The sequence below is a fragment of the Polaribacter sp. ALD11 genome, assembly GCF_002831685.1.
Classification (GTDB): domain Bacteria; phylum Bacteroidota; class Bacteroidia; order Flavobacteriales; family Flavobacteriaceae; genus Polaribacter.
The window spans coordinates 900071-956950 of the sequence record NZ_CP025119.1 but is presented as its reverse complement, the minus strand read 5'-3'; the positions used below and the strand labels follow the sequence as shown (position 1 = coordinate 956950).

Annotated in this window: 65 protein-coding genes (2 of these 65 only partly in view); 31 read left to right on the top strand and 34 right to left on the bottom strand. The window is 30.4% G+C overall.

Going from position 1 to position 56880, the window contains the following annotated elements; all coding sequences use genetic code 11:
* The 5 genes from CW731_RS04265 to CW731_RS04245 all read left to right on the top strand — a co-directional run.
* Positions 1-610: the 3' end of an NAD(P)/FAD-dependent oxidoreductase gene (locus tag CW731_RS04265; protein ID WP_100945569.1), read on the top strand. The gene continues 854 nt to the left of window position 1, outside the view; 610 of the gene's 1464 nt are visible here — the last part of the coding sequence; its start codon lies off the left edge, out of view; it ends in the stop codon at positions 608-610.
* Positions 611-614: 4 nt separating this feature from the next.
* A complete protein-coding gene (locus CW731_RS04260; RefSeq protein WP_100945568.1) occupies positions 615-1457 on the top strand; it encodes a phytoene/squalene synthase family protein in 843 nt (280 codons plus the stop codon).
* Positions 1457-1909 carry a sterol desaturase family protein gene (locus CW731_RS04255; protein WP_100945567.1) on the top strand — a complete coding sequence of 151 codons (453 nt, stop codon included), beginning with the start codon at positions 1457-1459 and terminating at the stop codon, positions 1907-1909. The genes CW731_RS04260 and CW731_RS04255 overlap by 1 nt, the downstream gene beginning before the upstream one ends.
* 402 nt (positions 1910-2311) lie before the next feature.
* The gene (locus tag CW731_RS04250) at positions 2312-3112 is read left to right on the top strand and encodes a metallophosphoesterase (RefSeq protein WP_100945566.1); all 801 of its coding nucleotides are present in this window, start codon (positions 2312-2314) and stop codon (positions 3110-3112) included.
* A 4-nt stretch (positions 3113-3116) separates the two neighbouring features.
* Positions 3117-3713 (top strand): hypothetical protein, encoded by a 597-nt coding sequence (locus CW731_RS04245; RefSeq protein ID WP_157812184.1) that lies wholly within the window; start codon positions 3117-3119, stop codon positions 3711-3713.
* Between the two features lie 88 nt (positions 3714-3801).
* Here CW731_RS04245 and argH read toward each other — a convergent pair whose 3' ends face one another.
* The 9 genes from argH to CW731_RS04200 form a co-directional block, all read right to left on the bottom strand.
* Positions 3802-5079: an argininosuccinate lyase gene (gene argH, locus CW731_RS04240; RefSeq protein WP_100945564.1), complete on the bottom strand. Its 1278-nt coding sequence runs from the start codon at positions 5077-5079 to the stop codon at positions 3802-3804.
* Between the two features lie 239 nt (positions 5080-5318).
* Complete coding sequence (locus tag CW731_RS04235; protein WP_100945563.1) at positions 5319-6386, bottom strand: M20 family metallo-hydrolase; 1068 nt, start codon at positions 6384-6386, stop codon at positions 5319-5321.
* 2 nt (positions 6387-6388) lie between these two features.
* Complete coding sequence (gene argB, locus CW731_RS04230) at positions 6389-7165, bottom strand: acetylglutamate kinase (RefSeq protein WP_100945562.1); 777 nt, start codon at positions 7163-7165, stop codon at positions 6389-6391.
* 77 nt (positions 7166-7242) lie between these two features.
* Complete coding sequence (locus tag CW731_RS04225) at positions 7243-8181, bottom strand: N-acetylornithine carbamoyltransferase (protein ID WP_100945561.1); 939 nt, start codon at positions 8179-8181, stop codon at positions 7243-7245.
* A gap of 84 nt (positions 8182-8265) precedes the next feature.
* The gene (locus tag CW731_RS04220) at positions 8266-9393 is read right to left on the bottom strand and encodes an aspartate aminotransferase family protein (protein ID WP_100945560.1); all 1128 of its coding nucleotides are present in this window, start codon (positions 9391-9393) and stop codon (positions 8266-8268) included.
* A complete protein-coding gene (gene proC / locus CW731_RS04215) occupies positions 9390-10190 on the bottom strand; it encodes a pyrroline-5-carboxylate reductase (protein ID WP_100945559.1) in 801 nt (266 codons plus the stop codon). Before proC ends, CW731_RS04220 begins: the two co-directional genes overlap by 4 nt.
* Positions 10191-10367: 177 nt before the next feature.
* Positions 10368-11351 carry an N-acetyl-gamma-glutamyl-phosphate reductase gene (argC, locus tag CW731_RS04210; protein WP_100945558.1) on the bottom strand — a complete coding sequence of 328 codons (984 nt, stop codon included), beginning with the start codon at positions 11349-11351 and terminating at the stop codon, positions 10368-10370.
* 50 nt (positions 11352-11401) lie between these two features.
* Positions 11402-12577: an argininosuccinate synthase gene (locus CW731_RS04205; protein ID WP_100945557.1), complete on the bottom strand. Its 1176-nt coding sequence runs from the start codon at positions 12575-12577 to the stop codon at positions 11402-11404.
* On the bottom strand, positions 12574-13191 hold the full coding sequence (locus CW731_RS04200) for a GNAT family N-acetyltransferase (RefSeq protein WP_100945556.1): 618 nt from the start codon (positions 13189-13191) through the stop codon (positions 12574-12576). Before CW731_RS04200 ends, CW731_RS04205 begins: the two co-directional genes overlap by 4 nt.
* A 611-nt stretch (positions 13192-13802) precedes the next feature.
* Between CW731_RS04200 and CW731_RS04195 the strand changes: the two genes are divergently transcribed.
* The 14 genes from CW731_RS04195 (at position 13803) to CW731_RS04130 (ending at position 25085) form a co-directional block, all read left to right on the top strand.
* Positions 13803-14216, top strand: a complete 414-nt coding sequence (locus tag CW731_RS04195; RefSeq protein WP_100945555.1) for a DUF2141 domain-containing protein — start codon at positions 13803-13805, stop codon at positions 14214-14216.
* 30 nt (positions 14217-14246) lie between these two features.
* Positions 14247-15608 (top strand): 2TM domain-containing protein, encoded by a 1362-nt coding sequence (locus CW731_RS04190; protein ID WP_100945554.1) that lies wholly within the window; start codon positions 14247-14249, stop codon positions 15606-15608.
* Entirely contained in the window at positions 15608-15931 is a 324-nt protein-coding gene (locus CW731_RS04185) for a 2TM domain-containing protein (protein ID WP_100945553.1), read from the top strand. The genes CW731_RS04190 and CW731_RS04185 overlap by 1 nt, the downstream gene beginning before the upstream one ends.
* Before the next feature lie 2 nt (positions 15932-15933).
* Positions 15934-16221, top strand: coding sequence for a 2TM domain-containing protein (locus CW731_RS04180; RefSeq protein ID WP_100945552.1), 288 nt, complete (start codon positions 15934-15936; stop codon positions 16219-16221).
* A 4-nt stretch (positions 16222-16225) separates the two neighbouring features.
* On the top strand, positions 16226-16561 hold the full coding sequence (locus tag CW731_RS04175; RefSeq protein WP_100945551.1) for a 2TM domain-containing protein: 336 nt from the start codon (positions 16226-16228) through the stop codon (positions 16559-16561).
* Positions 16562-16565: 4 nt separating this feature from the next.
* Entirely contained in the window at positions 16566-16883 is a 318-nt protein-coding gene (locus tag CW731_RS04170; RefSeq protein ID WP_100945550.1) for a 2TM domain-containing protein, read from the top strand.
* An 82-nt stretch (positions 16884-16965) separates the two neighbouring features.
* On the top strand, positions 16966-17721 hold the full coding sequence (locus tag CW731_RS04165; protein ID WP_100945549.1) for a LytTR family DNA-binding domain-containing protein: 756 nt from the start codon (positions 16966-16968) through the stop codon (positions 17719-17721).
* Positions 17722-18148: 427 nt separating this feature from the next.
* Positions 18149-19357, top strand: coding sequence for a tyrosine--tRNA ligase (gene tyrS / locus CW731_RS04160; protein WP_100945548.1), 1209 nt, complete (start codon positions 18149-18151; stop codon positions 19355-19357).
* 175 nt (positions 19358-19532) lie between these two features.
* Positions 19533-20534 carry a bifunctional oligoribonuclease/PAP phosphatase NrnA gene (locus CW731_RS04155; RefSeq protein WP_100947620.1) on the top strand — a complete coding sequence of 334 codons (1002 nt, stop codon included), beginning with the start codon at positions 19533-19535 and terminating at the stop codon, positions 20532-20534.
* Between the two features lie 175 nt (positions 20535-20709).
* Positions 20710-22281, top strand: coding sequence for a helicase HerA-like domain-containing protein (locus CW731_RS04150; protein WP_100945547.1), 1572 nt, complete (start codon positions 20710-20712; stop codon positions 22279-22281).
* A 44-nt stretch (positions 22282-22325) separates the two neighbouring features.
* Positions 22326-22892, top strand: a complete 567-nt coding sequence (locus tag CW731_RS04145; protein WP_100945546.1) for a hypothetical protein — start codon at positions 22326-22328, stop codon at positions 22890-22892.
* A 7-nt stretch (positions 22893-22899) separates the two neighbouring features.
* Entirely contained in the window at positions 22900-23292 is a 393-nt protein-coding gene (locus tag CW731_RS04140) for a hypothetical protein (protein ID WP_157812183.1), read from the top strand.
* 4 nt (positions 23293-23296) lie between these two features.
* Complete coding sequence (locus CW731_RS04135; RefSeq protein WP_100945544.1) at positions 23297-23656, top strand: cupin domain-containing protein; 360 nt, start codon at positions 23297-23299, stop codon at positions 23654-23656.
* A gap of 397 nt (positions 23657-24053) precedes the next feature.
* Positions 24054-25085, top strand: a complete 1032-nt coding sequence (locus CW731_RS04130; protein WP_100945543.1) for an AI-2E family transporter — start codon at positions 24054-24056, stop codon at positions 25083-25085.
* Positions 25086-25095: 10 nt separating this feature from the next.
* Here the strand turns inward: CW731_RS04130 and CW731_RS04125 are convergent, their stop codons facing one another.
* The 12 genes from CW731_RS04125 to msrB all read right to left on the bottom strand — a co-directional run bounded on the left by CW731_RS04125 (position 25096) and on the right by msrB (position 35846).
* The gene (locus CW731_RS04125) at positions 25096-26013 is read right to left on the bottom strand and encodes a YitT family protein (protein ID WP_100945542.1); all 918 of its coding nucleotides are present in this window, start codon (positions 26011-26013) and stop codon (positions 25096-25098) included.
* A 3-nt stretch (positions 26014-26016) separates the two neighbouring features.
* Positions 26017-26892, bottom strand: a complete 876-nt coding sequence (gene folD, locus CW731_RS04120) for a bifunctional methylenetetrahydrofolate dehydrogenase/methenyltetrahydrofolate cyclohydrolase FolD (protein ID WP_100945541.1) — start codon at positions 26890-26892, stop codon at positions 26017-26019.
* A 67-nt stretch (positions 26893-26959) separates the two neighbouring features.
* Positions 26960-28288, bottom strand: coding sequence for a signal recognition particle protein (gene ffh / locus CW731_RS04115; RefSeq protein ID WP_100945540.1), 1329 nt, complete (start codon positions 28286-28288; stop codon positions 26960-26962).
* A gap of 78 nt (positions 28289-28366) precedes the next feature.
* The gene (locus tag CW731_RS04110) at positions 28367-28807 is read right to left on the bottom strand and encodes a hypothetical protein (protein ID WP_100945539.1); all 441 of its coding nucleotides are present in this window, start codon (positions 28805-28807) and stop codon (positions 28367-28369) included.
* 26 nt (positions 28808-28833) lie between these two features.
* The gene (locus CW731_RS04105; protein ID WP_100945538.1) at positions 28834-29370 is read right to left on the bottom strand and encodes a DinB family protein; all 537 of its coding nucleotides are present in this window, start codon (positions 29368-29370) and stop codon (positions 28834-28836) included.
* A gap of 261 nt (positions 29371-29631) precedes the next feature.
* Complete coding sequence (locus CW731_RS04100; RefSeq protein ID WP_100945537.1) at positions 29632-30324, bottom strand: hypothetical protein; 693 nt, start codon at positions 30322-30324, stop codon at positions 29632-29634.
* 131 nt (positions 30325-30455) lie between these two features.
* Positions 30456-31193 carry a hypothetical protein gene (locus CW731_RS04095; protein WP_100945536.1) on the bottom strand — a complete coding sequence of 246 codons (738 nt, stop codon included), beginning with the start codon at positions 31191-31193 and terminating at the stop codon, positions 30456-30458.
* A 64-nt stretch (positions 31194-31257) separates the two neighbouring features.
* The gene (locus CW731_RS04090) at positions 31258-32391 is read right to left on the bottom strand and encodes a hypothetical protein (protein WP_100945535.1); all 1134 of its coding nucleotides are present in this window, start codon (positions 32389-32391) and stop codon (positions 31258-31260) included.
* Positions 32392-32394: 3 nt separating this feature from the next.
* Positions 32395-33063, bottom strand: coding sequence for a hypothetical protein (locus CW731_RS04085; protein WP_100945534.1), 669 nt, complete (start codon positions 33061-33063; stop codon positions 32395-32397).
* Between the two features lie 5 nt (positions 33064-33068).
* The gene (locus CW731_RS04080) at positions 33069-33593 is read right to left on the bottom strand and encodes a T9SS type A sorting domain-containing protein (protein ID WP_157812182.1); all 525 of its coding nucleotides are present in this window, start codon (positions 33591-33593) and stop codon (positions 33069-33071) included.
* A 218-nt stretch (positions 33594-33811) separates the two neighbouring features.
* Positions 33812-35308, bottom strand: a complete 1497-nt coding sequence (locus CW731_RS04075; RefSeq protein WP_100945532.1) for a YfcC family protein — start codon at positions 35306-35308, stop codon at positions 33812-33814.
* Positions 35309-35366: 58 nt separating this feature from the next.
* On the bottom strand, positions 35367-35846 hold the full coding sequence (gene msrB, locus CW731_RS04070) for a peptide-methionine (R)-S-oxide reductase MsrB (RefSeq protein ID WP_100945531.1): 480 nt from the start codon (positions 35844-35846) through the stop codon (positions 35367-35369).
* Between the two features lie 223 nt (positions 35847-36069).
* Between msrB and CW731_RS04065 the strand changes: the two genes are divergently transcribed.
* Positions 36070-36879 (top strand): M48 family metallopeptidase, encoded by an 810-nt coding sequence (locus CW731_RS04065; protein WP_100945530.1) that lies wholly within the window; start codon positions 36070-36072, stop codon positions 36877-36879.
* Between the two features lie 83 nt (positions 36880-36962).
* Entirely contained in the window at positions 36963-38339 is a 1377-nt protein-coding gene (locus tag CW731_RS04060; protein WP_100947619.1) for an MFS transporter, read from the top strand.
* Between the two features lie 9 nt (positions 38340-38348).
* Here the strand turns inward: CW731_RS04060 and CW731_RS04055 are convergent, their stop codons facing one another.
* From CW731_RS04055 to CW731_RS04025, 7 genes are all read right to left on the bottom strand, one after another.
* A complete protein-coding gene (locus CW731_RS04055) occupies positions 38349-39113 on the bottom strand; it encodes a CDP-alcohol phosphatidyltransferase family protein (RefSeq protein WP_100945529.1) in 765 nt (254 codons plus the stop codon).
* A 131-nt stretch (positions 39114-39244) separates the two neighbouring features.
* Positions 39245-41527, bottom strand: coding sequence for a TonB-dependent receptor (locus CW731_RS04050; protein WP_100945528.1), 2283 nt, complete (start codon positions 41525-41527; stop codon positions 39245-39247).
* A gap of 125 nt (positions 41528-41652) precedes the next feature.
* Positions 41653-41925 carry a hypothetical protein gene (locus CW731_RS04045; RefSeq protein WP_100945527.1) on the bottom strand — a complete coding sequence of 91 codons (273 nt, stop codon included), beginning with the start codon at positions 41923-41925 and terminating at the stop codon, positions 41653-41655.
* A gap of 51 nt (positions 41926-41976) precedes the next feature.
* Entirely contained in the window at positions 41977-42741 is a 765-nt protein-coding gene (locus tag CW731_RS04040) for a TerC family protein (protein WP_100945526.1), read from the bottom strand.
* Position 42742: 1 nt separating this feature from the next.
* Positions 42743-43228, bottom strand: a complete 486-nt coding sequence (locus CW731_RS04035) for a hypothetical protein (RefSeq protein WP_100945525.1) — start codon at positions 43226-43228, stop codon at positions 42743-42745.
* A gap of 1 nt (position 43229) precedes the next feature.
* Positions 43230-44573: an adenylosuccinate lyase gene (gene purB, locus CW731_RS04030; protein ID WP_100945524.1), complete on the bottom strand. Its 1344-nt coding sequence runs from the start codon at positions 44571-44573 to the stop codon at positions 43230-43232.
* A gap of 67 nt (positions 44574-44640) precedes the next feature.
* Positions 44641-45237, bottom strand: coding sequence for a Crp/Fnr family transcriptional regulator (locus tag CW731_RS04025; protein ID WP_100945523.1), 597 nt, complete (start codon positions 45235-45237; stop codon positions 44641-44643).
* Between the two features lie 64 nt (positions 45238-45301).
* Here CW731_RS04025 and CW731_RS04020 point away from each other — a divergent pair, with 64 nt between their 5' ends.
* A complete protein-coding gene (locus CW731_RS04020) occupies positions 45302-45706 on the top strand; it encodes a group III truncated hemoglobin (protein ID WP_100945522.1) in 405 nt (134 codons plus the stop codon).
* Here the strand turns inward: CW731_RS04020 and CW731_RS04015 are convergent.
* Both CW731_RS04015 and CW731_RS04010 read right to left on the bottom strand, forming a co-directional pair.
* On the bottom strand, positions 45690-45995 hold the full coding sequence (locus tag CW731_RS04015; RefSeq protein WP_100945521.1) for a hypothetical protein: 306 nt from the start codon (positions 45993-45995) through the stop codon (positions 45690-45692). The two genes, CW731_RS04020 and CW731_RS04015, sit on opposite strands and share 17 nt — an antisense overlap.
* Before the next feature lie 74 nt (positions 45996-46069).
* Positions 46070-46612 carry an adenylosuccinate lyase gene (locus CW731_RS04010; RefSeq protein ID WP_100945520.1) on the bottom strand — a complete coding sequence of 181 codons (543 nt, stop codon included), beginning with the start codon at positions 46610-46612 and terminating at the stop codon, positions 46070-46072.
* A 79-nt stretch (positions 46613-46691) separates the two neighbouring features.
* Here CW731_RS04010 and CW731_RS04005 point away from each other — a divergent pair, with 79 nt between their 5' ends.
* The 7 genes from CW731_RS04005 (at position 46692) to CW731_RS03975 (ending at position 52393) form a co-directional block, all read left to right on the top strand.
* Positions 46692-47405, top strand: coding sequence for a toxin-antitoxin system YwqK family antitoxin (locus tag CW731_RS04005; RefSeq protein ID WP_100945519.1), 714 nt, complete (start codon positions 46692-46694; stop codon positions 47403-47405).
* A 138-nt stretch (positions 47406-47543) separates the two neighbouring features.
* Complete coding sequence (gene mnmA / locus CW731_RS04000; protein ID WP_100945518.1) at positions 47544-48731, top strand: tRNA 2-thiouridine(34) synthase MnmA; 1188 nt, start codon at positions 47544-47546, stop codon at positions 48729-48731.
* A gap of 53 nt (positions 48732-48784) precedes the next feature.
* A complete protein-coding gene (locus CW731_RS03995; protein WP_100945517.1) occupies positions 48785-50467 on the top strand; it encodes a S8 family serine peptidase in 1683 nt (560 codons plus the stop codon).
* Positions 50467-51408 carry a nitronate monooxygenase family protein gene (locus CW731_RS03990; protein ID WP_100945516.1) on the top strand — a complete coding sequence of 314 codons (942 nt, stop codon included), beginning with the start codon at positions 50467-50469 and terminating at the stop codon, positions 51406-51408. Before CW731_RS03995 ends, CW731_RS03990 begins: the two co-directional genes overlap by 1 nt.
* 116 nt (positions 51409-51524) lie before the next feature.
* Positions 51525-51716, top strand: coding sequence for a cold-shock protein (locus CW731_RS03985; RefSeq protein ID WP_036821181.1), 192 nt, complete (start codon positions 51525-51527; stop codon positions 51714-51716).
* A 201-nt stretch (positions 51717-51917) separates the two neighbouring features.
* Positions 51918-52109, top strand: coding sequence for a cold-shock protein (locus CW731_RS03980; protein ID WP_100945515.1), 192 nt, complete (start codon positions 51918-51920; stop codon positions 52107-52109).
* A gap of 86 nt (positions 52110-52195) precedes the next feature.
* On the top strand, positions 52196-52393 hold the full coding sequence (locus CW731_RS03975; RefSeq protein ID WP_100945514.1) for a YwbE family protein: 198 nt from the start codon (positions 52196-52198) through the stop codon (positions 52391-52393).
* A gap of 1 nt (position 52394) precedes the next feature.
* On the opposite strand, the gene CW731_RS03970 is transcribed toward CW731_RS03975, so the two are convergent.
* The 3 genes from CW731_RS03970 to mtaB are packed head-to-tail and all read right to left on the bottom strand — an operon-like array spanning position 52395 to position 55390.
* The gene (locus tag CW731_RS03970) at positions 52395-53297 is read right to left on the bottom strand and encodes a lytic transglycosylase domain-containing protein (RefSeq protein ID WP_100945513.1); all 903 of its coding nucleotides are present in this window, start codon (positions 53295-53297) and stop codon (positions 52395-52397) included.
* A 43-nt stretch (positions 53298-53340) separates the two neighbouring features.
* Complete coding sequence (locus CW731_RS03965; protein WP_100945512.1) at positions 53341-54000, bottom strand: alpha/beta fold hydrolase; 660 nt, start codon at positions 53998-54000, stop codon at positions 53341-53343.
* Positions 54001-54055: 55 nt separating this feature from the next.
* Positions 54056-55390, bottom strand: coding sequence for a tRNA (N(6)-L-threonylcarbamoyladenosine(37)-C(2))-methylthiotransferase MtaB (gene mtaB, locus CW731_RS03960; RefSeq protein ID WP_100945511.1), 1335 nt, complete (start codon positions 55388-55390; stop codon positions 54056-54058).
* A gap of 39 nt (positions 55391-55429) precedes the next feature.
* On the opposite strand from mtaB, the gene CW731_RS03955 reads away from it, so the two are divergent.
* Positions 55430-55927, top strand: a complete 498-nt coding sequence (locus tag CW731_RS03955) for a GNAT family N-acetyltransferase (RefSeq protein ID WP_100945510.1) — start codon at positions 55430-55432, stop codon at positions 55925-55927.
* Positions 55924-56241, top strand: coding sequence for an antibiotic biosynthesis monooxygenase (locus tag CW731_RS03950; protein ID WP_100945509.1), 318 nt, complete (start codon positions 55924-55926; stop codon positions 56239-56241). Before CW731_RS03955 ends, CW731_RS03950 begins: the two co-directional genes overlap by 4 nt.
* Before the next feature lie 12 nt (positions 56242-56253).
* On the opposite strand, the gene CW731_RS03945 is transcribed toward CW731_RS03950, so the two are convergent.
* Positions 56254-56880 carry the 3' portion of a hypothetical protein gene (locus CW731_RS03945; RefSeq protein WP_100945508.1) on the bottom strand. 66 nt of this gene lie beyond the right edge of the window, so the window shows 627 of its 693 coding nt (coding positions 67-693); its start codon lies beyond the right edge, outside the window; its stop codon occupies positions 56254-56256.

Here is a 56880-nt window from a genome sequence, read left to right as displayed (position 1 = left end):
AGATAATCTTAAACAATATTCAGAAAAATATTGGGACAAAAAGACCTTTGCACCTTCATCATTATTATTTTATGTTGGTTTTGATAAAAAAATAGAGAACGTAAGTCATCACACATTGTTTTTTGATACAGATTTTGATCTGCATGCAGAAGAAATTTACGACAAACCTAAATGGCCAACAGATCCGTTGTTTTATGCAAATTTTACTTCTATGACAGACAAGACATCTGCACCAGAAGGTAAAGAAGCCGGTTTCTTTTTAATACCTCTAGCACCAGGAATAGAAGATACAGAAGCTTTAAGAGAAGCCTATTTTCATAAAATTTTAGATAGATTTGAGAAATTAACAAACCAAGAAGTTAAAAAACACGTATTGTTTAATAGGTCGTTTTGTGTAAATGATTTTAAAGAAGAATACAATTCTTATAAAGGAAATGCCTACGGAATGGCAAATACACTTTTACAAACTGCATTTTTAAGACCAAAAATAAAAAGTAGTAAAGTAAATAATTTGTATTTTACAGGGCAATTAACGGTTCCAGGTCCCGGAGTTCCACCAGCATTAATTTCGGGTAAAATTGCATCAGAATTAATCATTAAAAACCAATAGTAATATGAAAGAGTTATTTGATAGTGTTTCTAATGATTGTAGTAAGCTGGTTACTGAGAAATACAGCACTTCTTTTTCTATGGCAGTAAAGATGTTATCGCCAAAAATTAGAACAGATATTTATAATATTTATGGTTTTGTTCGCTTTGCGGATGAAATTGTAGATACCTTTCATGATTATAGTAAGGAACAATTAATGGATCATTTTGAAAGAGATTATTATCTTTCAAAAGAGCTAGGAATTAGTTTAAATCCTATTTTAAATTCCTTTCAGCAAACGGTAAATAAGTATCAAATTCCCGATGAAATGGTGCAAGCTTTCTTAAAAAGTATGAAAGCTGATTTATACAAAACAGAATATCAAACGAAAGAAGAATATGATGCGTATATTTATGGTTCTGCAGATGTTGTGGGCTTAATGTGTTTAAAGGTTTTTGTTAATGGTGATAACGAAAAGTACGAAGAATTAAAAGATGCAGCAATGCGTTTGGGTTCTGCTTTTCAAAAAGTAAATTTTTTACGTGATTTAAAAGACGATTTTGAAGTATTGAATCGTTCTTATTTTCCGAACATAGATTTAGGTAAATTAGATGCGACTTCAAAACAACTAATTATTGATGAAATTGAAGCTGATTTTGATTATGCTTACTCAAACGGTATTTTGAAATTGCCAGTGGAAGCAAAATTTGGAGTCTACACAGCGTTTCGATATTATAGAAGATTGCTTAAAAAGCTTAAAATGGTACCTTCAGAAAAAATTATGGATTCTAGAGTTCGAATATCTAATCCGATGAAAATAAATTTGTTAGCAAGAAGCTACGTAAAATATAAATTAAATATTATTTAATGATTTTCGCATTTATAACTTTAGCAGTATTTTTATTAATGGAATGTGTCACTTGGTGTACACACAAATTTGTAATGCATGGTTTTGGCTGGTTTTTACATGAAGATCATCACGAGCCTGGTTATCCACACGTATTTGAAAAAAATGATGCATTTTTTATAGTATTTGCAATACCAAGTATGGCTTTATTTTACTTCGGGACCTACACAGAACACACGTATTTATTCTTTATTGGTTTGGGTATTTTGTTTTATGGCATCGCTTACTTTTTAGTACATGATATTTTAATTCATCAACGATTTAAATGGTTTAAAAATACCAATAATAGCTATTTAAAGGGATTGAGAAAAGCACATAAAATTCACCATAAAAATATGGGAAAAGAAGATAGCCAGTGTTTTGGTATGTTGTTTGTTCCTTTAAAGTATTTTAGAAAACCTAAATTAAACTAGATATTTTTTTAGTTAGGAAAAGCAGTTATTTTAAAATAACTGCTTTTTTTGTTTTCATAATTATCTCACTATATGTTTGAAAATGTTGTTTAGTTAGGTTTAGCTATTAATTTTTTAATTCAATTTCTCTTTGTGCATATTTCTTCTTAAAGCATTCATTTAATTGCAATAATATAGAGGTTATTTTATTCTTTTTATAAATAATTAGAGTTGATTTTGCCTTATTGATTATCAAAAATATGTAACACTGTAAATAATGTATTTATTACTTTTTTTTTATGATTGATGAGATTAAAATTACCATGAATTTTGATTTTTCGATATCTTTGTAAGCTTTTATATTTTACTCGTCTACACAGTAAATAAAACTTATTTAACTTATATAATAGAAATAAAAAATTGATGAAATTTTTAAAAATTATAGTATTAACTGCTATTACAATAACATTCACTACCTGTGATAATTTTTTTGAATATAGTGTTTATGAAGCAAGTGTTAAATCAGCACAAAAAAACACGACTGATAAAAATTTAAAATTACTTGAGAATATAAAAGTAGATTCTCAAGATTTTAAATTCGCTTTCATTACAGATGTACATTATTATTATGATAATCTTAAAACAGTTATTGATGATATTAATAAAAGAGACGATATTTTATTTGTGATCTTTGGTGGTGATATTGCAGATCAAGCACTTTTAAAAGAATATGAAATTTTTCATGACATAATGAGTACCCTTAAAAAACCTTATTTAACAGTTATCGGAAACCATGATTATAATTCAAATGGAAGTATTATTTATAAAGAAATGTTTGGTGATTATAATTACTCTTTTGAATTTAATAATAACAAGTTTGTTCTTTTTGATGATATAATTTGGGAAAGTAATAAAGACCCAGATTTTGATTGGTTATCATTAGAATTAAGTGATAATGCAAAATTTAATCAAGTATTTGTGTTTGCACACATTCCTCCTTCTAGTACAGATTTTAGTGATGAAATGAGAGAAACGTATAAGTCGATAATGACAGATAACAATGTGTCATTGTCGGTAAATGGACATAATCATAGTTTTTTCTATGAAGATGGAAAAGCTGATGGAAAGGTTAGTTATTTAACTGTGCCTGCTCTAAAAAATCCTGAATATGGTATTATAGACGTACAGGGTGAAACTTTTAATTTTGAAATTATTGAATTATAAAAAAATGAAGATTAAAAATATATTTTTATTACCCATAGTACTATTCTTTTTCACACAATCTTATGCTCAAGAATCTAATTTAAATAAAGATAAGTCTTGGTATATTCCAGATTATGTAAAAGTACAATTTGCAGGAAATATTGGTCTTGTTTCTGTTGGTGCCGGTTATCAAATATTCAATAAAGTATTATATTCAGAATTATTATACGGGTACGTACCATCATCAATATCTAATGCAGAACGTATTCACTTGCTTACCATAAAAAACTCTTTTCCTATTTATAGAAAAGAAATAGGAAAGAATTTAACAATTACGCCAATTGCAGGTTTTACAACAAGTTATCAAATAGGTACAAATTCATTTACTACACTACCAAGTAAATATCCAGAAGGTTATTATGTACCCAATGCTTTCCATTTTACGTTATTTGGTGGAGCTATGGTTCATAAGAATTTTACAGATTCAAAAATTGTAAAAGGAATCGATTTTTACGCAGAACTAGGTACAGTAGAAACGTACTTATGGTATACAATTACATCTAAAGAAGTTAGTTTTAGTGATGTGTTTAGTACCTCTATTGGAATCAATTTTTACTTTTAACGTAAGTTTTAAGTAATATTTAATACCACTAAAAAAGCCTTGTTTAGAATTAGTAAACAAGGCTTTTATTTTCTTATTAGAACAGTTCTTAGTTTTTTGGATATTTCTCTTTAATTTTATCCAAAGATAAATTATGAATACTTCCAACGTGAGAATGTTGTTTTCCTAAATCTGGTTTGTAAGTTCCTGCTTGCACTTGTCCACCAATTTTTTGATATGCTTCTCTAAAAGACATGCCTTCAACCACTAAATTATTGATGCTATCTACCGTAAATAAATATTGATATTTTTCATCATTCAAATCAATATCTTTTACAATTACTTGTTGAATAGAGTAGTTAAAGATGTCTAAAATATCTTTAACATCTTCAAAAGCATTGATAATATTTTCTTTTAACAATTGATAATCTCTGTGATAACCCGTTGGTAAATTGTTGGTAATCATTACCATCTCTGTGTGTAAAGCCTGAATTTTATTACATTTTCCACGGATCAATTCAAAAACATCAGGATTCTTCTTGTGTGGCATAATGCTACTTCCTGTTGTTAATTCATCAGGAAAAGAAATAAAATTAAAATTCTGACTCATATACAAACAAACATCCATCGCAAAACGAGCCATCGTATTACACAATCCGCCTAAAGCGGACGCAATAGAACGCTCGCTTTTTCCTCTGCTTAATTGTGCAGCAACCACATTGTATTTTAACGTAGCAAAATCTAATTCTTTGGTTGTTAATTCTCTGTCGATAGGGAATGAACTTCCGTAACCAGCAGCAGAACCCAAAGGATTTTGGTCTACAACTCTAGAAACCGCGTTCAACATATAGACATCATCAATCAATAATTCAGCATAGGCAGAAAACCATAATCCGAAAGATGATGGCATTGCAACCTGTAAGTGTGTGTAACCCGGTAATAAACTTTCTTTGTGTGTTTCAGCTAAACCTAAAAGCGTATCAAAAAGAGTCTTTGTTTTATCGTTGATAATGGCTAAATTCTCTTTATAGTACAATTGTAAAGCAACCAAAACTTGATCATTTCTAGAACGAGCCGTATGAATTTTCTTACCAACTTCTCCTAATTTATTGGTTAATTCCCATTCAATTTTAGAATGTACATCTTCAAAAGAAGCTTCTATTATGAAGGTTCCGTTTTCAATATCGTCTGCCAATTCTTTCAAACCTCTTTTTAAATCTTTCAATTCATCCGCAGTAATAATACCAATAGATGCTAACATTATGGCATGAGCTAAAGAAGCCTGAACATCATATTTTGCAATATGCATGTCAATTTCTCTATCATTACCTACTGTAAATTTTTCTATTTGTTTATCTATTGAAAATCCTTTATCCCATAACTTCATAATTTCTATATTTTGTTGTCATTGCGAAGAACGAAGCAATCTCATCATTAATTATAAGATAACTTTGTCGTACTTCCTCGTTATGACGATTATTTTATTCCTTTTACATTTTCTCGAGCGCAGGCGAGAGGTTAAATTTAGGTCTCGACTACGCTCGACCAGACATTTATTATAATAACTTATTTAGAATCAAGACTAAATATGTCAGTCTTGTTTCTTGTCTCGATCCTCTTTTTTCTCTATTTAATTACTCTATTCAAGAGTTCAATATAAATCTGTATTCCTTCTTCAATTTCTGCAAGATAAATAAATTCATCGGCAGAATGTGAACGTGTGCTGTCGCCTGGGCCTAATTTTAAAGATTGACAAGTTAGTACAGATTGATCTGATAAGGTGGGGGAACCATACGTTTCTCTTCCCATGGCAATACCTGCTTTTACTAAATCGTGTTCTGTAGAAATAGAAGAGGAGTTTAAGCGTAAACTTCTAGGAGTAATTGTTGTACAAGGCGATTTTTCTTGTAAAATAGCTGCAATTTCTTTATTAGAATAGGCGTCATTTACACGAACATCTATCACTAAATCTACATGTGCAGGCACCACATTATGTTGAGAACCTGCAGCAATTTGAGTAACTGTCATTTTTACATCACCTAAAGCAACAGAAGGTTTGTCAAATTTAAAATCTTTAAACCATTGTAAAACTTCAATTGTATTATAAATTGAATTGTTATTATTTGGATGCGCCGCATGACTCGGAGTTCCTGCTACAACAGCATCAAAAACAACTAAGCCTTTTTCTGCAACGGCTAAATTCATTAAAGTAGGTTCACCAACAATGGCCACATCAATATGCGGAATGATAGAAAGCATAGAGTTTAAACCATCAGGTCCAGAATTTTCCTCTTCGGCAGAAGCCACAATAACCAAATTGTATTTTAGATTTTCTTGTGCGTAAAAATTGGTGAAAGTTGCTATTAAGGAAACCAAACACCCACCAGCATCATTAGAACCTAAACCGTATAATTTACCATCTTCTACAATTGCCTTTAAAGGATCTTTTGTATACGCAGAGTTTGGGTGAACCGTATCATGATGAGAGTTTAGCAATAGAGTAGGTTTGCTTTCATCAAAATGTTTGTTGGTTGCCCAAATATTGTTTTTTGTTCTTTTAAAAGGGATTTCATTTTCTATAAACCAACCTTCTATCAATTTCGCAGTGTTTTCTTCTTCAGTAGAAAATGATTGTGTTTCAATCAAATTTTTTAAAAGAGAAATTGCGTTTTCTGTTAATTTTTGTAACGTCATATTTATAATGTTATGGTCGTATAAAACTCATTTTCTTTTGTGAACATAGAAGTATTTCCAATATGTACTCTTGATACGCCATTGTTTAAAGCGTCAAAACAATTGTCTATTTTAGGAATCATTCCGTCAGTAATAATTTTAGCATCTAATAACTCTTTATACGTTTTAGAATTGATCACTTTTACTACTGAATCTTTAACATTAAAATCTCTTAGAACACCATTCAATTCAAAACAATAATAAATGGATGTTTCATAGATTTCGCTCATTCCAACTGCAATAGTACTTGCAATTGTATCTGCATTTGTGTTTAATAGTTGTCCGTTTCCATCGTGCGTAATGGCACAAAAAACAGGCGTAAAATCAGCTTTCATTAATTTATCAATTCCATTCGAATTTACTTGTTTTACATCACCCACAAAGCCAAAATCAACTTCTTTTACCGGTCTTCTTTCAGATTTTACACTGTTGATGTCTGCGCCCGTTAAGCCAATTGCGTTAATTTGTAAAGCTTGTAGTTTGGCAACTATATTCTTGTTTACCAAACCGCCGTACACCATAGTAATAACATCCAAAGTTTCTTTGTCAGTAATCCGTCTACCAGCGATCATTTTAGATTCAACTCCTAATTTAGATGCGATATATGTAGCACGTTTTCCTCCACCATGAACTAATATTTTCTTTCCTTCTAAGTTAGAAAATAATTTTAGAAAAGCATGTAAAGAAGTTTCATCTTCAATAATTTTTCCGCCAATTTTTATGATTGATAGTTTTTCCATTTTCGTGTATCTGTCATTGCGAGGCACGAAGCAATCTGTCTATTAATAAGCAGGTTGCTTCGTTTCTCACAATGATGTTAGTTGTTTTCTAAAATCTTCTTCAAAACCAATTGCGCAGCAAAAGTTCTATTATTTGCTTGTTCAATAACTAAAGAAGCATCGCTATCTAAAACGGCATCTTCCACCACAAGATTTCTTCTAACAGGCAAACAATGCATAAATTTAGCATTCGCTAATTTATCTTTTGTTATCATCCAATCTGCATCTACGTTTAGTATTTGTCCGTAGTTATTATAAGAACTCCAGTTTTTTGCGTAGACAAAATCAGCATCTTTAAAAGCGGCTGACTGATTGTGATAAATAGGCGTGTCTTTCGTAATTTCTGGATTCAAATCATATCCTTCCGGATTTGCAATCACAAACTCAACGTCCATTTTTTGCATTGCTTGCACAAAACTATTTCCAACAGCGTGCGGTAAAGCTTTTACATGCGGCGCCCAACTTAAAACGACTTTTGGTCTTTTTTTTGTAGAATTTTCAGCAATTGTAATTGCATCTGTTAGTCCTTGTAACGGATGACCGGTTGCACTTTCCATACTTACAATTGGCACAGAAGCAAATTGAACAAACGATTTTAAAACGTGTTCAGATTCGTCTTTTTGCTTGTCAGTTAAACTCGGAAAAGCTCTTACAGCAATAATGTCACAATATTGAGAAATTACCGCAGCCGCTTCTTTAATATGTTCTGCGGTATTGCCATCCATTACGGTTCCATCTCCAAATTCAATTCCCCAAGTATCTCCAGAAACATTCATTACAATTGGGTTCATTCCTAAATTTAAAGCTGCTTTTTGTGTACTTAAACGGGTACGTAAACTGGAGTTAAAAAATAACAATCCTAAGGTTTTATTTTTTCCTAATTCAATATTTTTTAAAGGTTCTGCTTTGATTTCTTTGGCTTCTTCAATCCAAGAATTAATGTTATCAATATCGTTTATGGAGGTGTAATTTTTCATTTTATTATTTTTTAGATCTCGACTGCATTCGATTAGACATGGTTATAATGTCCTCTTGAGTAGGCGCGATAAGTTTCAAAAAGACTATGATATTTCCTTTTTCAAAGCATTCAAAAAGACATCGATGTGTTCTTTTTTAACCGTTAAAGAAGGTAGAATTCTAATTACATTCGGATTTTTAGCACTTCCTGTAAAAATTTTATGCTTATAAATCATGTTTTTTCTAATTTCTGCAATTGGAAAGTTAAACTCTAAACCCAGCATTAAACCTCTTCCTTTAACTGCTTTTAAATTAGGAATCGTTTTGGCTTGCTCAATAAAATAGGCTGAAATAGATTTTGCATTTTCCATTAACTTTTCTTCTTTAATAACCTCTAAAACGGCAAGAGAAGCCACACAAGCCAAATTATTTCCACCAAAAGTGGTTCCTAATAAACCAAAAGAAGCCTTTATAGACGGATGAATTAAAATACCACCAACAGGAAAACCATTCCCCATTCCTTTTGCTAAAGAGATAATAGTCGGAGTAACATTGTATTTCTGAAAAGCGAAAAAATCACCCGTTCTACCAAATCCAGACTGTACTTCATCAGCAATAAAACACGCATTATATTTTTTACATAACTTGTCTGCACCTTCGTAAAACTCGGTAGTGCTTTCATCTAAACCACCAACGCCTTGAATAAATTCTATAATTACAGCACAAACATCATTTTTAGCTAAAGATTTTTCTAAACTTTCTAAATTACCCAACTCTAAAATTTCAACTTCCTGTTGTGCATTTATTGGCGCAATAATGTTAGGATTATCTGTAGCAGCAACCGCGGCAGAAGTTCTTCCGTGAAAGCCATTTTTAAAGGCAATAACTTTTTTCTTATTCGTATGAAAAGAAGCTAGTTTTAAAGCATTTTCATTTGCTTCTGCGCCCGAATTACATAAAAATAATTCATAGTCTTTACAGCCAGATATTTCTACTAGTTTATGTGCCAATTCTGCCTGTAACGGATTCTGAATAGAATTACTGTAAAAACCTAATTTAGCAACTTGGTTACTAATATTTTTTACATAAGTAGGATGCGAATGTCCAATCGAAATTACAGCATGACCACCATATAAATCTAAATATTTAGTTCCGTTTTCTTCAAAAATAAAAACATCTTTTCCTTTTAAAGGAGTGATGTCGAACAATGGATACACATTAAATAAACTCATATTTGTTCTTTTTTAATCATATTAATTTTGTTAAAAGAAGCCACCATTCCTTGTATTAATGAAGAACTTAAACCTTTATGTTCCATTTCATTTAAACCAGTAATTGTACAACCTTGCGGTGTGGTAACTCGATCTATTTCCTCTTCCGGATGATTGCCATTTGTAATTAACAAATTGGCAGCTCCTTCACTTGTATACATGGCTAATTCTTGCGCTTCTTTTGCATCGAAACCTAACTGAATAGCAGCTTGGGTTGTGGCACGAATCAAGCGCATCCAAAAAGCGACCCCACTTGCACAAACAACAGTTGCTGCTTGCATTTGAGATTCAGGAATCGTTAATGAATGTCCTAATCGATTAAAAATAGCTTCTGCAATCTGTATGCGCTTTTCGCCTTGTTGGTTACTACATAGACAGGTCATCGATTTACCTACTGCAATGGCTGTATTTGGCATTGCTCTAATAATAAACTGATTAACCCCAACTATTTCTTCAATTTTCGGAATTAAAAAACCTGTTATGGTAGAAACTAATACATGTTTTTCTGTTAAAAGAGGTTTTATTTCACCTAAAATATCTTCAAAATGAGCTGGTTGAACCGCAAAAATTAAAATATCAGAATTTCTTACAGCTTCTAAATTGTCTCTTGTTAAAAAGACATTTTTATAACCGTCAAATTCAGCAATACCTTCCAAATTTCTTTTTGTTAAATACAAAGATGTAATTGCGTTGTTTATAATTAAACCTTTTGCAATAGACTTCCCTAGATTTCCTGTTCCAATAATGGCTATTTTCATAATTTTATTTTTTGGCGTTACCCAAGGGTCGCGCTTTACACTATATCTTTTTTTCGTACCTCAAAAAAGGATGCCGTTTCAATCGCTAACGCGAGCTAGTAAATAATAAGCAACATACTTCTTATTATAATTACGAGGAATCCTTTGGAAAATAAATCCTTGGTTATCGCCCTGAGATTAAAAGTAGTTTGCTTTTAAATTTAAACCTAATGTTTCTTCAAAACCGTACATTAAATTTAGATTCTGAATTGCTGCTCCAGAAGCTCCTTTTAATAAATTATCTATGGTACTTGTAATTAGTAATTTATTACCGTGTTTTTCTAGATGAATCAAGCATTTGTTGGTATTGACTACCTGCTTCATGTGAACATCGTTTTCAGAAATAAATGTGAAAGCAGCATCTTTATAATAGGCTTTATACATTGCTGTAGCTTCTTCAAAAGTACCATCAAACTTTGTGTAGGTAGTTGCAAAAATACCTCTAGAAAAATTTCCTCTATTGGGTACAAAGTTAATTTCAGAATTAAAATTAGATTGTAACTGATGTACCGTCTGATTAATTTCTCCCAAATGTTGATGATTAAAAGCTTTATAATGAGAGAAATTATTATCTCGATACGTAAAATGTGTCGTTGCAGATAAGGACGTTCCTGCACCAGTTGCACCCGTTACGGCATTAACATGCACATCGTTTTGTAACAAACCATTTGCAGCCAAAGGTAAAATAGCCAATTGTAAAGCGGTTGCAAAACAACCAGGATTTGCAATATAATTTGCTTTTTTAATAGATTCTTTGTCTAATTCTGGTAAACCGTACACAAAATCTTTTCCTTTGAAATTTTTATCAGCAAGTAATCTAAAATCGTTACTTAAATCGATAATTTTGGTCTTGCCTGAAAATGTAGTTTTTTCTAAAAAAGCTTTAGAATTCCCATGACCTAAACATAAAAATAACACATCAACACTTGTATTTATTTCACTTGTAAAATCAATTTCTGTATCACCAATTAAATCTTGATGTACTTTATACAATTTGTTACCAGCATTAGAAGTACTGTACACAAAATTGATATTTGTTTCTGGATGATTCAATAATAATCGTATTAATTCACCAGCTGTATAGCCTGCGCCACCTATAATTCCTACTTCTAATTTTTTCATGTTAAGAATGTTTTATACCTCACAGGTTTTTAAAACCTGTGAGGTCTTTTCTAACTATTTACTTGTCTGTATATTTTATTCTGGTTTCCTAAAATCTTAATAAAACCTTTCGCATCATCGGCTGTCCAAGCTTTATTTTCTTCACCATACGTGCTAAATGCACTAGACATTAAATCGTGGTCAGAAATAATTCCGTCTAAAGAAAAATGATACGGCTTTAAAGAAACCACCACATTACCAGAAACCATTTTTTGTGAGCTTTGTAAAAAAGCTTCCGTATCTCTCATTACAGGGTCTAAATATTGTCCTTCATGCAAATGCATTCCGTAGAAACTAGACAAATATTCTTTGTGTTGTAATTGCCATTTTGTTAAGGTGTGTTTCTCTAACAAGTGATGCGCTTTTACTGTAATTAAAGCAGCAGCAGCTTCAAAACCAACTCTTCCTTTTGTACCAACAATCGTATCGCCAACATGAATATCTCTACCAATTGCGTATTTTGATGCAATATTATTAAGATTTTCAATATTTACTTCTGGCTTGTTTTCTTGTCCGTTTAAGGCAACAAATTCACCATTTTTAAAAGTCAATGTTACTTTTTCTTCGCCTTCTTTTTCTAATTGAGAAGGATATGCTTCGCTTGGTAAAGGTAATTCGGACTTTAAAGTCTCAACGCCACCAACACTTGTTCCCCAAAGACCTTTATTTACAGAATATTTTGTTTTTTCCCAAGGCATATCAATTCCTTCCACTTTTAAATAATCTATTTCTTCTTGTCTTGTTAATTTTCCATCTCTAATTGGCGTGATAATTTTAATATTAGGAGCTAAGGTTTGGAAAATCATATCAAATCTTACTTGATCGTTTCCTGCACCCGTACTTCCGTGTGCAATATATTCTGCATCAATACTTTTTGCGTATTCAATAATTTCTATGGCTTGTATAATTCTTTCTGCACTAACCGAAAGCGGATAGGTACTGTTTTTTAATACATTTCCGAAGATTAAATACTTTACTACTTTATTGTAAAATGTTGAAACAGCGTCAATATTTTTATAAGTAGAAATGCCCATTTTATAAGCATTACTTTCTATCTGTTTAATTTCTTCGGAAGTAAAACCGCCAGTATTTACACTAACAGCATGTACGTCATATTCTTTTGACAAGCTAACGGCACAGTAAGAAGTATCTAAACCACCACTGTAAGCAATTACTAATTTTTTCATTTTTTATCTTTTTTTAGAAACAAGTGCTGTTTCATATTTTTTAATCTTTGAAAAACGTTTTCTTTAACCTCTTTAGACGCTTCCTTATTATTGTTTTTTGGGTCGAACAACATTCCTGTACACAGACACATCTTTCTTTCTGTTCTGGTTAAAACATCAAAATTTCTACACGTTTTGCAACCATCCCAAAAACTTTGGTCGTCTGTAAGTTCAGAGAAAGTAACTGGTTTATAACCCAAGTCGCTGTTTAGTTTCATTACCGCCAAACCTGTAGTAATACTAAAAACTTTAGCGTCTGGAAACTTTGTTCTCGAGTGTTTAAAAATGACCTCTTTAATTTGTTTAGCCAATCCTAAATTTCTAAAGTCTGGGTGTACAATTAAACCTGAGTTGGCAACAAATTTACCATGTCCCCAAGCTTCTATATAGCAGAAACCAGCAAAATTACCGTTATCTAGTGCAATTACAGCATTTCCGTTTTCCATTTTAGTGGCAACGTATGCTGGTTTTCTTTTTGCGATACCAGTTCCTCTTACTTGAGCAGCATCTTCTATTGTTTTGCAAATGATATCTGCGTAAATAGTATGCGATTTGTTAGCAATTACAATTTCCATTGTATTGATATTTTAAAGTTGAATGTATTTGAATTTTTGCTTTGAAAAGCGGAATTGGACTCACCTAATTCCATAATAATTTAAACACCCAAAGGGCGAGTAGAGAAAAAGCGGCGTACAGAATTCCTATTATTTATTAAAATAATATTGTTTTGTGAGCTTTGAAGTTTTTTAGATTGGTACATGATAAAAAAATAAAATTATGGATTCAGTATATTGCTAAATATTTAGAATTAGCGAATTACATTGCGAAAGCGCAACCTGGGAACCATAGTATTTGTTTTATTTTTTGTAGTAAACATGATGTAAATGTATATTAATTTTTCAATTGATGATGAAAAAACAAGGTTTTTTTTTAATTTTTATTAATTTAGTAATAAATCAATTTATTAATTATCAAATCTTTAGTAAAGACTTTTTTAGATCTATCAATTTTATTGATTGTGTTTATTCAAGATAGCTGTATTCTTATTATAATTAAAGGAAATCTTCCTATCTAACTTTATTTTTTACAATTCATCCTAAAAATAATACAGTTGGGTATTCTTTAATTTAAAAAACGTTGACTGTGTTGCATCTTTGAACCATCAATAACACTTAAAACAAACCACATGAAAATTTTAGTATCTATTTTAGTCTTAGCAATTTTATCAATAACAAGTACCTTAACAGCTCAGGACAAAACAATTACTGTAACGATTTCAAATATTAATTCAGATGAAGGGAAGGTTGGTTTTGCCTTGTATAATAAAGATAATTTTATGAGAACACCTATAGAAAGTAAAGAAGGTGTAATTAAAAATGGTAAAACCACTATTATTTTCGGAAATGTAAAACCAGGTTCATACGCAGTTACTTGCTATCATGATAAAAATAGCAATGGTAAAATGGATTTCTCTGCAAACAGAATGCCTTTAGAAGATTATGGTGCTTCTAATAATGTAATAGCCTTTGCACCACCAACATTTGAAGGAGCTAAATTTACTGTTATCGATAAAAATGTGTCTTTAGAGATAAAATTTTAGTAAGTTTATTTTTTAATACCAATGTCGAAAATGAAAACATCAAACGCTATTATTTTAAAAAAAATAAGAAACGAATTTATAGTTTGTTTAAAACTTACTGTAATTCTAGGGGTTATTTTTATAATTGTAAATCAGCAATTTAGTATAAAAGGAATGGCTTTGGTGCTTTTAATTTCTAGCATGTATTCTTTTACTTTAGGGTTAGGGAATGGAATAATTAATGAATACCTAAACACCAAATGGGATTGGGTTCACGAAACTAATAAAAGAGTCTGGGTTGGTGCTGTAGCTACAGTTTTGTATACCGTTATTGCAGTTTTAATAATTCATTATATACAATACATCTTAATTTTTGGACATAATTTTGATACCTTTTTTAAAGGATACTTAGTTTGGGTGCATGTAATAGCCATTATTTTTTCTTTAGGAGTGGCAACTTTTTTTCATGCAAAAGGATTTATGATCAACTGGAAAGCTGCAATGACGCAAGAAACTACGCAGCAGCAGATTGTAGCAAAAACAGAAACAGCCAAGTTCGAATCTTTAAAAAATCAATTAGATCCACATTTTTTATTCAATAGTTTAAATGTATTAACGAGTTTAATTGGCGAAAATCCGCATCAAGCAGAAAGGTTTACAACAAAGCTCTCTAAGGTTTATCGATATGTTTTAGAGCAAAGAAATAAAGATTTAGTACCAATTGAAGAAGAATTAAAGTTTGCAAAAACGTATATGGAATTGTTAGGAATGCGTTTTGAAGATGCCGTTCAATTTAACATTCCTGATGAAATAAGTAATAATGAATTAAAAATTGTGCCATTATCATTACAGCTTTTATTAGAAAATGCAGTAAAACACAATGTAGTTTCTACTTCTAAACCCTTAACCATAAATATTTATGAAGAAGCTAATTATTTAATTATAGAAAATAACATCAACCCTAAAGAAGCAATAGGAAAAAGCACAAAAGTTGGTTTGCAAAATATTGCTGATAGATATGGATTGATCACTCAAAAAGGAGTGAAAATAGAAAATAATAACAAAACTTTTAAGGTGAGTTTACCACTCCTATATAAAATGAACAACACGATGTACACAGACGATTTAGAAAATAGTAAATATGTAAAAGCAGTAGAAAAAGTAGAGAAACTAAAAGAGTTCTATCAGAATTTAGCTTCTTATTGTTTAGTAATTCCATTTTTAATATTCATAAATTTAAGATTTTCACCAGGTTTTCATTGGTTTTGGTTTCCAATCTTCGGGTGGGGAATGGGCTTAACTTTTCACTTTTTAGAAGTAAATAATTACAATATTTTCTTAGGAAGTAATTGGGAAGACAGAAAGATTAAAGATTTAATGGACAAAGAGAATCAGCAAAAAAAGTACAGATAATGGAAACGAACAGAACACAAGAACAGCAATTTATTTTAGCAAAAAAACGAGTTGAAAAAATTAGCAAGTTCTATAAACATCTGGCAACGTATGTTATTATAAATATTTTTTTGAGTGCTATATTTATTGCTGGAGATATAAATGACGGAGACACTTTTTATGAAGCTTTTTCAGATTATCATAATTATAAAATTTGGTTGTTTTGGGGAATCGGAATTGTTTTTCAGGCATTGAATACTTTCGGACTCAGTTTATTTATGAATAAAGACTGGGAGGAGAGAAAGATTCAGAAATATATGGACGAACAAAATAATATTAGATAAAAATGGAATCAGATTTTACACAAAAACAACGCTACTTTAAAGCTCAAAAAAGAGTAAAAGATATTAAAGGGTTTTACACACATTTAACTATTTATTGTATTGTTATACCTGTTATTATTTTTGTTAACTTAAAGTTCGAACCACATTTTCATTGGTTTTGGTTTTCTGCTTTTGGTTGGGGAACAGGTCTTTTTATTCACTGGTTAACGGTTTTCGGATTCAATTTAATAGGAATTGGAAAAAACTGGGAGGAAAAGAAAATTAAAGAGTTTATGAACGAAAAGAAATAAGAACATGGAACAAGATTATACACAAGAAGCTAGTTTTATAAGAGCAAAAAAGAGAGTAAAAGCCATTAAAGGGTTTTATGTTCACTTTATGGTTTATATATTGGTAAACATTTTTATAAGCGGTGTTATTATTTTTGGATTAACAAAAAGCGGAGATAATTTTAAAGATACTCTTTCTAATTTTGGTGTATACTCTACATGGCTTTTTTGGGGAATCGGAATGTTTTTTCATTGGTTAGGCGTTTTCGGATTTAAATCTTTAGGTTTAGGAAGTGATTGGGAAGAAAAGAAAATTAAAGAGTTGATGGACAAAGAGGACGAAAAAATCAGGAAATTTTAAAGAGATGGAAAACCAAGAGAATAAGAAATTAATTAGAGCCAGACACCGAGTAGAAGAAATTAAGAAATTCTATAAACATGTGGTTGCATATATTTTGGTAAATTTGTTTTTAGCATTTGTGTGGAACTTTTCCTTTAAACTCTTCGGAGATTTTATTGTTAGCAATCAGTTTAATGGAGGAGAAAACACCTATTTGCCTATTTGGTTTATTTGGGGAATATTTTTAGCACTTCACGGAATTAAGACCTTTGGATACCCTAATTTATTTGGTAAAGATTGGGAAGAAAAAAAGATTGATGAATTTATGAAAGAAGAAAATTAGTTCTAAAGTAAGAAAGTTGCATCTCTGTCATTCCGAAGGAGGAACGAGGAGGAATCTCACAATCCAAAAATGAATTTAAAATATGAACGTATTAATAATTGAAGATGAAAAGCCAGCAGCAAGAAGATTAAACAGAATGTTGGCTATTTTAGACATCGAAGTGCAGCAAATGTTGCATTCTGTAGAAGAGTCTTTAAACTGGTTGCAGAATAACAAACACCCAGATTTAATATTTTTAGACATTCAACTTTCAGACGGCATCTCTTTTGAGATTTTTGAAGAAATTGAAGTGAAATCTGCTATTATTTTTACCACTGCCTATGACGAATATGCGTTAAAAGCGTTTAAGTTAAATAGCATTGATTATTTATTAAAACCTCTAGATGAAGATGAGCTTAAGGTTGCTGTAGATAAGTTTAAAGAGCATCAACCAATACAATCGGATGTGCAAGTGAATTTAGATGATATTAGAAAATTATTGGTAAATCCTGTAGATCGAAAGTTTAAAAAAAGAATTTCTATAAAAGTTGGGCAACATATAAAGATTATAAATATTGAGGATGTTGCCTGTTTTTACAGTGAAAATAAAGCGACTTATATTCATACTTCAGAAAATAGAAATTATTTATTAGATAATTCTTTAGAGCATTGGCAAGAACAATTAGACCCAGAGCAATTTTTTAGAGTAAACCGTACTTTTATTGTGCATATAAATGGCATTAAAGACATTATTTCCTATTCCAATTCTCGTTTAAAATTAATCTTACATTCGTATAACGAAACTGAAATTATTGTAAGTAGAGAGCGTGTAAAAGATTTTAAGAGTTGGATAGATTAGTGCTTTTTAAAGTTGATGAATTCTAACGATTGTTATTTGGAATATTACTGAAATAAAAATATATTTTGTTTTAAAATGGAGCGCTCCCTTAATGAGATCATTTGATACGATTTCTAAATTTTTAAGAAAACTTATTTGCAAACAACAGATAAGTTTAGAAAAGATTTTTAGTTTACAATTTTTGTACGAAAATTTTAAACATGTATAGAAAATTGCACATTAAAATATTTAAAAATATATTTGCACTAGAAATGAAAAGATTAAACAACATATTACGCCTTCCTTTTTTTAGCACGTATTATTATCAAATAATAACTGCTCGGAATGGCTATGTATATACTTCAAGTAAAATCTGATAATAAAATAAAAATATAACATAACTAAAAAGCCCGAGCATTTGCTCGGGCTTTTTTTTATTTAAAAAAAAATGGAAACAATTAATAGATTAAAAGAGAATGTAGAAATTATTCTTCCTCAAAATGGACTAGAAGAAAAGTTAGAACTAGCTAAAAAAGAGAACAGAAAACTAATAATTAAGCTTGGTTTTGATCCGACTGCACCAGATTTACATTTGGGACACGCTGTTGTTTTAAAGAAATTAAAAGAGTTTCAAAATCTAGGTCATCAGATTGTTATTCTAGTTGGAAATTTTACTGCTCGAATAGGTGATCCTACAGGAAAAAACAAAAGTAGAAAACCATTATCTCTAGAGGAGGTGCAGCATAATGCAGAGACGTACATTAATCAATTATCTAAAGTTATAGATGTTGATAAGGTTAAAATCGTATTTAACTCAGAATGGTTAGACAAACTATCATTTACAGAAGTGATTCAAATTTTATCTAAGGTTACTGTTGCTCAATTAATGCATAGAAACGACTTTAATAAAAGGTTTACAGAAAATACGCCAATTGCAATGCATGAATTAGTATACCCGATACTTCAAGGATTTGATTCTGTAGAAATAAAAGCAGATATTGAAATGGGAGGTACAGACCAACTTTTTAATTGTACAATGGGTAGAAAATTACAAGAAACTTTTGAAATGAGTCCGCAAATAGTAATGTGTATGCCGTTATTAAAAGGGCTTGATGGTAAAGAGAAAATGAGTAAGTCGTTACACAATATTATAGGGATTACAGATGAAGCAAATGAAATGTTTGGAAAAACAATGTCAATTCCAGATAGTTTGCTAGAAGAGTTCTTACAGTTAACAACGGACTTTTCTTTAAGTAAAAAAGAAGGTATTAAAAATAGATTAGCTAGCGGAGAGAATCCAATGGAAATAAAAAAACTAATTGCTAAAAACATTATTACCCAATACCATAACAAGAATCAAGCGCAAGAAGCAGAAGAATACTTTATCAACCAATTTCAAAGTAAAAAATTTGAAGAAAAAGAATTTGAAGCTGTTTTAATTAAAAATACTCAACATAAAAATAATGCAATTAGTTTAATAGATTTATGCGTTCATCTTAAAAAAGGACTCTCTAAATCTGCTCTTAGAAGGTTAATTGAAAGTGGGGCCGTACAAGTTGATACCATAAAAAACAAAGAGGTTTATGCTGAGATTTTACTAAAGGATGGTATGAAAGTAAAAATAGGGAAAAGAGATTTTTATGAATTAATTGATTAAAGTTATTTGTTTTATAAATAATTGTTTCTCTAATCTAGATTTAAAAATGAATCAAAATAAGTTATTAATAATTAAAATTTGATTCATTTTTCTTGTCTTTGTGAATACCCTAACTTCGCATCTTCCAAAAAAAACACCATTGCTATAATAAATGGCAATTGAAAAAATACACTACATGAATATTTACAAACAAATTGAAGCAGAGATTCAAGCCGCTTCACATATCGTTATTACAGCACACAAATCTGCAGACGGAGACTCGATTGGGTCTTCTTTAGGGTTGCTTCATTTTATAGAAAAGTTAGGTAAAAAAGCGGTTGTTTGTCACCCAGATAAAGCACCCGATTTTTTAGATTGGTTAGATACTTCGTCTATTATTTTAATGGAAGAGAATTCTGATGAGGTAACTGAACAAATGCAAAAAGCAGATTTAATTTTCTGTTTAGATTACAATGCAACCAATAGAGTAGGACCAGAAATGCAAGCTTTGTTAGAAGCAGCAACCTGTAAGAAAATAATGATCGATCATCATTTGAATCCTGAAGAGTTTCCTACACTTACGGTTTCTGAAACAACAGCATCATCAACATCACAATTAATTGTAGATTTAATAGAAGAATCTGGCAATTTAGAATTGTTAGATGAAAAAATGGGAACACCTTTATACTTAGGAATCTTAACTGATACCGGTAGTTTTAGATTCAATTCTGTAAAACCAAGAACGCATGAGGTTTTAGCAAAATTATTAGCAGCGGGAGTAGCCCATCATTTAATTCACGAAAAATTAAGTGACAATAATACAGAATCTCGTTTGCGTTTACAAGGGTACGCAATGAGCGAGAAATTAGAGATTCTATACGATTATAATGTCGCTATTATTTCTTTGTCTAAAGAAGAATTGGCAAAATACAATTACAAAAAAGGAGATACCGATAGTTTGGCAAACTTAGTTTTATCTATAAAAGGAATGAAAGCTGCGATTGTATTTACAGAAAGAGACGGAATTATGAAAATATCTTTCCGTTCTAAAGGAGCAGAAAACCCTGTGAATGTGTTGGCAAAAGAACACTTTAACGGTGGAGGTCATGCAAATGCTTCTGGGGGAATGAGCGATTTAACCGTTAAAGAAACGTTAGAAAAATTAAGAGGCTTGATTCCTGAATATTTTCAGAAGTAAGAAGAATTCTCTTTTAAAGATATTGAAAAAATAAGAGGTTTTAGCTTTATAGTAAAGTTAGAACCTTTTTATTGCGCTCAATTTTTAATTTTAGTCTAAAACTATTTCAAACAAAATCTTCAAATAATTTCACAACAATTAAAGTTTGATTATTTTTATCGAATATTTATTTTAAATGAGTCAGAAGGAAGAATTTTTTGAGTACATAAACAACGGTTACAAAACCAAAGGCGATTTTATAGCATTAGGAGCTGCAATGTTAGGTGAAGAAACAATTACAGATGCCATTGTAAAAGTTCCTTTAAAAACCTTAAACAGACATGGTTTAATTGCTGGCGCAACCGGAACAGGGAAAACAAAAACACTTCAAGTTTTGGCTGAAAATTTATCAGAAAAAGGAGTTCCTGTGTTGTTAATGGACATCAAAGGAGATCTTTCTGGTTTGGCACAAGCAAGTTCTGGTCACGCAAAAATAGACGAACGTCATGCAAAAATTGGGTTTCCGTTTACAGCACAAAAATTCCCGATAGAAATTTTAACAATTTCTGAGCAAGAAGGGACAAGAATGCGTGCAACAGTTTCAGAATTCGGACCCGTTTTATTATCAAGAATTTTAGATTTAACAGAAACGCAAAGTGGTATTGTTTCTATCATTTTTAAATATTGTGATGATAATAAGTTTGCATTATTAGATATTAAAGACTTTAAAAAAGTTTTACAATATGTTACCAATGAAGGAAAAGAAGAAATTCAAGCAGAGTATGGGAGAATTTCATCATCTTCTACAGGTGCAATTTTACGTAAGATTGTAGAAATAGAACAACAAGGTGGCGATTTATTCTTTGGTGAAAAGTCTTTTGAAGTAGAAGATTTAACTAGAGTAGATGCAGATGGAAAAGGAATTATCTCTGTTTTAAGATTAACCGATATACAAGACAAACCAAAGTTATTTTCAACATTTATGTTGCAATTACTAGCTGAGGTTTATGAAACGTTCCCAGAGCAAGGAGATTCTGGTAGACCAGAATTAATTATCTTTATAGATGAAGCTCATTTGGTATTTGAAGAAGCTTCTAAAGCTTTATTGAATCAAATAGAAAGTATTGTAAAGTTAATTCGTTCTAAAGGAATTGGTTTGTATTTCGTAACTCAGAATCCTAAAGATGTGCCAGAAGATATTTTAGCGCAACTAGGTTTAAAAATTCAGCATGCATTAAGAGCTTTTACTGCAAAAGACAGAAAAGCAATTAAGTTGGCAGCAGAGAATTATCCGAATTCAGAGTATTACGATACAAAGGAAGTCTTAACACAATTAGGAATTGGAGAAGCATTTGTATCCGTTTTAAACGAAAAAGGAATTCCGACGCCATTAGCAAGAACCATGTTGCGTGCACCAATGAGTAGAATGGACGTGTTAACCGACAAAGAGTTAAAGCAAGTTGTAGACAACTCTAGATTGTTTTATAAATACAATGAAAATCTTGATAGAGAAAGTGCTTATGAGTTATTAAATGCTAAAATAGCCAAAGTAAATCTTGCCGAAGCAGCGGCTATAAAAGCAGCAGCAGATGAAAAAGAAAGAGAAAAAGTAGCAAAAGAAAAGGAAAAAGAGAGGCAAAGAGAAGAAAGAGCGAGTAGAAGTTCTTCTAGAAGACGAAGTACCGCACAAAATCCGTTAATTAAAGTATTAACAAGTGCTACTTTTATAAGAGCAGCTTTCGGTATATTAAAAAAAGTTTTAAAATAACAAAATCAATAAAAGAACGTTATAAAACGTATAAACAACCAAAAATGATTAAAAAAAATATATTATCAATAGTACTAATTGCATGTTCTCTATTAATTGTAAGCTGTGGAGATGGAGGGAAATTTAAAATAGAAAAAGGTAAAGTAGGGCATTTAACACCAAAAACTACCATTGATGAATTAGATCATATTTTTAAAAATGATTCGATAGTAAAAAATTTAAGTGAAGGAGCTTTAGGAGATAATTATTTTCAAGATGATGATGAATACTTGATCTTCGAGAAAGGAGGAAAGCACTTGCTTACGATTATACCAAAAGAACAATTAGATTCCGTTTCTACTATTAAAAGTATAGAGATACACGATGTTAGATTTAAAACTGAAACAGCTATTAATGTAAATTCTAGTTTTTCTGAAATTAATGTAAATAACAACATTAATAGAGTAGAATCTACTTTTTCTACTGCAACGCTATTTATTGATGATCTGAATGCAACTATAGCAATAGACAAAGAAGAATTAGGGTTAAAAGATTTTACAACTCAGAAGGTAACTTTAGAGCAAATTCCTGATTTAGCAAAAATGAAATCTTTTATTGTTTGGTTTAATTAAAGTTATTTTGAAAAATCTATCTATTGAACATCATAAAGAAACAATTTTAAAGCCAAATTCAGAATTTGATCGAAGAGTCATTTTTCAATATTATTTAGATAATAACATTTCAATTAATAAAATTGAACGAGAAATCCTTTTAGAAACACATGTTCTAGAACCAGAATCTATTGGTATTATAGGTTGTTTATTAAATGATAAAAGCCATTTAAATATATTAAGGTTAGCAATTGGTGCAAAAAATAGATCTAATAAAAAGTTATCAGCATTGTCTGCTACGTTATTTAATTCAGAACAATTAGAAAGTGCAGATTCTTATTATTTTATAGAAACAGCTATAGAAGATATTTCAAATATAGAAAACGGAATTATCATGGAGTATAGCTCTATATATTCTTAAGAAGATGAAAAAATATACCATTCAGAAATCACCATTTGTAGTACCTACAACAGATGGCAAAGTTATTAAAGAACATTTTGGAAAAGCTACCGACGGTAATTCTCAAGTAAGTATTGCACATATGGTTGCACCGTCTAATTGGAGCGAGCCTTTTCAAACACCAGAATTTGATGAATATACGTATATCATCAAAGGGAAAAAACAGTTTATTATAGATGACGAAACGGTTGTTTTAGAAGCAGGAGAATCTATTAAGATAGAAAAAAATACCCGCGTTCAATACTCAAATCCGTTTATAGAACCTTGTGAGTATTTAGCCGTTTGTTTGCCAGCATTTTCTATCGATCTAGTAAATAGAGAATAAGTTATTAAAAAAAACATCATTAGTTCTACAACAAATATATGGTGGTTAATCATTAGAAAGGTTTAATAAAATTGCTGTATTTGGTTATTTACATAAAAATAGTTTCACCTGATAAAATCTAGAGTATATAACTTTTATTCTTAATAAATTAGTTTAGTTAAACCTCTAATGGAATCTAACTGAATTTAACATGGACTATGAAAATGATTAATTTTTTATCTACTACTTTATCTTTTAAAATATAGGCGCTTAAATAATCATATTTACTTCCTCTAATTAGTAATTTCAGAGATTCTGTTTCTAATTAATCTTTAAAAAGTATCTAAATGAGTTAATTAAATAATTGATTATTATAATATTTAGATATATTTTTTAATAAATTGCAATAAAATTTGATATGAAAGCGACCATTGCTCCTAGAACAATAAGACAAATATTTGTTTTATTACTTATTTTATTTATTGCAACTCTTATATTTAGAGAACTAATGCCTTATTTATCTGGTGTTTTGGGAGCTATTACAATTTATGTGCTATTAAGAAAGTGGATGGTTTTCTTAGTGAAAAAAAAGTGGAATCCAGATTTAGCAGCGGTATTTTTAATGTTTCTTTCTTTCATTTGCATTCTATTGCCTGTTGCAGGAATTATTATAATGTTAGGAAATAAAATAGGGGAAGCCGTTACAAATTCAGAGCAAGTAGTAGAAGCTTTTAAAAGCCAGATGGGAATTATTGAAGCAAAAATAGGATATGACTTTGCATCGAATATAAAAACAGCTGAAGTTTCTACCTGGGTTACAGATAATTTACAAGGCTTTGCAGGTGGTACTTTTAATATTTTTATAGCAATAGGTTTAATGTACTTTATGCTGTATTACATGTTAACAAACCGTTCTGAGTTAAGAAAATCATTATATGACTATATTCCTATTAGTGAAAGTAATTTAAAAGTTATAGGAGCAGAATCTCAATCTATGGTGCGTTCAAATGCAATAGGAATTCCTTTGGTTGCCATAGCTCAAGGTATAATAGCTCTAATAGGTTTTTTAATTTTCGGAGTAACAGACCCGTTTTTTTGGTTTGTTATTGTTACTGTAGGCTCTATGATTCCTTTTGTAGGAACTTTAATTGGTATTTTACCTGTTTTTATTCTAACGCTTTCAACGGGAAGTGAATTCTCTGCTTGGGGAATTTTAATTTATGGTTTGGTAGTTGTTGGTTCTACAGACAATATTATTAGATTATTTGTCTTGAAAAAATTAGATGATGTTCACCCTCTAATAACATTAATTGGAGTTATTGTTGGAGTGCCATTATTTGGTTTTATAGGTCTAATTTTTGGGCCTTTACTAATTAGTTTGTTTTTAATTATAGTAAGAATTTATAAAAAAGAATTTGGTGCTAAGAAAGAACAGACAGTTGTTCTATAAACTTTTTTTATTAAGATTTAGTTTCTTTAGTTGTCGCATTAAATTTAACTAGATTCTTGTTCTTTTTTTTATCAATATAATGTCTTAGAACGCCACCTTTTACACTATTAACATCAAACTCAACAATAAAAGCTTCTGTATCTATTTCTTGCACAACTCTATACATTTTTTTTATATCTATTCTATTTACTATAGAGTGAATAATATCAAAATCTTCAACTTTGCCATTATGACCAAAGCCAGAAGAGCCTTTATAAATGGTTAAACCAACGCCTAATTCTTCTAAAATGGCTTTTTTTATGATGTTATGTTTTTTAGAAACAATGGTTACACCAATAAAATCTTCAAAACCTTCTATAACAGTATCTGTAACTTTTGCAGCGATAATATAGGTTAAGATAGAGTATAGTGCAACTTCAACTGAAACAACAAAAGCAGTAATGCTAAATAAGATAATATTAAAAAAAAGTACAATTTTGCCAATACTAATTCCGAATTTATCATTTAAATATATACCTAAAATTTCTGAACCATCTAAAACAGAACCATTTCTTATTGCGATACCTATACCAGAACCTACTAATAAACCTCCAAAAATTGAAATTAATAATTTATCGTTTGTTATTGTTTGAAAGTTCTCTACATGAATAAAAATAGCCAAACCCAAAATACTAATAATTGATTTTACTACAATTCGTTTAGAAACAGTATAATACCCTAAAATTAAAAAAGGAATACTAAAAATAAGAAGTAGGTAAGACATGTTTATATCTACTTGTGTTCTTACTAAAAGCGCAATGCCAGTTACACCACCATCTAAAAAACCATTAGGTAATAGAAAAGCTTTTAAACCTAAACTAGTTAATACAATTCCTATAAATATTTGAAAATATTCAGAAAAATAGTTAATTCCTTTTTTACTACTCATTAATTAATATTTTCTCTTACAAGCTAACAATGTGTTTTTTAGTAGCATCGCAATTGTCATTGGGCCCACGCCGCCAGGAACTGGTGTAATAAATTCAGATTTTTTAGAAACCTCTTCGAAGGCTACATCACCAACCAATCTATAGCCACTTTTTTTAGAAGAATCTGCTAAACGGGTAATACCAACATCTATAACAGTAACATTGTCTTTTACCATATCTGCTTTTAAAAACTCTGGAATTCCAATAGCAGCAACAATAATATCTGCTTGTAAAGTAATTTCTTTTAAGTTTCTTGTTCTACTATGACACATGGTTACAGTTGCGTTACCCACTTTTCTTTTTTGTGATAGTAAAATACTCATTGGGCTACCAACAATATGACTTCTTCCTAAAACAACAACATGTTTTCCAGAAGTTTCTACATTGTATCTTTCTAGTAATTCTAAAATTCCAAACGGAGTTGCAGAAATAAAAGTAGGTAAGTTTAATGCCATCTTTCCAACATTTGTAGGATGAAATCCATCTACATCTTTGTCAGGGTCTACAGCCATTAAAATCTTTTGTTCATCTATATGTTTTGGTAATGGAAGCTGTACAATAAAACCATCAATATCGTTATCAACATTTAAAACGGCAATTTCATTCAATAATTCTTCCTCTGTAATTTCTTCTGGTAGTCTTATTAAAGTAGATTCAAAACCAACACGCTCACAAGCCTTTACTTTCGCGTTCACATACGTAATACTTGCCCCATCATTTCCTACAATTATTGCAGCAAGATGCGGAGTATCATGCCCATTATTTTTTAACTCTCTAACTTCGAGAGCAATTTCTTCTTTAATATCTGCTGCAGTCTTTTTTCCGTCTAGTAAAATCATTCTTGTTTGTGTTGTTGTGTTTTGTATATAAAAAAAGATAAACTATTGTTTATCTTTTTTAAAATATTTACTGCATTCCTTTCATCATTTGCATCATCTTTTTGCCACCACCACCTTGCATCATCTTCATCATTTTGCTCATCTGATTAAATTGCTTCATTAGTTGGTTTACTTCATTAACAGAAGTTCCAGAGCCTTTAGCAATTCTCTTTTTTCTATTTGCATTTATTGTTGTAGGAGTGCTTCTTTCCTCTGGCGTCATCGATTGAATTATTGCTTCAATACCTTTAAAAGCATCATCATCAATATCTACATCTTTCATTGCTTTACCAGCACCAGGAATCATGCCCATAAGGTCTTTCATGCTTCCCATTTTCTTAATCTGTTGAATTTGCGTTAAGAAATCATCAAAACCAAACTGATTCTTAGCAATTTTCTTTTGTAGTTTTCTAGCTTCTTCTTCGTCATATTGATCTTGCGCTCTTTCAACAAGAGAAATAACATCTCCCATTCCAAGAATTCTGTCTGCCATTCTATCTGGATGAAAAACATCAATCGCATCCATTTTCTCTCCTGTACCAATAAATTTTATTGGTTTATCTACTACAGATTTAATAGATAGCGCAGCTCCACCACGAGTATCTCCATCTAATTTTGTAAGAACAACTCCATCAAAATTTAAGATATCATTAAAAGCTTTTGCTGTATTTACAGCATCTTGCCCAGTCATAGAATCTACCACAAATAATGTTTCTTGTGGTTTAATTGTTTTATGAATGTTAGAAATCTCAGTCATCATTTCTTCATCTACTGCCAAACGACCAGCAGTATCAATAATAACTACATTTTTACCAGTTGCCTTGGCATGTTTAATAGCATTTACAGAAATTTCTACAGGGTTGTTGTTACCAACTTCGGCATATACTTCTACACCAATCTGCTCTCCAACTACTTGTAATTGGTTAATTGCTGCAGGTCTATAGACATCACAACCAACCAAAAGTACCTCTTTCGATTTTTTAGTTTTTAAGAAGTTTGCTAATTTTCCAGAAAAAGTGGTTTTACCAGAACCTTGTAAACCAGACATTAAAATAATGGTTGGAGAACCACCTAAATTAACACCAACAGTTTCGCCACCCATTAATAAAGTTAGTTCGTCTTTAACTAACTTTACCATTAATTGCCCAGGGTTTAATGTAGTTAGTACATCTTGCCCAAGTGCTTGAGTTTGTACTTTTTTAGTGAAATCTTTGGCAATTTTAAAGTTTACATCGGCATCTAGCAACGCTCTTCTAACTTCTTTTAAAGTTTCTGCAACGTTAACTTCTGTAATTTTACCGTGTCCTTTTAAGGTGTGTAAGGCTTTATCTAATTTATCGCTTAAATTATTAAACATAATTTGTGTCTTTTTTTGGAAACACAAATATAATAAATTAACAAGTATTTTTATAAAGTTATTATCGCCTTTTTTAGATTAGTTTTTCTTTAAGAATAAAGGAACAAAGAAGTTTATAAGATGTATAAGAATTGAAGCCATAAAAAGCACAAATGATATGAAAATTACCATTTCTGAATTATCATTTAAAAGAGATAATTCTTTAGGGTATTGCTTGCCAACCCAGTTCCAATGATGCTTTGTCATCAATAATAAAAGTGATAGCATTTGAAGAGAAAGATGGAGAATTGTTAACCATTTCTTAGGTGGTTTTTCTGCCCAAATTAAAGAGAAGTAGTTAAAACCGATTAAAGTAAAAAAGATAGCAGAAATATAGAACCAAAAATCAACCGTAAAAATATAGTACGTATCGCCTATGTTAAAGTCTAAACTTTCATTTCTATTTATAAAACCTAAAATTATAAAAGAAAGCGTTAATCCGAAGAAAAAAAGATGTGGTTTGGTTATTATTTTTTTCATACTTCTTGTATACAAAAAAAAGCCTCTTAGAGGTCTTTGCTATACTTTTTTATTAGAATGTTGGTATGATGTTCTGTGTGATGTGCAGTCCACATTATAATTTCTCTAATGGTCATTTTTCCCATTAAAGGGTGCGGAATTATTAAAGTATCTAAATTTAGGTCACTTATTTTTCTAACTTTATATTGTAGCTTTCTATTCTGAATATGAAGTCTATTTATTAACCTTTCTCTATTTTTTAAAACAGGTTTCTTTAAATTTTTATTAAATAATTTAGCCTTATCTTCATTTTCTTCTAACTTTTCCTGATAATTTTTAACAACCGTTTCATAATCTCTAATTTCTCTATTACAAAGACCAAACTTGTATTTAAGAAAAAACCTAGGATAACTTAGCGCGTTATTTAATAGCTGTAAACTAGTTACTAAATGTAGTATTTGCTGGCCAGTAGTCCATTTTTCTTCTGGGCCTTTTTCCCAATTTTCTCTGGGCTGTTGCTCTAACCAATCAAATAAAGTTTTATGTTTTTCTTCTAATAAATCTATAATTACTTCTTTCGTCATTTGAAATTGCTATATAGGCAGAAATGTACAATAAAAATTACCCTTAATTGAAAATAGAATTACTTAATTGTATTTTAATTAAAATTAATTATTTTATTACTTGCAATGCTATGCCATCTATTGGTGTAGAAAGTCTAATTTACAAGAGTTGTTATTGCTTTTCTATTCATTATATTGTGTAGCTGCATGTTTGAATACTACTAAATGTTTAAAATAATTCTATATTTTTTTAAGAAGAAAAGTAATAATTTATAGACATGGTTATCTGTAAATTATAGCTTGTAAGCTACCAACACCTGAATTATCTGTTGAAAAATTTCTTTCAACTGTTGTTTTAAACTTTATCTGAATGTCAATATTTAATGTTCCATTTGCTGAAATAGGAAATACTCGGCTTAAAAATCCCTCAGCTATTTCAAAACTATTATCTCCTCCTGATATTATAGTTGTTGGTTGAGATAATATTGAGTTACCATTTAATGTTGCATAAATGCTTAAAAGATCTCCAATATTGTCGTATGTTAACACACCAACATTAAACTCTTCAGATATGTTTACTCTAACGTCTATTATATCACCAGCCTGTACAGCAATAGTTGTTGTCGGTAATACATCGCTCCTTAAGGAATAATTGGTGATGTCAGTTGGTTTGACGTTAACATTCGGGGTAGCTCGAGTTGTAACTACCGAAAATAAAGATCTACCAGTACGTAGAACTCTCCAGAGATTGCCGTCTCTAATTTTAATAGTTGTAATTGCTAATGTAGTATCAAACCAAATATCTCCCTCTAAAGGAGTTGTAGGCTCTGTGTTACTATGAGTAACAACATTATTGTTTACATTTTTTAAAGTCCCTTTATTATCTATTACCCTAATTTCTTGAGCATAAGTTATTTGTGCGAAGTTTACGCATACTATAAATAATAAAGATTTTAAGATTATTTTAGAAAACATTTGTTCTTAAGTTATTCTTTTTAATAAAAAGAAGGTGTTTGTGTAATAAGTATCTTGTTTTAAAGCGTTGGCTCTTTAAGAACCAACGCTTCAAATATTTAAACAAGAAATAATTTAATAGGATGTTGTAATTAGTAAATCCACTGTACTTCAATAATATCTCCAGTATATGTAGTCCAGTCATTAGGAACACCAGCCGAAATATCTAAAGTAATTGTATCATCAGCAGTAAGAGTATAATCTACACCAGCTCTCAATTTTGCTCCATTTCTATAAACAGAAATTTTATTAATAGATGTTCCCATCGCTAAGCCTGTTGCTGTTACAGCAACAGCTCCGTCACTTGGAATCGGAAACTCCGTACGTCCAGCTGTTATAAAATCTGTAGCTAGCATCTTTTTAACTTCTCCTGTACCTTCATCTCTAACTAAAAGCGTAAATCCACTTGTATTCAAAGTAGTTGCAGTTGCTGCAGTTCCAGTTTCTCGTAGAAGACCAGCACCATTTAGTAAAAAAGTTCCACCAGTATCCAATGTAATTTTAAATTCTTTATCACCAGTTGCAATATTAGTATCGTCAGTAAGAGTACCACCTAGTTGCCATGTTGATACAATACCACCATCTGGTTGTACATCTGTTAATAGTGTTAAACCATTTTTTACCTGTAGGTACTTTTTAGTTCCTTTATTGTCGATTACTCTAACTGTACCATTTAACTCACTAGATTGACCTTTTTTTTCAAAAGCTCCAACTGCGTTTCCTGTAAGAGCATCAGTTCCAGATGTTTGTTGCGCATTTACGGCAGTTCCTACCAACATCATAAGGCCCAATGCGCCTAATTTTAAATAATTTGTTTTCATTTTTTTCATTTTTTTTAATTTTACTATTGTTAATTTGGTTTTGGTTATTATTATAAGTTTGGTTTTCTATATGTTAATATAATTGCACAATTCTAATTTTATCATTAGCATAGCAAATGGCTTCTGGTTCTAATTTTATAGTGGTATTGTTAACGGCTGTAAAATCGATACGAACACCATTTCTATAGACATCAATTTTACCAACGTTCGTAATAGGTAAAGGAGTATTAAATTCTAACTGCCCATCTATTGCAATGATAACTACTTGTTCTTTTTGTGTAATAGAAGAGATGGGTCTTTGTTTTAAAACACCTGTATTTTTATCTGCTACCACTACTTGGTCTTCTGTATTGGTACTTATTTGCAAACCTTTTATTGCCAATGTATTTGTAATATCTGCTGTAATTGTTGTAGGCTCGGTTAAGGCACCGCCTAGTTTTAGGATATTGCCTTCTTTGTACAATCCGTTTACAGCATCTGCAGGTAAAGAAACCCACGTTACGCCGTTGTAAACTTGTATGCATCCGCAGGCTTCGTGCCAAACTTGGTCTCCTGTTACTGGGGTTGTAAATTGTGTGTCTCTAACAGAGTTATTTGCTACCACAAGTAACCCTAGCTCATTGGTGGCATCATAATCTTCATTTACTGGCACCCAATTTGTACCATTCCAAATCATTAAAGTAGTGTTGTTGTTAGGGCCAAAGTCTGTAAGCCAAATAATATCTCCTAAGTTATAAGGTGGCGTTAAATCTCCTAAAGCATTTACAATTTTTATGTTAGCGGTTCCGTTTGTTGGGTGTGGTATGTATAATATTTTCTGAGTGTCTAAAAAGACAAAGCCTTCTGTATTGCTAAGAATGTTTAGTTCTACGTTTAAATATTTTAGTTTTCCGTCCCAAATAATATCACTAAACATATAATTGGTTGGTGTTCCTTCTCCTACAATAACAGAAATCATTCCGTTTTCATCTGTAGTAACTGCATGTTCTTCGGTGTATTCTATGCCTACGCTATTTGTTATTGTAAAGCGAAGTAATACATCTTCTAACCCTAACGGAACATTGTTTTCTAATACATTGGTACCAGGTATCTGAATTTCTTCCGTATTTAAAATTAACGCCTGATAATTAAAACCTGGTGTTTGTGCACAGAAGATTGTGGTACTAAGTAAAATGAAAAGGAGCCCTATTTTTTTTATGAATAGCATTGCTTAGTGTCTTAAGGGTTGAAGGTTAAATAATAGCCCAAATGAAACTGCATTTGTGTGCAAAGAGTATTTTTCTTCTGCATTACTATCTTTATTTTTTTCTTTAAAACTATCTGCTACATTGTAATTTAAATAAATAGAGAGGTTGTCTGAGATGATGTATGTGCCGCTTAAACCTCTATGATAACGTATTAAAGACCTGTCTAGTGTATTGTCTGTAAGAAGGTTGTTTACTACGTTTTTGTATTTGCTAGACCCAGAAGTTAGCAAATCATAAGACAGGTGCATGTGTACTTGCAATTTAAAGGTGGGTTGATTTACAAATGCGTAATTAAGCCCTGCTTTTAGGGCAACATAGGCTAAATCGTAAGTTAAGGGGATGCTTACTTTTCCAGCAAAAAAACCAGTATTAATTTTGTAGCTATTGTAGCTTACGCCTAGATCCCATTTTAGTCTTTCTTTATATAAATCGAATAGAAAACCGCCTTCTAAAAAAAGCTGTGGTGTTTTCGAATACTTTACATCTAGAGAGTCTTCTCCTAAATTATTAACATAATCTTTAAAATAGGCACTTTCGAAACCTGTTTCTAAATAAACTTTTTGCGCATTTCCTACAGTTGCAAAAAGTAGAGAAAATAATAAAAAGCAGTATTTTGTTTTACTAATAAACATTCTAATTATTCTATTTTTAATAGTTTTTTTGTTGCTATATTTTTACCACTCTTTATTTGTATGAGGTAAGCACCAATACTAAGCCTTCTCATAGGTATTATAATTTTATCTGATGGCAAGAATTTTTTGGAGGAATAAACCTTACCATTTATATCGTAAATTTTAATATAAACATCGTAGACTGTTTTTTTGGAAAAGTCTATTTTTATATGGTCTATAAAAGGGTTGGGAGATATTACAAAGTCTAAAGTTTCTTTAAAAGAGTCTTTTGTTGTATTATCTATTTTAAAAGAGCTGTTGTTGGTAAGAAAACCTTGCTGTGCAGTAATTGATTGCACGCTCTTTTTCCCTATAATACCAGATTGTCCAATACTTTGTTGAATACTGTATTTATTGTTCTCTGTGTAAACAGTAGCAGAACCTACAGCAGTTAGGGTAGCTCTTAGTAAAGAGTGTTTCTTTTTAGTTGTTTGCTGTGAAAACGCGAAACAATAATTTAGAAATATAAATATAAAAATAGTCTTTTTCAACGCTTTACTTTTAATCCGTTTTATTTTTAATTATTTAGACATCGTTACATATAACAAGTTTCAATATAATCTATTTTATTTCTAAACTATAAACCATATTAAACTGCTAAAATACAATTATATAAGTTATTTTCTTGTTTTTTTTTTAGAAAAAATAAATAATAATAATAACGGTATAAAATAGCAAGGTACAACACACTATTTTTAAGGATACGATTTTAAATATAGACAGATATTGTTAAGAAAACCATAGAAACTACTGCTAAAATAATTACTAAAGGCATTACAAATTTTAACCATTTATCATAACCAACTTTTACAATTGCAAGAGAAGCTAAGATTAACCCAGTAGGGTTTATAAAGTTGAACAATCCCATTCCAAATAAATAGGTATTTACTACAGATTCTCTACCAATATTTACGCCATCTGCAAGTGGAGATAAAATGGGCATTGTTAAAACAGCCATTCCAGAAGAAGACGGTATAAAAAATGATAATCCGCTATAGACAAATAGCATCGAATTTATAAAAAAGCCTTTATTCATTCCTTCGGTTACAGAGCTAGAATAATACAATAAAGTATCGCTTATTAAACCATCTTCCATAAGTATTGTAACACCTCTAGCAATACCAATTATAAAAGCAACACTTAGCAAATCGTTAGCTCCTTTTATAAAAGTTTCTACAAAAACGGTTTCATTTATTTTACAGATAAAACCTATTAAAAGAGCACCAACAAAGAAAACACCTGTCATTTCTAAGAACCACCAATCTAAATTACTTACACCATACACCATAATGATAAAGCACAATATAAAAATGCATAAAACCATTTTTAATTGAAAAGTAAAATTGATATTTCCTGATGAATTGTTGAAAAGGAACATTTTCTCTATCATTTCTTTTTGACTGAAAATAATAGATTTAGTAGGATCTTTTTTTACTCTTTGGGCATATCTAATAATGTATAAAACACAGATAATTAAACCAATTACAAGCATTGTTATTCTTCCGTAAATGCCTGTTGTCCAATTAATACCTGCAGAATTAGACGCTATTATTGTGCTAAAAGGATTTATTGTTGATGCCATTGTACCTATAGAACTACCAATATAAATACAAGCCAAAGCAACAATTGCATCATATTTTGCGGCTAAAAATATCGGAATTAAAATAGGGTAGAAGGCAATGGTTTCTTCTGCCAAGCCAAAAGTGCTACCACCAGCAGCTATTAAAGAAGTTACAATAATTATAAGTGTGTATTCTTTCCCTTTTAGAAGTTTAGAAAGCCTAGAAATACCTGCTTCAAAAGCACCTGTGTAATTTACAATAGCAACCAAACCACCTATAAAAAGGACTAATATTATAATATCTGCAACCTGAATAATTCCTTTTAATGGTGCTAAAATAAATTCTTTAAAACCTTGTGGTCTTGCTGCTAATTTTTTATAAGTATTAGGAATACTAATAGGCTTGTAAATTGCCCCAGAAGTAAAGTTTTCTAAAGGAATTTTTATTTGTAAATCATCTAATGTTTTTTGAGTTGCTTCTAAAGTTATAGAATTCTCTTTATTAGTTTTTACAAAAGTATTTTCATCTTTATTATAAGCCAATCTATCAAATTGCCCAGAAGGAATTAACCACGTTAAAATAGCAACAAAAGCAGCAATTAAAAGTAAGACTGTTTGTGCGCTAGGAAATTTCAAATTTTTCATCGGCAAATTTAAGCACCTAAATTTAAAGATGATCTATTATATCATTAATTTTTTTAGATTATTTTTTAGCAATAAACTCTAAAGCAGCACCATTTATACAATGGCGTTTTCCAGTAGTTCTTTTCGGGCCATCATCAAAAGAATGCCCTAAATGGCCTCCACAAGTATTGCATTTTAACTCTGTTCTTGCATAGCCAATTTTATAATCTACGTCTAATTCTACATTTTCTTTGATAGATCTATCAAAAGAAGGCCAACCAGAGCCTGACTCAAATTTATGCTCAGATTTATACAAAGGTGTTTTACAGGCAGCACAAACAAAAACACCAGAATTGTGATTGTCATTCAACGGACTCGAAAAAGCTCTTTCTGTACCAGATTTACGAAGTACATTATATTGTTTATCTGTCAGCTCTTTTTTCCACTGAGCATCCGTTTTTGTAATTTTATATTTTTTATTTTCTTTGGATGTATCTTGTGCTTTACTAGAACAGCTTATCAAAAAAAAAATCATTAAAAAAGAGAATATTTTATGCATGTGTATATTTTTATAAAGTTTGTACCAAAATTTGTACCTTTTTAAATTAGACGTATCATTTTTTTAATACTTACAGAAAGCGATCTATCATTCATCATAAATAAGATAAATAATTTTACTTATTTCCTTATCAGCTACTTTAAAGTTGAATTGAGTACTAATACTATTGATAAAATTTATAAATTGCTCCCAATAAAATAAAAAATATTAAAAATTTATAAATATGAAAAAAATAGCCATTTTATTATTGACCGTATTTCTTTTTTCTGAATGCAGTAAAGTGCCAATTACAGGAAGAAGTAGAGTGAATTTAGTAAGCGATTCGCAAGTTTTACCGGCAAGTTTTGCGCAATATAAAGGGTTTTTAGCAGAAAATAAATTGTCTACAAATAGAGAAATGACAAACCAAGTAAAAAGTGTTGGTAAGAATATTTCTGCAGCAGTAGACAGGTTTATGAGGGCAAATAATATGACTTCTGAAGCAAATTCTTATAAATGGGAGTTTAATTTAGTAGATGATAAAACAGTAAATGCTTGGTGTATGCCAGGAGGAAAAGTTGTTTTTTATACAGGAATTATGCCAATTTGTGCAAATGAAGATGGTGTTGCCGCAGTTATGGGGCATGAAGTAGCACATGCATTTGCAAAACATGGTCAAGAAAGAATGACAAATTCTTATGGTCAACAAATTGGTGGTTTATTGGTAGCTTTAGGTACTTCTGGTAAAGATCCTAAAACACAACAAATTTGGAATACTGCTTTTGGTGTAGGTTCTGGTTTAGGAATGTTAAAATTTAGTAGAACACATGAGCAGGAGGCAGACAGATTAGGTCTGGTTTTTATGATTATGGCGGGTTATGATGGTAAAGAAGCTGCTGAAGTTTGGGTACGTATGAGTCAAAATTCTGGCGGAAGTTCTCAGCCAGAAATTTTAAGCACACACCCTTCTAATGCATCTAGAATTCAAGACTTAAGAAGTTATTTGCCAACTGCAAAAAAATATGCTGCAAAATTTAACGCAGTAGCAAACTAAAAGTTAAATAATTAGTAAAAACTTTTACTATATTGTGTGCCGTTCAATACTAATTGAACGGCATTTTTATTTAAATGAATTCTATGTTAAAAATTGGAGATAAAAAGTTAATAAACGCTTGGGCATTTTACGATTGGGCAAACTCAGTATATTCTTTAGTAATTAGTACCGCTGTTTTTCCGCTCTTTTATAGTGCCATAACAGAGGGTAAAACGGTTGTTTTTTTAGGAATGAAATGGGATTATGCAGACACTTTATACAGTTATGCGCTTTCATTTTCTTTTTTGGTAGTTGCGTTTATGTCGCCAATTCTGTCTGGTATTGCAGATTATACAGGTAATAAACTTAAATTTATGAAGTTTTTCTGTTGGTTAGGTGGCTTGTCTGTTATGGCAATGTATTTTTTTGAAGATTTAAACACCGCTTGGGTTGGAATAATTTGTACAATTTTAGCAAGTATCGGTTTTTGGTCTAGTATTGTTTTTTACAACTCATATTTACCAGAAGTAGCGCATCCAGAACAACAAGATGCCGCAAGCGCCAAAGGTTTTATTCACGGGTATATAGGTTCTATTATATTACTATTGTTTTGTTTAGGAATGATTTTAGCGCCAGCAACATTTGGTTTCGACCTAAGTATTTCTGATGTAATTCTAACAAATGGTAGTGAAGCCGAAATTGCAAAAGCATTAGAAAGTGCTAAAAACACAGCATCTTTAAAAGCAATGAGGATTTCTTTTGTGATGGTTGGTTTGTGGTGGATCGGTTTTGCGCAAATAACTTTTAAAAAACTGCCTAATAATAGCTATAATAGAAAGCCAGAAAAAGATTTTATATGGAAAGGTTTTAAAGAATTAAAAAAAGTGTGGATTGAGTTAAAACAGTATCCTACGTTAAAGAACTTTTTATTAGCCTTCTTTTTATTAAGTGTTGGTGTGCAAACCATTATTTTATTAGCCACTATTTTTGGTTCGTCAGAATTAGGTTTAGGTACTACTAATTTAATTGTTACCGTTTTATTAATTCAATTTGTAGCTATTTTAGGAGCGTATGTTTTTTCGAATGTTTCTAAAAAATACGGAAACTTTAAGGCAATAAAAATTACACTTTTTATATGGATTTTAGTATGCCTATCTGCTTTTATGCTAGAAAAAGAATTACCAAATGTAGAGAACTATTTTTATGCTTTAGGCGGGTTGTTAGGTTTGGTTTTAGGTGCAATACAGTCATTAACACGTTCTACATACTCTAAATTATTACCGAAAACACAAGACAATGCAACCTATTTTAGCTTTTATGATGTTACAGAGAAAATTGCCATCGTATTAGGTACTTTTGTGTTTGGTTTCTTAATCTATTTAACAGATTCTATGCAATGGAGTGTTCTTTCTTTAGGAGTGTTTTTTGTAGCTGCTTTAGTTGTTTTAAGTAGGTTAAAAAGTACAGAACATGTACACTAATAACTTTATTTAATAGAAAGTTTTCCGAACTAATATAAAAACAAAAATGAATACAGAATAGCCAATAAAAAAAGGAATGATGAATTCTTTTAAATTGAATACTAAAAGAACGCTTATAATTAAGAGTTGAAAGCCTAAACCAAACGTAGAAATTAAGGTCATTAACCAATTAGGAAAAGGTTTTCCTTTAGATGCGTTTTCATCTAAAGCATATATTATTTTATCAAAAAGACCGTAAAATAATTTGTATAGGAAAAATAAGAGGTTTACATTTTTTTGTTTTTCACCAGGTAAAGCAATAGGTGTTTTATCTTCAAAAACCCTACTAGTAGTATCACCATCAAATCTATTTCTAAGAATTACATAATAGTAATTGTACAGAGTTCCTTGTAATTGAAGACCAAAGAACGCTAAAAAAGCTAAAGCTAAACTTGTATCTGTTAATTTCCAAATAGTAGTTATAATAATGAAGTTTAAAATGAAGTCTGAAACAGAATCTAAAAATCTGCCTGTGTAAGAAGGTGTTTCTTTTATTCTAGCGAGTTCGCCATCTGCAGCATCTAAAATAGATTTAAAAATTAAGAAGAAAGCAGCTGCCCAATAATAACCTTCAAAAATAAAATACACACCAATTAAACCAGAAATAACAAAAGCGATGGTAACATCTATAGGTGTAAATTTTGTTGATTTTAGTGAGTTCGCAATAATTCTTGCAATGGGTCTGCCATAATCTGACAAGTCTAAAAACTGATGTTCTTTAGGTAATTTTGACATAAAAATGCTTTTGTGGTGGGCATTTTTATCACTTTACAAGTTCTAAAACAGCGCGGTTTAATTAGTCACAAAAGTAAAAAAAGCATTACAATTAAGTAACACTTTTTTTACAATTTTTTAAAGTATACTATTTAAATAGTAAAATTTACTCCTAAAACAATATTTCTACCCTGGTTGTAAATACCATCTTTTTTTAAACGAGATAAATGGTTTACATATTTGGTGTTCAGTAAATTGTTAACAGATAGTGATGTAGAGAAGGTGATGTTTTTTAGATGAATATCACCTCCGAAAGCCATGTTTAATAGGTTGTAATTATCTGTAGAAGTTTCAAAAGTACTTACGTTATCTTGTGAGAAGGTACTTTCTAATGTCAAAGAAGAATAGCCTTGTGTTAACCAATCTTTAAAATTAAATTCTGTTCTAAAGGTGTTTCTCCATGTATTTGCAGGAATTAATGGTAAATAATCGCCATTTTCTTGCTTTCCAATAACTGTTTCAAAAGTACTTTCTAAATGCAACCAATCTTGCGGATGTGGGTGTAAATGGAATCCGAATTCACCACCATATAATTTAGCATTTTCTTGAATATAAGAGAACACTTGTTCACCATCTTCAACTTCATTAGTTGGTGAAATAAAAATATAATCATTTATGTGATTGTAGAACCCGTTTGCAAATAGTTCGAAGTGTTCTGTTTTATATTCCAAAGAAACATCAATTTGAACATTTTTTTCATTTTGTAAATTGCTATTTCCTTTTTCAAACCTGTTGGTTCCATGATGCACTCCGTTAGAAGAAAGTTCTGCTAAATTAGGCGCTCTAAAACCAGAAGCAAGATTAATTCTTGTTGTAATTTCTTCGGATAATGATGTTTTAAGCCCTAAAGAAGTAGTAAAACTATTATAAGATTTATCAATCGCTTCAAAAACATAAACTTCATCTTCATGTGTAATTTCATGTCTTTCTGTGGTAATTTGTCTATTGTCGAAACGAATTCCTGCTTGTAAGCTATTTTTATTCCAAGAGTAATTGGCAGTTGTAAAAACTCCGAAGTCATTTATAGTAGCATCAGGAATTAGCAGTTCTTCTCCAAAATTAGTGTTTGTTTGATGCAACCCTTGTGCGCCAGTTAAAATTTCTATAGCCCCAACTTTCGGAAAATGATATTTTACATTGTAAGAAAATGTTTTTAGTTTCATTCTTAATGCAGCTTCCTCGTGCTCTTCATGTGCATCGTGGTCTTCATGCTCTTCTTCTGTTTCACCTTCTTCATGATCGTCATGCTCTTCATGTTCTTCAAATTCTTGTCTATCATTAAAGGTATATCCTAAGTCGATGTCTAATTTAGAATCCCCAAAAAAGAAATGATTATGAGTACTTAAAATATGATTATCTATTGTTTGAAAAGGCTCTAAAAGGGAATTACTTGTAGATTGCTCACCAATTCCTTCAGTAAGTCCTAAATTAGATCTGTTGTAATTATAACGAACTTCAGAAGTGAATTTATTTTTAGAATATGCAATTCCTGTTTTAAAATCTTTCTCATTAAAACGGGTATTTGTAACTCTCTTATCCGTAGGAATTTTATAATCGGCATGATTTGCATACGTACCTCTAGCTAAAAACTTCCAATTCTCTAAAGAAGATTTTACGCCAACGGAAGTATTTGTTCCTAATGTATTGCCAAAATAACGCTGACTAATGGTAGCTTCTGTGTCGTTTTCTGAAGCAAATTTTTCAGGATTCAGATATAAAACACCCCCCAAAGCGTCAGAACCATAGAGTAGAGAAGCGGGCCCTTTTATAACTTCTATAGAACTAATTCCTGCATCATTAATACCTAAACCATGCTCGCCACCAAATTGCTGATTTTCTAAGCGAATGCCTTGCGTGTACACCAAAACTCTATTGCCACTTAAACCTCTAATTACGGGTTTTCCTATGGAAGTTCCTGTAGAAACTTGAGAAACACCTGCGATATTTACAAGTCCTTCCGACAACGTCGTTGCTCCTAATTTTTGAATAGATTTTGCAGAAAGACGTTCCACTTTCATTACATTTTCTGATTGTAATTTATTAAAAGGGGTAGAAACAATAATTTCATCTATCTCATAAAAAGTCTCTTCTAATTTGATGTTAAGAACTTTATTTTTAGAAGATATTAGTAGTGTTTTAGAAATCGTTTTATATCCTAAATATCTAAAGGTTAATTTTAATTTTCCGTTGGGTACATTTTTTAATTCATAAGAACCATCTTCTTTTGTTGTGGTTCCTTTATGAAGTTCTTGTGCATGTATTTCTACGCCAATTAATGCGTTATTTTGTGTATCTGTAATTTTTCCTGAAATACTATTTTGTGCATTTACAGAAATAAATGCCATTATAAATAGCAGTTTTATATATGTTTTCATTGATGTTATTTTACTATTGAATAAAAATTTTGAGATATACGAAATAGGAAGAAAGAACCTTTAAATTGCTTAATAGTTTATTTCTACTCTGGTATTATGGAAGTATTCGTAATGATGAGATTGTTTTAAATAGTAAAAAATGGTGGACCTCTAGAAGATTTTTTCGAATGATAAACTTCTTTAATTCTTTGAGGTTTATCGATGAAAGTTGTGCTATAAAAATGAGTAGGAATTACATCAAAATTTGATGAGAATTCTACAGAAAATATAGTAAGTTGTTTGTGAAATTCATCACAGCCTGCATTATCTTGATGAAAATGATTTTCAACTAATGAAGTACAAATAGTATGCTCATGGTTTTCAAAAGCATGCACAATTTGTATTGATGCAGGAATCATCAATAATAAAAAGAAAAATAAGCTGATATGTATCTTAAATTGTTTGATGAATTATTTTTTTCTAATTTTTAAATTCAGCATTTCTACTCCTAAAGAAAATGCAATCGCAAAGTACAAATAACCTTTTGGAATTGCTCCTACAGTTTTGTTAAAAAATGCGGTGTGAGATAAATGTGCGCCTTCTGTAATTAACATAAAGCCAATTAAAATTAAGAAAGACAGCGCAAGCATTTGTATTGTTGGGTTTTTATTTACAAAATTACTAATTGGTTTAGAGAAAATCATCATGATTATAATGGAGATAATAACTGCAATAATCATAATAATTAAAGCACCTTCAATTCCGTTTGTCATACCAACTGCAGTTAATATACTATCGAAAGAAAATACAATGTCAATTAATATAATTTGAATAATTACACTTGAAAATGAAATTACTTTTGGCGATTTTAGGACCTCTTCTTCGTTGGTGTGTTCTACTTTCTGACGAATTTCTTTGGTACTTTTGTATAAAAGAAAAAGACCACCTAGAAACAAAATAATACTTTGCCCAGTTAAACCCGTTTTAAACCAACCGATGTCTATACTAAAAAAAGGATCTTTTAAAGCGATTAAATAAGAAACACCAAATAGTAGTATAATTCTTGTAATCATTGCCAAAGCCAACCCTAAAAGTGTTGCTTTTCTTACTTGCTTTTCGGGTAACTTATTTGCGGAAATAGAGATAAAAATAATATTATCGATTCCTAAAATTATTTCTAAAAAAGTTAGCGTTAATAACGCAACCCAAGTATCTGCATGTAGAAAAATTTCCATGTTATTTTACTTTATAAATTGTACCGTCCGTAAGAAATTTACTAAAACCTATTTTTGCTGAAAAATCATAAGAATCATCCGTTATTTTGGTTATTTGCACATAAATAGCGTCTTTATCTAGCTGTTTTTTAGGTGATTTCATTTTTAAAGAATAAAAGAAATTATTTTTCCATTTGATATATAAGGTATCAATATGTTTTATTCTTTTTTCTTCGGATAAACTATCGTTAGAAATACTGATAATTTTATCATACTCTTCAATTTGAAGGCTATCTATTCTGGTAATAATAGTTTTACTATAACCGTCTCCAGCAGGAATTTCAAAAACACCTTGTCTAAATCTATCTGGATCTCCTTTTTCTGAAGAGCAAGAGGTTAAAATTAGAAGAAAGAAACAAGAAAAAAGAGACAGGAACAGTGTGTTTCTTTTTTCTAAAATAAATTTTAAAACCTCTTTTTTCTCGACTCTTTTTTCTGCTTTTATCATGTTAAATACCTGTATAATTTGCTGGCGTAATTGCCTTTAATTCTTCTTTAATTTCTGTAGAAACTTCTAACGTATCAATAAAATTAGCAATAGAATTTTGGTTTATTTTTTCATTTGTTCTTGTCAATCCTTTTAATGCTTCATAAGGATTTGGGTATGCTTCTCTTCTTAAAATTGTTTGAATAGCTTCTGCAACAACAGCCCAATTATTTTCTAAATCTTGTTCAAACTTAGCTTTGTTTAACAACAATTTGTTCAACCCTTTTAAGGTTGATGTAAACGCAATAATTGTGTGTCCGAAAGGAACTCCAACATTACGTAAAACGGTACTATCTGTTAAATCTCTTTGCAATCTAGAAATAGGTAGTTTTGCAGAAAGATGTTCGAAAATAGCATTTGCAAGTCCTAAATTCCCTTCAGAATTTTCAAAATCAATAGGATTTACTTTGTGTGGCATTGCAGAAGAACCAACTTCACCTGCCTTAATTTTTTGCTTAAAATACTCCATAGAAACATAGGTCCAGAAATCTCTATCTAAATCTATAATAATGTTGTTAATACGTTTTAAAGTATCAAACAAAGCAGCCATATGGTCGTAATGTTCTATTTGTGTGGTTGGAAAAGAATGGTGTAAACCTAATTTTTCTTGTACAAAATTACCTCCAAAAGCTTTCCAGTCTATCGATGGATATGCAACTTTATGAGCGTTAAAATTACCTGTTGCTCCACCAAATTTAGCAGCACTTGGTATGTCATTTAATAAATTGAATTGTTCTTTTAAACGAACTACAAAAACATCAATTTCTTTTCCTAAACGAGTAGGAGAAGCTGGCTGACCGTGAGTTCTTGCCAACATAGAAATATCTTTCCATTCAATAACTAATTCTTGTAATCTTTCTAAAAGTTCAAAATACTGAGGTACATAGACATCATTCATTGCTTCTTTAATAGAAAGCGGAATTGCAGTATTGTTTATGTCTTGAGAAGTTAACCCGAAATGGATAAACTCTTTGTGTTGTTGCAAACCTAAAGCATCAAATTTTTCTTTGATAAAATATTCAACAGCTTTTACATCATGATTTGTAATGCTTTCGATGTCTTTTATTTTCTGAGCATCTTCAGCTGTAAAATCAATATAAATTTTACGTAATTCATCAAATAAATTATTGTCAAAATCTACTAATTGTGGCAAAGGAATTTCGCACAAAGCAATAAAATATTCAATTTCTACTCTAACACGGTATTTTATTAAAGCTTCTTCAGAAAAATAGTCTGCTAATTTTTCAATCTTCCCTCTGTATCGTCCATCAATTGGTGAGATGGCATTTAGTTTTGTTAAGTTCATTTTTTGTAGTGTTGTGATTTGCAAAAATAAAAATTACTAAGCTGATTTACGTATATTTAAATAGGTTTTATCTAAAAACTTTTCTTTTAATAATTTTCACCTTTTTTTTCTTCTCTAAATTTTTAACAACTCTAATAACAGTTTCTACTCTAAGACCTAGAGTATCTGCTATTTGCTGCCTTGTATATTCTATTTTATAGGTGAATTCTCCTTCCGTTTTTGCAACTTCTTTTTTCAAATAATCAAAAAAACGAAGCACTCTATGTTCTGGTTCTTGACTTGAAATTTCTGAAGCAATTATAGCCTTGTAATATAACCTGTTCGCTAAACTTTTTGTAATATTTAAATGAATTTCTGGGTATTGATATAACAGTTTAAAAAGACTTTCCTTTTCTAATATTAATATTTTACAATCGGAAAAAGCTACGGCATTTGCGGGATACTTTACATCAATAAAAAGTGGTGGCTCTCCAAAACTTTGCTCTTTATAAAAAACATTTTGAATAAATTCTTTTCCATCGTCATTATAGTTATTCATTTTTACGGCTCCACTAACTATTTGATAATAATATTTGGCAGTATTATTTTCTGAAAATATTATTTTTCCTTTCGAATATTCACATATTTCTGCATTAAAATCTAAAAGAAGCTGCTCGTTTATCATTATGATTCAGGTCATAAAATTACCATATGTAAAGATATACATTTGTTTTTTCAAAATGATAGATATGGAGTTAAGAGATATAGAAAACAGGGCTGATATTTTTTTATTAGTAACAACTTTTTATAATAAAATTAAAGAAGACCCTTTTATAGGTCCTATTTTTTTAGAAATAATACCAGAAAATGAATGGGAAAGCCATTTAGAAAAACTAACAGATTTTTGGGAAACCAATTTGTTTTTTGTTAGAAAATTTAAAGGAAACCCAATGAAAGCGCATAAAGATGTAGATGCTCATTTTAACCATACGATAACTCAAAAACACTTTGGCAAATGGTTAGAATTATGGTTTACAACCGTAGATGCGCTTTTTGAAGGAACAAGAGCACATCAGGCAAAAGAGCGTGCAAGAAATATTGCAGCGTCTCTTTTTTTACGAATGTTTGAAGAAAAACCTAAGAAAGTGCAATAGAAATTTGATAAATTAGCATTGCCACATTAATAATAATACTTGCAATAAAAGCCCAAGCAATAGTTTTTAAAGGTTGCTGACTAATAGATAAAACTGCAGTTCCTACTGCAAGTACAATAGCGGTCATTAAAATAAACAAAGAAATTTTTCCTTGAACTGCCATTGCTGCGTTTATAGATCCAATTCCCGTACCAAACATTACCATTGCAATAGAAATACCTATGGTATTTTCCTTTTCCTGTGCTACTTTTTGATTGATTTTCTGAATGATGTTATATTGATTGCTCATTGTTTTATAATTTACAATCAAAGTTAAATACTTTTTAAAAAGTAATTTATGATTGAAATCATAAACAAAAAAAGCTAGTTTGTATGTTTTTCTATCAAGTTTATAATCTGTTTTCCACGCGCTCTACAACCTTTACTTTCGTGAATTATTTTTGTTTCAATAAGATGTTTTAATTCTGGGTGAATCCACTCTTTTTCCAATCCGAATAAATACAAAGTAGTCATTGAATATGCTCTTACAGCAATTTTCTGCGGTGTAATTAACCAATCGAAACCAGTCTCTACAATGGCATCTATTTGTTTAATTGTTAGGTTTTTATGAATGTTGTTCTCTTTTTTTGAATAATATGCAGTTGCTAAATGTTCACAAATTTTTGCACAAGGCCTTATGGCGCTATCAAACTTAACTGTAATAATTTTTTCTGAAAACTCATCTAAATGCGGTGTCATCCAATGTAAATGATGATGTGTGCAGATCCATTCTAAAATCCACGCAGCTTTTATAGAAACTTTGTTTTCAACATCGAAAGTTATAGAAATTAAATCTTTAAATAATTTTTGATTATCTAACACAATATTTGCAACCTTTTGTCGGTTTTCCCTTTTAGGATTTTGCATGTTATCGAGTTGTTCCGTTAAGAAAAGCAGCTTTGTTTCTGGCACTATTAATGTATATTTGTTTAAAAATAGGAATTAAATGATAAATATAAAAAGACTCCTTTTTATTTTCGCCTTTTTTGCTTGTTATTTTATAAGTGAAGAGGCTACTGCACAAAGAATTAATAAATTCGATTCAAATAAAGAACGGACTGGTGTTTGGAAAAAGTATTACTCGAATAAAAGAATACGCTATACAGGTCAGTTTAAAGACGGTAAAGAAATAGGTGTATTCAAATTTTATGACATCACCACTTCAGAAAAACCTGTAATTATTAAGACTTTTTTTGAAGACTCAGATTCTTTATTTGTTCAATTTTACACATTAAAAGGTGAAATTAAAACAGAAGGTGTTTTAAATAAAAGAAAAAGAGTTGGTAATTGGAAATATTTTTATCCAGATGGTACTCTAATGTCGGAAGAAAATTATATAAACGGAGCACTTCACGGAGAGCAATTGGTGTATTATCCAGACGGACAAGTAACCGAGTTTTCAGAATATAAAAACGGACTGCTAGATGGTGTTTCTAGTAAATATTCTAGTAAAGGAACTTTAATAGAAGAGATTACTTATAAAAATGACAAGCCAAATGGCTTAGCAAAATATTTCGAACTGAATGGAGATCTAAAAGAAACGGGTGTTTATAAAGAAGGGAAAAGAGATGGTAAGTGGGAGTATTATTTAGATGGTGAAATCGCTTCCCATAAAGAAAAAAAGAAAAAAAGTTCTTATACTCGTAAGAAAGATAATTAGTTGTCTTATTTTCAAAGTTTAAAAATTTTCTGAAACCTAAAATCTGTTTTCAACATAAATCAAAACAATATATCTATCAATTCTTTCAATCTAGAAAACCATTTCTAATTCGTATCTTTGCATCCTTAAAAATAGATAATGAAACGAGTTGTTGTTGGTCTTTCTGGTGGTGTAGATTCTAGTGTTACTGCACATTTATTAAAGGAACAGGGGTATGAGGTTATTGGGCTTTTTATGAAAAATTGGCATGATGATTCTGTAACTATTTCTAATGAATGTCCGTGGTTAGAAGATAGTAATGATGCAATGATTGTTGCAGAAAAATTAGGAATCCCTTTTCAAGTGGTAGATTTAAGCAATCAATACAAAGAACGTATTGTAGATTATATGTTTGATGAATATAGCAAAGGAAGAACACCAAACCCAGATGTACTTTGTAACCGAGAAATAAAGTTTGATGTTTTTATGGACATTGCTTTAAAACTAGGTGCAGATTACGTTGCTACAGGTCATTATTGTAGAAAAGGAGAAGAAATTATAGACGGAAAACCCGTTTATAAATTATTGGCAGGAAAAGACGTAAATAAAGATCAATCTTATTTTTTATGTCAGCTTTCTCAAGAACAATTAACAAAAGCATTGTTTCCTATTGGCGAATTAACAAAGCCAGAGGTTCGAGAAATAGCAAAAGAAGCAGACTTAATTACTGCCGATAAAAAAGATTCTCAAGGTTTATGTTTTATTGGTAAAGTAAGATTGCCTGAATTTTTACAACAAAAATTACAACCAAAAGAAGGAAATATTGTTACAATTCCTTCAGATTTTTATCAGTATGTAAAATCTACACCAGAATTTGAAAATAAAGAAGCAGAACTTGCCTATTTCGCAACCAAATTTTCTTACAATAAAGAGGATGGTAAAGTGGTTGGTAAACATCAAGGCGCACACTACTTTACAAAAGGACAACGTAAAGGTTTAAATGTTGGCGGTACAAAAGAAGCTTTGTATGTGATAGAAACAGACGTAACTACAAATACTATTTATACAGGTGAAGGTAAAAATCACCAAGGTCTGTATAGAAATGTGTTGTTTGTTTCTAATGAAGAAATTCATTGGATTCGTAAAGATTTAACTTTAAAAGTAGGTGAAACATTACAAGTTGAAGCTAGAATTAGATATAGACAAGCTTTAGAAACAGCCACTTTACACAAGGTAGAAACTGGTTTATTTGTAGAATTTGAAAATAAACAATCTGCTATACAAGAAGGGCAATTTGTTGCTTGGTATATGAATGAAGAGTTGCTAGGTTCTGGAGTAATTTCGTAAAAAACTTTTTTTAGGGTTTATTAATTGGTATTTTTATGGTTTAAGATATAACCATGAAAAAAATATACTTTCTTTTTTATTTTTTAGTTACTTTCTCTTTGTTTTCTCAACAACAAGAAGATGCGTGGTTGTTTTTAAGAGACAAACCAGATTCAACGTCTTATATAACAAGCCCTAGATTAATGCTTTCTCAAAGAGCTATTGATCGAAGAAACAATTTACAAATTATAATAGACGGAACAGACGTTCCTATGCATCAGCCTTATGTAGATAATATTAAAGCCGTTTCCGGAATCACTATTTTAGGGAAATCAAAATGGTTAAACGCAGTTCATATTCAAGCTACCAAAACAATTATTGACGATTCTTTTTCAAATCTACCATTTATAAAAAGAGTAGAGTTTGCCAATAAAACCTTTAATAATTTAGCACAAAAATCGAGTAAAAAATTAGTTTTGAATCATCAGAATAAATTCAATAATCATCAAACTGAATTTAATTATGGTAGTACAAATGATCAAATAAAAATGCTAAAAGGAGATTATTTGCATGCACAAGGCTTAACGGGTAAGGGACAAATAATTGCAGTTATAGATGCCGGTTTTCCGAATGTAAAGACTTTAGAAGCTTTCAAAAGATTAAGAGATAATAACCAGATTCTTGGAGGTTACGATTTTGTAGAAAGAAGTGCTAATTTTTACTCAGGAAATAATCACGGAACCAATGTTTTGTCTACAATTGGTGGCTATTTAGAGAATCAATTTGTAGGTACTGCACCAGATGCATTTTTCTATTTATTTAGAACAGAAAATGCACCCGTAGAAGTTCCGTTAGAAGAAACGTTATGGGTAGAGGCAGCAGAAAGAGCAGACAGTTTAGGGGTTGATGTAATTAATACTTCTTTAGGATATACTACTTTCGACAATCCTGATTATAATTATTCGTATGCAGACATGAATGGAAAAACTACTTTTATTTCTAGAGGAGCAGAAATTGCAGCAAATAAAGGGATTTTGGTAGTTAATTCTGCCGGAAATGAAGGCAATAAAACTTGGAAATACATTACAGCACCAGGAGATGCACCTTCCGTAATTACAGTTGGTGCGGTAGATATAAACAAAAATATTGCTAGTTTTAGCTCTTTCGGACCGACTTCAGATAATAGAGTGAAACCTGAAATTCTAGCTAAAGGAGCTAGTGTGGCTGTTATTAATCATGCAAATGGTGCAATTGTTTCTTCTAACGGAACCTCCTTTTCTTCGCCAATTATGGCGGGTTTAATAGCTTGTTTAAATGGTAATGAAGGTTTTTTGTTGAAATTCTCTACAGACAATAAATCTAAAAGGCAAAAGAACTTTAATAATTATTTAAAAGAGGCTGTTTATAGATCTGCAGATAGATATGCAAATCCAACCGATCAATATGGTTATGGAATTCCCGATTTTGAAGTAGCTTTAAATAATTACATTGGCTCTACCGCTTCATTAGAAGAAGAGTATTTACAAACTATTAAAATCTTACCAAACCCAATTATTACAATTTTTAATATTGATGGGGTTCAAGGTGAAATAAAAGAGTATAAAATTCAAATTTTTGATATTCTAGGAAAAAAAGTTTTTCAGCAAAACAACGTAATTTCTAATGAAATTGATATTTCTTACTTAGAAAAAGGCGTGTATTTTGTTAAAGTTTCCAAAGAAAATAAAAACAAAACAATTAAGGTTATAAAAAATTAATGAAAAATAGTATTATAGATTTATTCGGAATAAAATATCCAATTGTCCAAGGAGGAATGATTTGGGTTTCTGGTTACAAATTAGCTTCTGCAGTATCTAATGCAGGTGGTTTAGGTTTAATTGGCGCTGGTTCTATGTACCCAGAAGTTCTAAGAGAGCATATTCAGAAGTGTAAAAAAGCAACAAATAAACCTTTTGGAGTAAACGTACCAATGTTATATCCTGATATCGAAAAAATAATGGAGATTATTGTTGAAGAAGGTGTAAAGATTGTTTTTACTTCCGCAGGAAACCCTAAAACATGGACTTCCTTCTTGAAAGAAAAAGGAATTACGGTTGTGCATGTTGTGAGCTCAGTAAAGTTTGCATTAAAAGCAGAATTGGCAGGAGTAGACGCAGTAGTTTGTGAAGGTTTTGAAGCTGGCGGACATAATGGGAGGGAAGAAACGACCACTTTTACATTAATACCAATGGTAAAGGAGCAGGTTAAAATACCTGTAATTGCTGCAGGCGGCATTGGTTCTGGTAAAGGAATGTTGGCTGCAATGGTTTTAGGAGCAGATGGGGTACAGATAGGAAGTAGGTTTGCTGCAACGGAAGAATCTTCTGCGCACCAGAATTTTAAAAATAGAATTCTAGCAGTAAAAGATGGAGATACACAGCTGACCTTAAAAGAACTCGCACCTGTTCGTTTGGTGAAAAATAAGTTTTTTAATGAAATACAAGAATTATATAAAATGAAACCAACGATAGACGATTTAAAAGAATTGTTGGGAAGAGCTAGAGCAAAAAAAGGAATGTTTGAAGGAGATTTAGATAATGGAGAGTTAGAAATAGGTCAAATTGCTGGGTTAATTCATGAAATTAAACCGGCAAAAATCGTTTTAGAAGAAATTATTGAAGAATTTAATACTGTTAAAGCTTTAACTAGTAGTTTTTAAGAGTGCAAGTGTGAGAAATATTAAATATTTTTGGATTATTTTTTTTTTGGCATTATCTTTGCATTTCAATTAACGTTGTCTGTAATTAAACAAGCAACACATTTAATATTATTATAATGAATAAAGGTACCGTAAAATTTTTCAATGAATCTAAAGGATTCGGATTTATCACTGAAGAAGGAAACAACAAAGAACATTTTGTACATGTGTCAGGTTTAGTAGATGAAATTCGTGAAAACGATGAAGTTGAGTTTGACTTACAAGATGGAAGAAAAGGATTAAACGCAGTAAACGTAAGAGTTATATAATTATATATTATTACTAGTTAATTTTTTATCTAAAAGCCTATCAATAATTGATAGGCTTTTTTTATTTTCAATTTAAATATGTTTAAAAAAAATATAAAGTTTTTTTTAATTTTTACTTCTTTTATCAAATAATGGCATTATCTTTGCAATTCAATTAACGTTGCTAGTAATTAAACAAGCAACACATTTAATATTACTATTATGAATAAAGGTACCGTAAAATTTTTCAATGAATCTAAAGGATTCGGATTTATTACTGAAGAAGGAAACAACAAAGAACATTTTGTACATGTGTCAGGATTAGTTGACGAAATTCGTGAAAACGATGAAGTTGAGTTTGACTTACAAGATGGTAAAAAAGGATTAAACGCAGTAAACGTAAGAGTTATATAATTATATATTATTACTAGTTAATTTTTTATCTAAAAGCCTATCAATAATTGATAGGCTTTTTTATTTTTGTAATTTAAAATATTATTATGATTGATGGAAGACAAAGAAAAAATATACAAATAGGGTTATTTGTAGAAATCGTACAAAAGCATCATCAAATATCTGGTGAGTTAAGTGAAGGAAAAGTAAGTAAGATTCTAACAAAATCTTTAAATCACCCTTATGGTATTAAAGTTCAGCTAGAATCTGGCTTGGTTGGTAGGGTTAAAAATGTTATTGAATAAATTAATTTACAGGAACTTTAATTTCATATAATTTTCGACTCCTATTGTTTAATTTATTTTCTCTTAACCAAGGATTGTGAATTTTAAGTTCTTTATAATTCATCCCAAACTTCTTAGCAAATAATGTTAAATTAGAAATAACAGAATCTACTTTTACTATTTTAGTTTCTTCAAGCGTATACAAATCTCCCTCTTCAAAAACAAAACCATATTTTTTAGGGTTCGAAATAATTTCTTTTAGAGCCAATATTCTAAAAATATACCTTTCAGTTTCATTTGGTAGTAAGGCATCATAATAATTATCTACTTGTTGAGTTTCTAACCTTCTAGAAACACCATAATTACCTGCATTATAAGCAGCAGCAGCCAAGGTCCAAGAACCCAATCGTTCTTTCGATTTTTTCAAATATTCAGCAGCTACTTCAGTAGATTTTTCAATATTATAGCGTTCATCTACATTATCATTAATTTCTAAACCATATTCTTTACCAGTTGTTTTCATAAAATGCCACATTCCTGCTGCACCTACAGAAGATGTTTCATCTGTAAAACCGCTTTCGGCTAGGGCTAAAAATTTAAAATCATCTGGTAAATTATGTTTTTTTAATAGAGGTTCTAAAATAGGAAAATATTTGTTCGCTCTTTTTATAAGTAAAATTCCGTTAGATTGCCAATAGGTGTTTACCAACAATTCTCTTTCCATTCTTTCCTTTACATCATTAATTTCTACGGGAACCCTTTCTCCAGCTAAATTAAGCCCGTTTGGTAGTTTTAATGTTTTTATTTTATAGGTTTTATGTGTCTGTGTTTCAGGATCTGAGTCCGATTTATGAACACCATTATAAAAAAGTACTGTTATAATAGTTACACTTAATAATGATAGAATACGTTGAGATGATTTCATGTTTTGCAATTTTATAATATAAATGTAAGGAAATGGCTTTGTTTTAACAAGTTAAAACTTCATCAATAATTTTTGATATTTTTTTAGCTTTTGTTAAAATCATAACATGTGTTCCTCCTTTAATTTCTATTGCATTTTTAATATTTTTAATAGGAAAAACAGTGTCTTTTGTTCCATGAATATGAACAATATTTTCAATTGGCCTTAATTGTTCCCATTTGATAACGTTATAAATAGACCACTTTAGGTATTTTTTTCCTCTAACGGAAAGATATTTTTTATACAAATTTGCTTTTTTTGTTAGAGATTTACCTAAAAAATATACAGTGTAATCTTCAAAGTTTTCTATAACTTTGGTAGGAAAAAATTTGTAAACCTTTGTGAATTTCGCAAATTTGAATCTTTTTGGTAATTCGTTTTGGTTTTTAACACTAGAAATAATAATCACTTTTTTAGGGTGTACAAATTTAGCCAATTCTTGTGCTAAAATTCCGCCAAAAGAAACACCTACTAATACAGGGTTTTTTTCTTTGATTTCATCACTTAGCCTACAGGCGTAATTATCGATATCCTCTTCTAGAGCAAGAGGTTTTATCCATTTTAAATAATGAAGAGTATATTTTTCTAGGTCTAATTCTAAGTTTTCAAAAATTTCTGGTCCAGCAGCTAAACCAGGCATAAAGTAAATAGGGATTTTCTTCATTTATTCTTTTTAGTAAATATATCAAAAGAGGTGCCACTCTTCATATATTAAGGTGTTAATTTTTAACTAACTCCTCTGTAAAAGTCAATCTAACTAAGCCGTCTTCATCAATTTCTGTTAATTTAATGCTGTGTAAAGTATTCACTAATTCAGGATTCCATGGTGTTTTAACTTTTACATAATTCTCTGTAAAACCATTTATGTAACCTTCTTTATTTTCACTTTCAAATAAAACAGTTAAAGTATTTCCTAATTGAGATTCATAAAAAGCACGTCTTTTTTTAGCAGACAAACCTCGTAACATTTTACTTCGTTTTGCTCTTACTTTCTTCGGAATAACGCCGTCCATTTCTACAGCCGCTGTGTTAGGTCTTTCAGAATATGTGAAAACATGTAAATAAGAAATATCTAAATCGTTTAAATAGTTATACGTTTCTAAGAAAAGTTCTTCCGTTTCTCCAGGGAAACCAACAATAACATCTACACCAATGCAGGCATTTGGCATTACTTCTTTTATTTTAGAAACTCTATTTGTATAGGTGTTTTTTAAATACCTACGTTTCATTTTCTTTAACAATTCATCTGAACCAGATTGTAATGGAATATGAAAATGTGGTACAAAAGAAGAGGATTTAGAAACAAAATCTATTGTTTCGTCTTTTAATAGGTTTGGTTCTATTGATGAAATTCGCAATCTATGAATTCCTTCAACACGATCTAATTCTTTTACTAATTCTAGAAAAGTATGTTCATGTTTTTTGTTTCCAAATTCTCCTTTACCATAATCACCAATATTAACGCCTGTTAAGACTATTTCTTTAATTCCTTTAGAAGAAATCTCTTTGGCATTATCAATTACATTTTGTAAAGTGTCTGATCTCGAAATACCTCTTGCTAAAGGGATAGTACAATACGTACATTTATAATCGCAACCATCTTGCACTTTTAAAAAAGCACGTGTTCTGTCTCCAATTGAATAAGAACCAACGTAAAAATCTGCATCAGAAATTTCGCAAGAGTGAACCTCTCCAATATCATTTTTAGTTAAATCATTTATATAAGAAGTAACATTAAACTTTTCTGTAGCTCCTAAAACCAAATCTACGCCATCTACTGCAGCTAACTCTTCTGGTTTTAATTGTGCATAACAACCTACTGCAATTAAAAAGGCATCGTCGTTCTTTTTCAATGCATTTTTAACTATGGTTTTAAAACGTTTGTCTGCGTTGTCTGTAACAGAACAGGTATTTATAACATATACATCAGCTTTTTCTTCAAACTCTACACGCTCGAAACCTTCACTAACAAAATTTCTAGCAATAGTAGATGTTTCAGAGAAGTTTAATTTGCAACCTAAAGTATAAAAAGCAACTTTTTTTTCTGCGTTCATTTTGGTACATTTAGCATTTGCAAAAGTACGATATTATTCATGATTTTTGAAACAGAAAGACTACTTATTAGAAAATTGAATTCAGACGATTTACAAGAATTTCATGTGCTTGAAAATAACCCAGAAGTTTTAAAATACGCAACAGGAACTGTTAAGAATTTTGAAGAGAATTCTAAAGAACTAAAATACTTAATATCTTTATACATTAAGCCAAAAAATGATTTTTGGATTTATGCGATTGAAAGAAAACAAGGAGCAAAATTTATAGGCACTCTTGCATTGGTAAAAGATAATATTGATGATGAAATTGGATATAGGTTTGTTGAAGAGTGTTGGGGGAAAGGCTATGGTTACGAAGTTTGTGAAGGTTTACTTTATTATAGCAAGCAGTTAAAAATAAAAAAGCTAGTTGCTTATGTTGTTCTTGAAAACAAGGCATCAGTAAAAATATTAGAACGTCTAAAGTTTAAAAGAGTGAAATATTTTAGAGATAAAGATGTGTCACTTTCAGAAATAAAATACCAAATTATACTATGATTATTGATGATTTAAAAGTTCCTTATTATGCTGTAATATTTTCAACTATTTTAACCGATAATATTAGTGGTTATTTAGAAACAGCAAATAAAATAGAAGTATTGGCAAAAGAACAACCAGGTTACTTAGGCATAGAATCTGCAAGAAGCGAGGTAGGAATTACTGTTTCTTATTGGCAAAACCTAGATGCTATTGTGGCTTGGAAAAACAATTTAGAGCATATTGAAGCCAGAAATTTAGGAAGAGAGAAATGGTACAAGAAGTATCAACTACGCATTTGTAAAGTAGAAAGAGAGTATGGTTTTGAAAAATAAGTGCTTTGAGTTTTAAAAAACTTTTTTTACAACTTTTTTTGTTCCTTTTCCATAATCATATAGAACAGCCGAGAAAGAACCCCAAGAGAAATACCATAATAATTCTAAAACTGGTACATTTCCAAAAACAGTCCAACCATATTTTTTTCCTGAAAGGAACCAATAGGTATTCCAAAAATCGGGAGCAATATAGTTAAATGAAAACATATAGATAGGAATTGCTATTAGTACACAAAATACACCTGTAACTAGAGAGGGAATTAACAAATCTCTTCTAACTATAATTGTAATATATGTTGTTAAAACTAATAGAGGAATACAAAACATAAACATAGAATTTACACCCATTGCATTATTAAGAACAAAGAATGAGGCGAAAATTATGAATAAAAAAAGCAATATTATTTTATGCCTACTATTTTCAAATTTAATATGCTCTTTAGTAAATATTGAATCATAGATAGAAACACTAATACCTGTGGTTATAAAACCAAAAATTGCATCTTCAATAGAAATTAAGTTATAAAAAAGATATATTTCAGGGGCATTCCAATAGTCTAGTCTAAACCACATGTTTATTATTCCGAATGGAGCAGCCATTAAACCAGCCTTAATCATCCTGTTTCTTAAATTATTTTT

What these genes read in the sequence shown, in the direction of transcription:
- CW731_RS04260 (WP_100945568.1), top strand. Translation starts at nt 615, where the DNA reads ATGAAAGAGTTATTTGATAGTGTTTCTAATGATTGTAGTAAGCTGGTT.
- CW731_RS04255 (WP_100945567.1), top strand. Translation starts at nt 1,457, where the DNA reads ATGATTTTCGCATTTATAACTTTAGCAGTATTTTTATTAATGGAATGT.
- CW731_RS04250 (WP_100945566.1), top strand. Translation starts at nt 2,312, where the DNA reads ATGAAATTTTTAAAAATTATAGTATTAACTGCTATTACAATAACATTC.
- CW731_RS04245 (WP_157812184.1), top strand. Translation starts at nt 3,117, where the DNA reads ATGAAGATTAAAAATATATTTTTATTACCCATAGTACTATTCTTTTTC.
- argH (WP_100945564.1), bottom strand. Translation starts at nt 5,079, where the DNA reads ATGAAGTTATGGGATAAAGGATTTTCAATAGATAAACAAATAGAAAAA.
- CW731_RS04235 (WP_100945563.1), bottom strand. Translation starts at nt 6,386, where the DNA reads ATGACGTTACAAAAATTAACAGAAAACGCAATTTCTCTTTTAAAAAAT.
- argB (WP_100945562.1), bottom strand. Translation starts at nt 7,165, where the DNA reads ATGGAAAAACTATCAATCATAAAAATTGGCGGAAAAATTATTGAAGAT.
- CW731_RS04225 (WP_100945561.1), bottom strand. Translation starts at nt 8,181, where the DNA reads ATGAAAAATTACACCTCCATAAACGATATTGATAACATTAATTCTTGG.
- CW731_RS04220 (WP_100945560.1), bottom strand. Translation starts at nt 9,393, where the DNA reads ATGAGTTTATTTAATGTGTATCCATTGTTCGACATCACTCCTTTAAAA.
- proC (WP_100945559.1), bottom strand. Translation starts at nt 10,190, where the DNA reads ATGAAAATAGCCATTATTGGAACAGGAAATCTAGGGAAGTCTATTGCA.
- argC (WP_100945558.1), bottom strand. Translation starts at nt 11,351, where the DNA reads ATGAAAAAATTAGAAGTAGGAATTATAGGTGGCGCAGGCTATACAGCT.
- CW731_RS04205 (WP_100945557.1), bottom strand. Translation starts at nt 12,577, where the DNA reads ATGAAAAAATTAGTAATTGCTTACAGTGGTGGTTTAGATACTTCTTAC.
- CW731_RS04200 (WP_100945556.1), bottom strand. Translation starts at nt 13,191, where the DNA reads ATGGAAATTGTAATTGCTAACAAATCGCATACTATTTACGCAGATATC.
- CW731_RS04195 (WP_100945555.1), top strand. Translation starts at nt 13,803, where the DNA reads ATGAAAATTTTAGTATCTATTTTAGTCTTAGCAATTTTATCAATAACA.
- CW731_RS04190 (WP_100945554.1), top strand. Translation starts at nt 14,247, where the DNA reads ATGAAAACATCAAACGCTATTATTTTAAAAAAAATAAGAAACGAATTT.
- CW731_RS04185 (WP_100945553.1), top strand. Translation starts at nt 15,608, where the DNA reads ATGGAAACGAACAGAACACAAGAACAGCAATTTATTTTAGCAAAAAAA.
- CW731_RS04180 (WP_100945552.1), top strand. Translation starts at nt 15,934, where the DNA reads ATGGAATCAGATTTTACACAAAAACAACGCTACTTTAAAGCTCAAAAA.
- CW731_RS04175 (WP_100945551.1), top strand. Translation starts at nt 16,226, where the DNA reads ATGGAACAAGATTATACACAAGAAGCTAGTTTTATAAGAGCAAAAAAG.
- CW731_RS04170 (WP_100945550.1), top strand. Translation starts at nt 16,566, where the DNA reads ATGGAAAACCAAGAGAATAAGAAATTAATTAGAGCCAGACACCGAGTA.
- CW731_RS04165 (WP_100945549.1), top strand. Translation starts at nt 16,966, where the DNA reads ATGAACGTATTAATAATTGAAGATGAAAAGCCAGCAGCAAGAAGATTA.
- tyrS (WP_100945548.1), top strand. Translation starts at nt 18,149, where the DNA reads ATGGAAACAATTAATAGATTAAAAGAGAATGTAGAAATTATTCTTCCT.
- CW731_RS04155 (WP_100947620.1), top strand. Translation starts at nt 19,533, where the DNA reads ATGAATATTTACAAACAAATTGAAGCAGAGATTCAAGCCGCTTCACAT.
- CW731_RS04150 (WP_100945547.1), top strand. Translation starts at nt 20,710, where the DNA reads ATGAGTCAGAAGGAAGAATTTTTTGAGTACATAAACAACGGTTACAAA.
- CW731_RS04145 (WP_100945546.1), top strand. Translation starts at nt 22,326, where the DNA reads ATGATTAAAAAAAATATATTATCAATAGTACTAATTGCATGTTCTCTA.
- CW731_RS04135 (WP_100945544.1), top strand. Translation starts at nt 23,297, where the DNA reads ATGAAAAAATATACCATTCAGAAATCACCATTTGTAGTACCTACAACA.
- CW731_RS04130 (WP_100945543.1), top strand. Translation starts at nt 24,054, where the DNA reads ATGAAAGCGACCATTGCTCCTAGAACAATAAGACAAATATTTGTTTTA.
- CW731_RS04125 (WP_100945542.1), bottom strand. Translation starts at nt 26,013, where the DNA reads ATGAGTAGTAAAAAAGGAATTAACTATTTTTCTGAATATTTTCAAATA.
- folD (WP_100945541.1), bottom strand. Translation starts at nt 26,892, where the DNA reads ATGATTTTACTAGACGGAAAAAAGACTGCAGCAGATATTAAAGAAGAA.
- ffh (WP_100945540.1), bottom strand. Translation starts at nt 28,288, where the DNA reads ATGTTTAATAATTTAAGCGATAAATTAGATAAAGCCTTACACACCTTA.
- CW731_RS04110 (WP_100945539.1), bottom strand. Translation starts at nt 28,807, where the DNA reads ATGAAAAAAATAATAACCAAACCACATCTTTTTTTCTTCGGATTAACG.
- CW731_RS04105 (WP_100945538.1), bottom strand. Translation starts at nt 29,370, where the DNA reads ATGACGAAAGAAGTAATTATAGATTTATTAGAAGAAAAACATAAAACT.
- CW731_RS04100 (WP_100945537.1), bottom strand. Translation starts at nt 30,324, where the DNA reads ATGTTTTCTAAAATAATCTTAAAATCTTTATTATTTATAGTATGCGTA.
- CW731_RS04095 (WP_100945536.1), bottom strand. Translation starts at nt 31,193, where the DNA reads ATGAAAAAAATGAAAACAAATTATTTAAAATTAGGCGCATTGGGCCTT.
- CW731_RS04090 (WP_100945535.1), bottom strand. Translation starts at nt 32,391, where the DNA reads ATGCTATTCATAAAAAAAATAGGGCTCCTTTTCATTTTACTTAGTACC.
- CW731_RS04085 (WP_100945534.1), bottom strand. Translation starts at nt 33,063, where the DNA reads ATGTTTATTAGTAAAACAAAATACTGCTTTTTATTATTTTCTCTACTT.
- CW731_RS04075 (WP_100945532.1), bottom strand. Translation starts at nt 35,308, where the DNA reads ATGAAAAATTTGAAATTTCCTAGCGCACAAACAGTCTTACTTTTAATT.
- msrB (WP_100945531.1), bottom strand. Translation starts at nt 35,846, where the DNA reads ATGCATAAAATATTCTCTTTTTTAATGATTTTTTTTTTGATAAGCTGT.
- CW731_RS04065 (WP_100945530.1), top strand. Translation starts at nt 36,070, where the DNA reads ATGAAAAAAATAGCCATTTTATTATTGACCGTATTTCTTTTTTCTGAA.
- CW731_RS04060 (WP_100947619.1), top strand. Translation starts at nt 36,963, where the DNA reads ATGTTAAAAATTGGAGATAAAAAGTTAATAAACGCTTGGGCATTTTAC.
- CW731_RS04055 (WP_100945529.1), bottom strand. Translation starts at nt 39,113, where the DNA reads ATGTCAAAATTACCTAAAGAACATCAGTTTTTAGACTTGTCAGATTAT.
- CW731_RS04050 (WP_100945528.1), bottom strand. Translation starts at nt 41,527, where the DNA reads ATGAAAACATATATAAAACTGCTATTTATAATGGCATTTATTTCTGTA.
- CW731_RS04045 (WP_100945527.1), bottom strand. Translation starts at nt 41,925, where the DNA reads ATGATTCCTGCATCAATACAAATTGTGCATGCTTTTGAAAACCATGAG.
- CW731_RS04040 (WP_100945526.1), bottom strand. Translation starts at nt 42,741, where the DNA reads ATGGAAATTTTTCTACATGCAGATACTTGGGTTGCGTTATTAACGCTA.
- CW731_RS04035 (WP_100945525.1), bottom strand. Translation starts at nt 43,228, where the DNA reads ATGATAAAAGCAGAAAAAAGAGTCGAGAAAAAAGAGGTTTTAAAATTT.
- purB (WP_100945524.1), bottom strand. Translation starts at nt 44,573, where the DNA reads ATGAACTTAACAAAACTAAATGCCATCTCACCAATTGATGGACGATAC.
- CW731_RS04025 (WP_100945523.1), bottom strand. Translation starts at nt 45,237, where the DNA reads ATGATAAACGAGCAGCTTCTTTTAGATTTTAATGCAGAAATATGTGAA.
- CW731_RS04020 (WP_100945522.1), top strand. Translation starts at nt 45,302, where the DNA reads ATGGAGTTAAGAGATATAGAAAACAGGGCTGATATTTTTTTATTAGTA.
- CW731_RS04015 (WP_100945521.1), bottom strand. Translation starts at nt 45,995, where the DNA reads ATGAGCAATCAATATAACATCATTCAGAAAATCAATCAAAAAGTAGCA.
- CW731_RS04010 (WP_100945520.1), bottom strand. Translation starts at nt 46,612, where the DNA reads ATGCAAAATCCTAAAAGGGAAAACCGACAAAAGGTTGCAAATATTGTG.
- CW731_RS04005 (WP_100945519.1), top strand. Translation starts at nt 46,692, where the DNA reads ATGATAAATATAAAAAGACTCCTTTTTATTTTCGCCTTTTTTGCTTGT.
- mnmA (WP_100945518.1), top strand. Translation starts at nt 47,544, where the DNA reads ATGAAACGAGTTGTTGTTGGTCTTTCTGGTGGTGTAGATTCTAGTGTT.
- CW731_RS03995 (WP_100945517.1), top strand. Translation starts at nt 48,785, where the DNA reads ATGAAAAAAATATACTTTCTTTTTTATTTTTTAGTTACTTTCTCTTTG.
- CW731_RS03990 (WP_100945516.1), top strand. Translation starts at nt 50,467, where the DNA reads ATGAAAAATAGTATTATAGATTTATTCGGAATAAAATATCCAATTGTC.
- CW731_RS03985 (WP_036821181.1), top strand. Translation starts at nt 51,525, where the DNA reads ATGAATAAAGGTACCGTAAAATTTTTCAATGAATCTAAAGGATTCGGA.
- CW731_RS03980 (WP_100945515.1), top strand. Translation starts at nt 51,918, where the DNA reads ATGAATAAAGGTACCGTAAAATTTTTCAATGAATCTAAAGGATTCGGA.
- CW731_RS03975 (WP_100945514.1), top strand. Translation starts at nt 52,196, where the DNA reads ATGATTGATGGAAGACAAAGAAAAAATATACAAATAGGGTTATTTGTA.
- CW731_RS03970 (WP_100945513.1), bottom strand. Translation starts at nt 53,297, where the DNA reads ATGAAATCATCTCAACGTATTCTATCATTATTAAGTGTAACTATTATA.
- CW731_RS03965 (WP_100945512.1), bottom strand. Translation starts at nt 54,000, where the DNA reads ATGAAGAAAATCCCTATTTACTTTATGCCTGGTTTAGCTGCTGGACCA.
- mtaB (WP_100945511.1), bottom strand. Translation starts at nt 55,390, where the DNA reads ATGAACGCAGAAAAAAAAGTTGCTTTTTATACTTTAGGTTGCAAATTA.
- CW731_RS03955 (WP_100945510.1), top strand. Translation starts at nt 55,430, where the DNA reads ATGATTTTTGAAACAGAAAGACTACTTATTAGAAAATTGAATTCAGAC.
- CW731_RS03950 (WP_100945509.1), top strand. Translation starts at nt 55,924, where the DNA reads ATGATTATTGATGATTTAAAAGTTCCTTATTATGCTGTAATATTTTCA.